59 protein-coding genes (2 of these 59 running past the window's edge) are annotated in these 54,673 nt (G+C 61.5%); 21 read left to right on the plus strand and 38 right to left on the minus strand.

Annotated features, from left to right (window positions below):
* The 4 genes from NQV17_RS16655 to NQV17_RS16670 all read left to right on the plus strand — a co-directional run.
* On the plus strand, nucleotides 1-1,189 hold the 3' portion of the coding sequence (locus NQV17_RS16655; RefSeq protein ID WP_257773078.1) for a hypothetical protein. The gene continues 446 nt to the left of window position 1, outside the view; the window shows 1,189 of its 1,635 coding nt (coding positions 447-1,635); its start codon lies beyond the left edge, outside the window; it ends in the stop codon at nucleotides 1,187-1,189.
* Between the two features lie 134 nt (nucleotides 1,190-1,323).
* The gene (locus tag NQV17_RS16660; protein ID WP_257773079.1) at nucleotides 1,324-2,385 is read left to right on the plus strand and encodes a PFL_4669 family integrating conjugative element protein; all 1,062 of its coding nucleotides are present in this window, start codon (nucleotides 1,324-1,326) and stop codon (nucleotides 2,383-2,385) included.
* A gap of 16 nt (nucleotides 2,386-2,401) precedes the next feature.
* Nucleotides 2,402-2,890 carry a hypothetical protein gene (locus NQV17_RS16665; protein WP_257773080.1) on the plus strand — a complete coding sequence of 163 codons (489 nt, stop codon included), beginning with the start codon at nucleotides 2,402-2,404 and terminating at the stop codon, nucleotides 2,888-2,890.
* A 129-nt stretch (nucleotides 2,891-3,019) separates the two neighbouring features.
* Entirely contained in the window at nucleotides 3,020-3,598 is a 579-nt protein-coding gene (locus NQV17_RS16670) for a single-stranded DNA-binding protein (RefSeq protein ID WP_257773081.1), read from the plus strand.
* Nucleotides 3,599-4,143: 545 nt separating this feature from the next.
* Here NQV17_RS16670 and NQV17_RS16675 read toward each other — a convergent pair.
* Complete coding sequence (locus NQV17_RS16675) at nucleotides 4,144-4,335, minus strand: hypothetical protein (RefSeq protein WP_257773082.1); 192 nt, start codon at nucleotides 4,333-4,335, stop codon at nucleotides 4,144-4,146.
* Nucleotides 4,336-4,713: 378 nt separating this feature from the next.
* Between NQV17_RS16675 and NQV17_RS16680 the strand changes: the two genes are divergently transcribed.
* The gene (locus NQV17_RS16680) at nucleotides 4,714-4,992 is read left to right on the plus strand and encodes an HU family DNA-binding protein (protein ID WP_257773083.1); all 279 of its coding nucleotides are present in this window, start codon (nucleotides 4,714-4,716) and stop codon (nucleotides 4,990-4,992) included.
* A gap of 62 nt (nucleotides 4,993-5,054) precedes the next feature.
* On the opposite strand, the gene NQV17_RS16685 is transcribed toward NQV17_RS16680, so the two are convergent.
* The 15 genes from NQV17_RS16685 to NQV17_RS16755 all read right to left on the minus strand — a co-directional run bounded on the left by NQV17_RS16685 (nucleotide 5,055) and on the right by NQV17_RS16755 (nucleotide 18,691).
* Nucleotides 5,055-6,269 (minus strand): hypothetical protein, encoded by a 1,215-nt coding sequence (locus NQV17_RS16685; protein ID WP_257773084.1) that lies wholly within the window; start codon nucleotides 6,267-6,269, stop codon nucleotides 5,055-5,057.
* Between the two features lie 15 nt (nucleotides 6,270-6,284).
* Entirely contained in the window at nucleotides 6,285-6,665 is a 381-nt protein-coding gene (locus tag NQV17_RS16690) for a hypothetical protein (protein ID WP_257773085.1), read from the minus strand.
* Nucleotides 6,655-7,158 (minus strand): hypothetical protein, encoded by a 504-nt coding sequence (locus tag NQV17_RS16695; protein ID WP_257773086.1) that lies wholly within the window; start codon nucleotides 7,156-7,158, stop codon nucleotides 6,655-6,657. Before NQV17_RS16695 ends, NQV17_RS16690 begins: the two co-directional genes overlap by 11 nt.
* Nucleotides 7,159-7,430: 272 nt before the next feature.
* A complete protein-coding gene (locus NQV17_RS16700) occupies nucleotides 7,431-8,483 on the minus strand; it encodes a conjugal transfer protein TraB (RefSeq protein WP_257773087.1) in 1,053 nt (350 codons plus the stop codon).
* Between the two features lie 406 nt (nucleotides 8,484-8,889).
* Nucleotides 8,890-9,240, minus strand: a complete 351-nt coding sequence (locus NQV17_RS16705; protein WP_257773088.1) for a DUF3085 domain-containing protein — start codon at nucleotides 9,238-9,240, stop codon at nucleotides 8,890-8,892.
* A 45-nt stretch (nucleotides 9,241-9,285) separates the two neighbouring features.
* On the minus strand, nucleotides 9,286-11,583 hold the full coding sequence (locus tag NQV17_RS16710; RefSeq protein WP_257773089.1) for an SNF2-related protein: 2,298 nt from the start codon (nucleotides 11,581-11,583) through the stop codon (nucleotides 9,286-9,288).
* Nucleotides 11,584-11,706: 123 nt separating this feature from the next.
* Complete coding sequence (locus tag NQV17_RS16715) at nucleotides 11,707-12,318, minus strand: hypothetical protein (RefSeq protein WP_257773090.1); 612 nt, start codon at nucleotides 12,316-12,318, stop codon at nucleotides 11,707-11,709.
* Nucleotides 12,319-12,608: 290 nt separating this feature from the next.
* A complete protein-coding gene (locus NQV17_RS16720) occupies nucleotides 12,609-13,064 on the minus strand; it encodes a hypothetical protein (RefSeq protein WP_257773091.1) in 456 nt (151 codons plus the stop codon).
* Nucleotides 13,065-13,140: 76 nt separating this feature from the next.
* Nucleotides 13,141-14,247: a DUF6094 domain-containing protein gene (locus NQV17_RS16725; RefSeq protein WP_257773092.1), complete on the minus strand. Its 1,107-nt coding sequence runs from the start codon at nucleotides 14,245-14,247 to the stop codon at nucleotides 13,141-13,143.
* Nucleotides 14,248-14,314: 67 nt separating this feature from the next.
* Complete coding sequence (locus tag NQV17_RS16730) at nucleotides 14,315-14,875, minus strand: DUF3275 family protein (RefSeq protein ID WP_257773093.1); 561 nt, start codon at nucleotides 14,873-14,875, stop codon at nucleotides 14,315-14,317.
* A 267-nt stretch (nucleotides 14,876-15,142) separates the two neighbouring features.
* A complete protein-coding gene (locus NQV17_RS16735; RefSeq protein WP_257773094.1) occupies nucleotides 15,143-15,679 on the minus strand; it encodes a hypothetical protein in 537 nt (178 codons plus the stop codon).
* 123 nt (nucleotides 15,680-15,802) lie between these two features.
* Nucleotides 15,803-16,390 (minus strand): hypothetical protein, encoded by a 588-nt coding sequence (locus tag NQV17_RS16740; protein ID WP_257773095.1) that lies wholly within the window; start codon nucleotides 16,388-16,390, stop codon nucleotides 15,803-15,805.
* Between the two features lie 75 nt (nucleotides 16,391-16,465).
* Entirely contained in the window at nucleotides 16,466-16,885 is a 420-nt protein-coding gene (locus NQV17_RS16745; RefSeq protein ID WP_257773096.1) for an antirestriction protein, read from the minus strand.
* Nucleotides 16,886-17,389: 504 nt separating this feature from the next.
* On the minus strand, nucleotides 17,390-18,061 hold the full coding sequence (locus NQV17_RS16750) for a DUF3577 domain-containing protein (protein WP_257773097.1): 672 nt from the start codon (nucleotides 18,059-18,061) through the stop codon (nucleotides 17,390-17,392).
* 405 nt (nucleotides 18,062-18,466) lie between these two features.
* Nucleotides 18,467-18,691 (minus strand): helix-turn-helix domain-containing protein, encoded by a 225-nt coding sequence (locus NQV17_RS16755; protein WP_041746185.1) that lies wholly within the window; start codon nucleotides 18,689-18,691, stop codon nucleotides 18,467-18,469.
* 191 nt (nucleotides 18,692-18,882) lie between these two features.
* On the opposite strand from NQV17_RS16755, the gene NQV17_RS16760 reads away from it, so the two are divergent.
* Nucleotides 18,883-19,302 carry an ACT domain-containing protein gene (locus tag NQV17_RS16760; protein WP_257773098.1) on the plus strand — a complete coding sequence of 140 codons (420 nt, stop codon included), beginning with the start codon at nucleotides 18,883-18,885 and terminating at the stop codon, nucleotides 19,300-19,302.
* A 39-nt stretch (nucleotides 19,303-19,341) separates the two neighbouring features.
* On the opposite strand, the gene NQV17_RS16765 is transcribed toward NQV17_RS16760, so the two are convergent.
* Both NQV17_RS16765 and NQV17_RS16770 read right to left on the minus strand, forming a co-directional pair.
* On the minus strand, nucleotides 19,342-20,190 hold the full coding sequence (locus NQV17_RS16765; RefSeq protein WP_257773247.1) for a nucleotidyl transferase AbiEii/AbiGii toxin family protein: 849 nt from the start codon (nucleotides 20,188-20,190) through the stop codon (nucleotides 19,342-19,344).
* Nucleotides 20,191-20,221: 31 nt separating this feature from the next.
* Nucleotides 20,222-21,247 carry a type IV toxin-antitoxin system AbiEi family antitoxin gene (locus tag NQV17_RS16770; RefSeq protein WP_257773099.1) on the minus strand — a complete coding sequence of 342 codons (1,026 nt, stop codon included), beginning with the start codon at nucleotides 21,245-21,247 and terminating at the stop codon, nucleotides 20,222-20,224.
* A 386-nt stretch (nucleotides 21,248-21,633) separates the two neighbouring features.
* Here NQV17_RS16770 and NQV17_RS16775 point away from each other — a divergent pair, with 386 nt between their 5' ends.
* Complete coding sequence (locus NQV17_RS16775; RefSeq protein ID WP_257773100.1) at nucleotides 21,634-24,474, plus strand: UvrD-helicase domain-containing protein; 2,841 nt, start codon at nucleotides 21,634-21,636, stop codon at nucleotides 24,472-24,474.
* A 128-nt stretch (nucleotides 24,475-24,602) separates the two neighbouring features.
* On the opposite strand, the gene NQV17_RS16780 is transcribed toward NQV17_RS16775, so the two are convergent.
* From NQV17_RS16780 to NQV17_RS16795, 4 genes are read right to left on the minus strand one after another with little or no spacing between them, the layout of a single operon-like run.
* Nucleotides 24,603-25,031 (minus strand): TrbG/VirB9 family P-type conjugative transfer protein, encoded by a 429-nt coding sequence (locus NQV17_RS16780; RefSeq protein WP_374692723.1) that lies wholly within the window; start codon nucleotides 25,029-25,031, stop codon nucleotides 24,603-24,605.
* Nucleotides 25,028-26,377 (minus strand): TrbI/VirB10 family protein, encoded by a 1,350-nt coding sequence (locus tag NQV17_RS16785; RefSeq protein ID WP_257773101.1) that lies wholly within the window; start codon nucleotides 26,375-26,377, stop codon nucleotides 25,028-25,030. The genes NQV17_RS16780 and NQV17_RS16785 overlap by 4 nt, the downstream gene beginning before the upstream one ends.
* Before the next feature lie 2 nt (nucleotides 26,378-26,379).
* Nucleotides 26,380-27,408 carry a TrbG/VirB9 family P-type conjugative transfer protein gene (locus NQV17_RS16790; RefSeq protein WP_257773102.1) on the minus strand — a complete coding sequence of 343 codons (1,029 nt, stop codon included), beginning with the start codon at nucleotides 27,406-27,408 and terminating at the stop codon, nucleotides 26,380-26,382.
* Nucleotides 27,405-28,148, minus strand: a complete 744-nt coding sequence (locus tag NQV17_RS16795) for a type IV secretion system protein (RefSeq protein WP_257773103.1) — start codon at nucleotides 28,146-28,148, stop codon at nucleotides 27,405-27,407. The genes NQV17_RS16790 and NQV17_RS16795 overlap by 4 nt, the downstream gene beginning before the upstream one ends.
* Nucleotides 28,149-28,223: 75 nt before the next feature.
* On the opposite strand from NQV17_RS16795, the gene NQV17_RS16800 reads away from it, so the two are divergent.
* Nucleotides 28,224-28,493, plus strand: a complete 270-nt coding sequence (locus NQV17_RS16800; protein WP_257773104.1) for a hypothetical protein — start codon at nucleotides 28,224-28,226, stop codon at nucleotides 28,491-28,493.
* A 2-nt stretch (nucleotides 28,494-28,495) separates the two neighbouring features.
* Here NQV17_RS16800 and NQV17_RS16805 read toward each other — a convergent pair whose 3' ends face one another.
* From NQV17_RS16805 to NQV17_RS16840, 8 genes are all read right to left on the minus strand, one after another.
* Nucleotides 28,496-29,524 carry a type IV secretion system protein gene (locus NQV17_RS16805; RefSeq protein WP_257773105.1) on the minus strand — a complete coding sequence of 343 codons (1,029 nt, stop codon included), beginning with the start codon at nucleotides 29,522-29,524 and terminating at the stop codon, nucleotides 28,496-28,498.
* 29 nt (nucleotides 29,525-29,553) lie between these two features.
* The gene (locus NQV17_RS16810) at nucleotides 29,554-29,838 is read right to left on the minus strand and encodes a hypothetical protein (RefSeq protein WP_203438505.1); all 285 of its coding nucleotides are present in this window, start codon (nucleotides 29,836-29,838) and stop codon (nucleotides 29,554-29,556) included.
* Nucleotides 29,839-29,853: 15 nt separating this feature from the next.
* Nucleotides 29,854-30,663, minus strand: coding sequence for a conjugal transfer protein TrbJ (locus NQV17_RS16815; RefSeq protein ID WP_257773106.1), 810 nt, complete (start codon nucleotides 30,661-30,663; stop codon nucleotides 29,854-29,856).
* On the minus strand, nucleotides 30,656-33,367 hold the full coding sequence (locus NQV17_RS16820; protein WP_257773107.1) for a VirB4 family type IV secretion system protein: 2,712 nt from the start codon (nucleotides 33,365-33,367) through the stop codon (nucleotides 30,656-30,658). Before NQV17_RS16820 ends, NQV17_RS16815 begins: the two co-directional genes overlap by 8 nt.
* On the minus strand, nucleotides 33,361-33,717 hold the full coding sequence (locus NQV17_RS16825) for a VirB3 family type IV secretion system protein (protein ID WP_257773108.1): 357 nt from the start codon (nucleotides 33,715-33,717) through the stop codon (nucleotides 33,361-33,363). Before NQV17_RS16825 ends, NQV17_RS16820 begins: the two co-directional genes overlap by 7 nt.
* A gap of 24 nt (nucleotides 33,718-33,741) precedes the next feature.
* On the minus strand, nucleotides 33,742-34,038 hold the full coding sequence (locus NQV17_RS16830) for a hypothetical protein (RefSeq protein WP_257773249.1): 297 nt from the start codon (nucleotides 34,036-34,038) through the stop codon (nucleotides 33,742-33,744).
* A 124-nt stretch (nucleotides 34,039-34,162) separates the two neighbouring features.
* Nucleotides 34,163-35,224: a CpaF family protein gene (locus NQV17_RS16835; RefSeq protein ID WP_257773109.1), complete on the minus strand. Its 1,062-nt coding sequence runs from the start codon at nucleotides 35,222-35,224 to the stop codon at nucleotides 34,163-34,165.
* Nucleotides 35,221-35,745 (minus strand): lytic transglycosylase domain-containing protein, encoded by a 525-nt coding sequence (locus NQV17_RS16840; protein ID WP_257773110.1) that lies wholly within the window; start codon nucleotides 35,743-35,745, stop codon nucleotides 35,221-35,223. The genes NQV17_RS16835 and NQV17_RS16840 overlap by 4 nt, the downstream gene beginning before the upstream one ends.
* Before the next feature lie 622 nt (nucleotides 35,746-36,367).
* Between NQV17_RS16840 and mobH the strand changes: the two genes are divergently transcribed.
* From mobH to NQV17_RS16860, 4 genes are read left to right on the plus strand one after another with little or no spacing between them, the layout of a single operon-like run.
* The gene (mobH, locus tag NQV17_RS16845) at nucleotides 36,368-38,533 is read left to right on the plus strand and encodes a MobH family relaxase (protein WP_257773111.1); all 2,166 of its coding nucleotides are present in this window, start codon (nucleotides 36,368-36,370) and stop codon (nucleotides 38,531-38,533) included.
* Nucleotides 38,534-38,555: 22 nt separating this feature from the next.
* The gene (traD, locus tag NQV17_RS16850) at nucleotides 38,556-40,703 is read left to right on the plus strand and encodes a type IV conjugative transfer system coupling protein TraD (protein WP_257773112.1); all 2,148 of its coding nucleotides are present in this window, start codon (nucleotides 38,556-38,558) and stop codon (nucleotides 40,701-40,703) included.
* A gap of 16 nt (nucleotides 40,704-40,719) precedes the next feature.
* On the plus strand, nucleotides 40,720-41,418 hold the full coding sequence (locus tag NQV17_RS16855; protein ID WP_257773113.1) for a DUF4400 domain-containing protein: 699 nt from the start codon (nucleotides 40,720-40,722) through the stop codon (nucleotides 41,416-41,418).
* Between the two features lie 29 nt (nucleotides 41,419-41,447).
* Nucleotides 41,448-41,915, plus strand: coding sequence for an SET domain-containing protein (locus tag NQV17_RS16860; protein ID WP_257773114.1), 468 nt, complete (start codon nucleotides 41,448-41,450; stop codon nucleotides 41,913-41,915).
* A gap of 16 nt (nucleotides 41,916-41,931) precedes the next feature.
* Here the strand turns inward: NQV17_RS16860 and NQV17_RS16865 are convergent, their stop codons facing one another.
* Entirely contained in the window at nucleotides 41,932-42,144 is a 213-nt protein-coding gene (locus NQV17_RS16865; protein WP_257773115.1) for an AlpA family transcriptional regulator, read from the minus strand.
* A gap of 387 nt (nucleotides 42,145-42,531) precedes the next feature.
* Here NQV17_RS16865 and NQV17_RS16870 point away from each other — a divergent pair, with 387 nt between their 5' ends.
* From NQV17_RS16870 to NQV17_RS16895, 7 genes are all read left to right on the plus strand, one after another.
* A complete protein-coding gene (locus tag NQV17_RS16870; protein WP_257773116.1) occupies nucleotides 42,532-42,936 on the plus strand; it encodes a hypothetical protein in 405 nt (134 codons plus the stop codon).
* Nucleotides 42,937-43,389: 453 nt separating this feature from the next.
* On the plus strand, nucleotides 43,390-43,701 hold the full coding sequence (locus NQV17_RS38080) for a hypothetical protein (protein WP_374692724.1): 312 nt from the start codon (nucleotides 43,390-43,392) through the stop codon (nucleotides 43,699-43,701).
* A gap of 260 nt (nucleotides 43,702-43,961) precedes the next feature.
* Nucleotides 43,962-45,164 (plus strand): hypothetical protein, encoded by a 1,203-nt coding sequence (locus tag NQV17_RS16875; RefSeq protein ID WP_257773117.1) that lies wholly within the window; start codon nucleotides 43,962-43,964, stop codon nucleotides 45,162-45,164.
* 404 nt (nucleotides 45,165-45,568) lie between these two features.
* Nucleotides 45,569-45,769 carry a hypothetical protein gene (locus tag NQV17_RS16880; protein ID WP_257773118.1) on the plus strand — a complete coding sequence of 67 codons (201 nt, stop codon included), beginning with the start codon at nucleotides 45,569-45,571 and terminating at the stop codon, nucleotides 45,767-45,769.
* Between the two features lie 87 nt (nucleotides 45,770-45,856).
* The gene (locus tag NQV17_RS16885; protein ID WP_257773119.1) at nucleotides 45,857-46,081 is read left to right on the plus strand and encodes a hypothetical protein; all 225 of its coding nucleotides are present in this window, start codon (nucleotides 45,857-45,859) and stop codon (nucleotides 46,079-46,081) included.
* Nucleotides 46,082-46,393: 312 nt separating this feature from the next.
* A complete protein-coding gene (locus tag NQV17_RS16890; protein WP_257773120.1) occupies nucleotides 46,394-46,837 on the plus strand; it encodes a hypothetical protein in 444 nt (147 codons plus the stop codon).
* Nucleotides 46,838-46,862: 25 nt separating this feature from the next.
* Nucleotides 46,863-47,804 (plus strand): hypothetical protein, encoded by a 942-nt coding sequence (locus NQV17_RS16895; RefSeq protein WP_257773121.1) that lies wholly within the window; start codon nucleotides 46,863-46,865, stop codon nucleotides 47,802-47,804.
* Nucleotides 47,805-47,833: 29 nt separating this feature from the next.
* Here the strand turns inward: NQV17_RS16895 and NQV17_RS16900 are convergent, their stop codons facing one another.
* Complete coding sequence (locus NQV17_RS16900; RefSeq protein WP_257773122.1) at nucleotides 47,834-48,235, minus strand: hypothetical protein; 402 nt, start codon at nucleotides 48,233-48,235, stop codon at nucleotides 47,834-47,836.
* A 104-nt stretch (nucleotides 48,236-48,339) separates the two neighbouring features.
* Here NQV17_RS16900 and istA point away from each other — a divergent pair, with 104 nt between their 5' ends.
* Nucleotides 48,340-49,356, plus strand: coding sequence for an IS21 family transposase (gene istA / locus NQV17_RS16905; RefSeq protein WP_257773123.1), 1,017 nt, complete (start codon nucleotides 48,340-48,342; stop codon nucleotides 49,354-49,356).
* A complete protein-coding gene (gene istB / locus NQV17_RS16910; protein ID WP_257773124.1) occupies nucleotides 49,353-50,141 on the plus strand; it encodes an IS21-like element helper ATPase IstB in 789 nt (262 codons plus the stop codon). The genes istA and istB overlap by 4 nt, the downstream gene beginning before the upstream one ends.
* Before the next feature lie 132 nt (nucleotides 50,142-50,273).
* On the opposite strand, the gene NQV17_RS16915 is transcribed toward istB, so the two are convergent.
* From NQV17_RS16915 to NQV17_RS16940, 6 genes are all read right to left on the minus strand, one after another.
* Nucleotides 50,274-50,561 carry a hypothetical protein gene (locus tag NQV17_RS16915; RefSeq protein WP_257773125.1) on the minus strand — a complete coding sequence of 96 codons (288 nt, stop codon included), beginning with the start codon at nucleotides 50,559-50,561 and terminating at the stop codon, nucleotides 50,274-50,276.
* Between the two features lie 124 nt (nucleotides 50,562-50,685).
* Nucleotides 50,686-51,225, minus strand: a complete 540-nt coding sequence (locus NQV17_RS16920) for a 3'-5' exonuclease (protein WP_257773126.1) — start codon at nucleotides 51,223-51,225, stop codon at nucleotides 50,686-50,688.
* The gene (locus tag NQV17_RS16925; RefSeq protein ID WP_257773127.1) at nucleotides 51,222-52,385 is read right to left on the minus strand and encodes a hypothetical protein; all 1,164 of its coding nucleotides are present in this window, start codon (nucleotides 52,383-52,385) and stop codon (nucleotides 51,222-51,224) included. The genes NQV17_RS16920 and NQV17_RS16925 overlap by 4 nt, the downstream gene beginning before the upstream one ends.
* Nucleotides 52,385-53,281 carry an ATP-binding protein gene (locus NQV17_RS16930; RefSeq protein ID WP_257773128.1) on the minus strand — a complete coding sequence of 299 codons (897 nt, stop codon included), beginning with the start codon at nucleotides 53,279-53,281 and terminating at the stop codon, nucleotides 52,385-52,387. The genes NQV17_RS16925 and NQV17_RS16930 overlap by 1 nt, the downstream gene beginning before the upstream one ends.
* Entirely contained in the window at nucleotides 53,281-53,772 is a 492-nt protein-coding gene (locus NQV17_RS16935; protein WP_257773129.1) for a hypothetical protein, read from the minus strand. Before NQV17_RS16935 ends, NQV17_RS16930 begins: the two co-directional genes overlap by 1 nt.
* Nucleotides 53,769-54,673, minus strand: the 3' portion of a protein-coding gene (locus tag NQV17_RS16940) for a CBASS oligonucleotide cyclase (protein WP_257773130.1). 46 nt of this gene lie beyond the right edge of the window; the window shows 905 of its 951 coding nt (coding positions 47-951); its start codon lies beyond the right edge, outside the window; its stop codon occupies nucleotides 53,769-53,771. Before NQV17_RS16940 ends, NQV17_RS16935 begins: the two co-directional genes overlap by 4 nt.

The raw sequence follows: 54,673 nt of genomic DNA on the forward strand, positions 1-54,673 counted from the left end.
GACTGTCGCGTACCGGCGCATTTTTGTCGACCTGGTCGGTAACGTGAACGCGGCATTGCTGCTCTCACGCATGGTGCAGCTGCAGCGACGTGAGGCCGATCGGCAATGTACCTGGTTCACGCTCACGGCCGGAGAATGGCAGCGGACGCTGGGCCTGAACCGGCGCAAGCTCGAGAACGCGAGAGCGCGGCTCGTGAGCCAGGGGCTGATTCGCGAGCTTACGCGCCAGTGCACCGGCCGGCGCGTGTTCACCCAGCTCAATGCGGGCGAACTGAAGCGCCAGCTTGAACGCCTTGTGTCGCGTGGTGAGATGCGCGAGCGGCTCGCGACGCGCAAGCACCTGCTCGCGCAGAGTCTGCGCGAGGAAGAGAAGCGTGCGGCCGCAGCGACACCGTCGGCTGTTACCCCGGGTAACAGCTATCCGGGCAGCACTGCAGCTCATACGCCGCAGGTATTCGCACGGACGACCGAACGCCCAAAGTCGCCAACCGGAAGTGTCCGACTGAATGTCAATATGCCCATGGCGCCCCTGCGGTCGGCGGGTTTGATCCATTACCGATGGCGGGAAACGTGCGTTGCAGACGCGCGCGTATACGGAAGGATTACATACCAGACTACAACGACCGGCGGCCCGGCGATCTCGCCAAGCGAGCGGCCGAATCCGGTTGTAGTGGGGATCGATCGTCCTTTCTCGCAACCGCTCGCCCCAGACGGCGTCGGTGCGCTCGTCTGGCCAGCGATGGTGGTCGAGAATGACCGCGCACTGATCGCCTCTCACCTGGCACGGATTCCTGCTGCGGACAGGCAGACGCTGCTGGACGAAATGGCAGCAGGGCACCGGCACCAGCCGGTGCAACTGCCCGTCGCGTACATCGCAGGTCTCGTGCGCCGCTTTCTCGCGGGAGACTTTATCGCCACCAGGGCGCATCTCGAACGCGCGGCGCGGAAGCTGGCAACGCAGCACGAGGGTGCGAACGCGGCTTCGCCAAGCTCCCACGACGCCAGCGACTTGCCGCCATCAACGCGCGAGACTGCCTGCCGGCATCTGGCGGCGATCCGCGATGCACTTCGCACACGGACGGTACATCGGCCGACGCGTCTATCGTCGAGTGAGTTGATTAGTCAGGCGGGTCCCATGCCTGACCGTATTGGTCACGCTTGCCGGCTACACCCGTATGCCAGCTCATGATTGCCATTGCGCTGCTGTTACCCGGGGTAACGGCAACCCGGCCTGTCGCCCGCCGACTACGCGCGTGTTACCCCGGGTAACACGACGAGCACGCCGTTAGTTGTCGCTGAAAGTCTATCTTTGAGGAGCCTGACATGGAGCCACCGCCCAGCGCTATCGACCCATCTGCCGACGCATTCGCACGCTCTGCGTCGTCGCCGTTTGCCGATGGCTATGACCTCGACGCAGAGCGAGTGATTCTCGCGCACCTCATTGCCGAGGGCGATCCTGATCCGGCTGATCCGCTGTTCGGGCGCTATCAGTTGCTTCTCGAACGCGAGGAGGCGCTGAATCACATACGCGAGGTGCACGCGTTGCGACAGGGCAGCGATCCGCTGGTACGCCCGCACGAGGCGCAGGCCATCAGCCGAATCGGCCAGCTCGGCAGCGACGGCGTGGACCGCATGCGGTTGCATACTCGGGATGCGATGCGGCTCTTTCTTGGGCGATCGATCGCGCCAGGCGAGCAGGGCCATCCGATGGCAGGCGGTCGCCGCGTGGCCGCGTCCCTGCGCGCGCTGTGGGCGCTGTCGGGCAACGACAATCCGTACGCGGACTGGAAGCTCATTGAGATCGCGGATCGCATCGGCGGTATTCGGCGCGCGAACGAGCTCGAGCAGCAGCATGCCCGCCAGTTGCTAGAGGCTGCGCGCGAAAAAGGCCTTGAGTATTCGGTGCTGCAATCGCGCGAACCTGCACACGTCTCGCTCGAGTTTGGCTCGCCATACGGTTACATGATCGTCATGCTGCTCGTCGAGCTCGACTATCTGGTGCGACTCGTGCGTTCGGCAGTCTTGCGCGACCTGATGTCGTCGACAGAAGGCTTCCGGCGCATCGGCTCGGCCAAGCACCGGTGCCTTTCCGTGTTCCATTTCGCGGTGCACTGCCAGCGCGTGCTCACGCGCGCCGAACTGCTGCCGCTTTCGCGCGTCGACTTCCTGCCGAATGCGGATGCTGCCGCACGCGAACGCGTTGAAGCGGCGCGTTCGCTGCTCGGTGTCTTGCCCCGGGACGTCTTTACCGGCACGCGTGAGCCACGTCACAGCCGGCGGCGGGTGAGCCGCCTGTCGGATGCGGAACTGCGGCTGCTCGACAGTGTGCCGCTGTCCGGGGACGACGCGGTCGCGAAAGCTGCATCAGGCGCGTTAGTGCAATGATGCGAGGACTGCGGCAATGACTGACCGACCTTCGGATCTGGATCGACGTTCAAAGGCCTTTAAGGGTAAGGGAGCCGGCAGCCCTGCGCCAGCGATGGCGCTACCTGTATCACGGATCGCGGGCGACGCCGGGATACGCGTGCTGCTGCGTTCGTACGAGCACTGGCTCGAGGAGACGGTGACCGAAATGCAGACGCTGGCGCTGGAGAGCGCGACCACCGGGCTCGACGTGTCGCTCCGCTGCGTACGGATCGCACTGGCGAGCGGCGCGACGCGCCATCGTCTCGATTGGTTCATCCGCGGTGAGCCACATGCGGTTGCCTGGCCGCGCGTGAAGGAATGTTTCAATCGCGTTCCCGCGCCGCTACGGACGTATCTGCAGCAGTGCCAGATTCGTGCCAAGGAGCTCAATGCACTCGAGTCGGTCTTCCGGTATGCGGCGAGTCAGCTCGCGATGTACCTGGAGCACGGCACGGTGAAAATTCGGCGCAGCGATGAGACGTGAGACAGATGCGGAGTTTCGTTCGAGTGTGATTGGCGGACATCGGGTTGACGCAGGGCACCCGAATAAAAGAAGCAGGAGTGGACAGCGCGTCCGATAAACAGGGGCAATGCTTGATGAACGGAGTCGGGAATGGGAATCTATGCAGAACTCGTCGGTAATGTGCTGGCGTCGCCAACGATGAAACAGGTCAACACCGCCAGCGGCACGCGCCGCATTGTCGAACTGCGCGTGATGTCCGCCAGTTACCGACGGCTTGAGGACGGCACGCTGGAGCAGCGCGACGGACGGACGTTCCCGGTCGACGTGACCATCTGGAACGAACGCCTTAAAGAGCGCGTGCTTCAGCATATCCGGACCGGGGCAAGTGTCGTCGTCCGCGGCGACTTCTACGTCAGCCCCTGGATCAATCGCGACAACGAGGCGGACGCTGGCGCGCATATCGACGCCGAGTCCATCTCGCTGAACCTCGTGCGCATCGAACAGGTGGTGTATCGGCCGCGCCAGCCGCGCGAAGGTGAAGTTTCCGGTGGCTCATCATTGAGCGAGGGCGGGGGCGAGCAGGAGGGTTCGGCCGATGACGTATCGAATCCGTCTGGGTTGACCTCGGAGGGAGAGTCACCTGCTGAGGACCCGGAGGGTGACACGGCATCCCCGGGGCAAGCCGCGAGCCGGCGTTCGCGCCGGGCGGCGCGGGCGCAAGGCCAATGACTCGCAGCGGTGCTCGCGTGCCAACGGACGAGTGGACGATGCGTGACGGCGCCTGTCCGATCAGGCCGGACGCCGAAGAAGAGCGCATGTTACGGGCCCTCGTGTTTGAAGGCGCGGCGCTCGCACACCGCGGCCCCTACGTTGCATGCTTTCGTGGCTGGCTCGTTCGAGTTTCGCGTGAGAGTTCCTTCGATGCCGATTGCGCAATGCGAGTTACCGCTGAAATTTGTTGCCGCCATGGTGGACTGCTATGGCGCATCAGGTTGCTTGCGAACGTCTGAGTCGGCAGGCAGATCATCAGGTCGACGTTCTCATGCCTGCTGGCGATGGTTGCGAGCTCCAGATGATGTTCGAGCGACAACGCCTGGACTGGGTCAAGGGACGCGGTAACAAGTGTTCTTGCTCAACCGCGGGCGAGAACGTCGCGAAAATCTTCGGCTCGTCGTGAGACGTCACTGAATGGGTTGGCCCGCATCATGAGTCGGCAGGTGTTCATGCAAGATTCTCTGTCGCCGCATACGCGCCGGATGAGGAGGTGTCTTGTTTCAAAGAACCCGAAGATTGCGAATGCGTCCGATTCGCGGTGAGCGCTGGAGTATGAGTTCCGTAATGTATTCGGGCAGCAGCGCACGCGGTATGTTGGGCGGAATCCCTTCTACAAGTTGCGACGGGACCTGAACAATGAATTGGTCGGGATCGCTTTGCAGGCTGTGCTCGTAGCTAACTCGGTAATCCATGTGACGTGCCGTCTGATAGGCTGGAGCGGATGAAAGACCCAATATGGCGGTCGTTTGCTGATTTTCAATATCGAGCGACGCCCTTGGAGCGACTCAGCCCGGGTGATACAAGGGCGCGGACGGGAGCCGGGGCTGGGAGGGGATCGCCTATTGCCTGGTCCCGCATGTTTCTCGTCCTTCCAATGACGCGGACTGCACGAAGGCTTGTCGGCGGCAACCGGCATCTCTGGACTCTACCTGTGTCGCCGGTGCCCAGCAAGGCTTGCGCGCGTACCGGCTTCGCGATACGGTTGCTGGGCTGGCTTTCGACGGTTGCCGTCCACATACCCGGCAGGAAAACTGTCGGCCAGTCTTGATTACCGAAAGAGGAAGAGGTTAATGAATAAACAGGAACTGATTGATGCGGTGGCGTCGGCTACCGGTTCGAGCAAATCCATCACCGGCGAGGCGATTGATGCCGTGATTGGCGCGATCACGAACGCGGTTGTGAAAGGCGACACGGTGCAACTGGTCGGCTTTGGCTCGTTCACCCAGGGCAAGCGTGCCGCGCGCACCGGCCGCAATCCGGCGACGGGTGAGGAGATCAGCATCGCCGCGGCGAAGATCGTAAAGTTCACGGCAGGCAAGGCGTTCAAGGACGCGGTCAACGGCGGTTAACGGTAGGCGCGCGGTCCCATAAGGGGTTACCTGAAAGGCGGCGGTTGCTCCGCCGAGCGTTGCTACCGGATATACGGCGCGAGCACCTTGCCGACAAATGCGGAAGCGGCATGCTGCCCGAACTGTTCCTTAAGTCGGGCGTTGAGCGCATCGCTGGACGTGCCGTTCGCATGGGCCGCGTCGGTGAGCGCGGCATGGGCATCGAGCACATCGGCCGCCGTGATGTCATACCCGGCGCCGGCGTCGATCCAGCGCAGCGCAGCCAGGCCGCAGCTCATCGCGAACGCCGGCTGCCGCTGCGCAAACTCACGTGCTGCCCGTATCAGGGTGCGTGGATCGGTCGGCCCGGTCTGGATGAGCGACGTCGCGAGATCGAAGAGTCCCGCGTCCTTCGCGGCAGCAAACCATTTGCCTTCCGAACCCGGCTCGCTTTCGATGAGGTCCTGGAGGATCGTGGTCTGCGACAGTCCGGGATACTTTTTCACGATTGCGCGGAAGGTCGCGAGGTACGTCCCCGAGCGGTTAGCGGCGATCGCATACCGCTGGTAGGCTTCGTCCGCCATGCCGCTGGCGAGCAGGATCGTTTCACATGTGAGGGCGATGGCACTTTCTGGCGTATGGGCATCACGCGACTGCTCGGCGTAACGTAGCGCGTCCGCGGGCCGGCCGAGCGCTACCAGCGCCTTTACGCCCCATTGCCGGTACCCCCACCATGTCATGCGCGCCGAGTCGACCAGAGCAAGAAGTTCCTCGAACCGCTGCGCGACGTAAAGCGCACTCATGCACGCGGTTGTTCCGACAAAATGTCCACCCTGGCCGTGGGGGCCGATCACATGCGCCGTGATGGGCAGCAGCCTGTCCGCCCATGCGGAGGCCATATCCGGTGTCGCGCAAAGTTCGCCCCATGCATCGGCAAGGTGCTCGATGTATGGTATCTGGTCTTCCTGCAGTGCTTCGAAGAGACGTTCCAGCCACGCCTCTCTGATTGGGGAATCCACTTTTGCGGCGGCAATCAGGGGAGCCAGTGCATCGATTGCCCGGTTGACTGCGGTGCCCATCGCACCGGAAGAACTGTCGACCTGTTCCAGTGCCGGAGACACTTTCTCCAGCAGCAGCACCGCGCCTTCGGCAGCAAGGATGGCATCAGCGCGCGCCGCCTGCCGGATCTCGGCAACGGCTTTCTTCAAGCGCTGGATCGGCAAGGCGGATTTCCAGCCGAAGGCGTTACGCCGAAAACGGGCGGCGAAGGTCCATCGATGTGGGTTCTTATGTGACATCGCGGCTTTCAAGATTCAACGCGTTTTCATGTAGAGCCGATAGAGCGGATCGTGGAGATCACGCAGATTGCGGCGGCTATCCATCAGCTCGTGATGACGGCCTTCGCGCTCGAGCGCGAGCAGCCGAAGCACCAGTCTTGCCGCGCGCTCAGGCTCGTTGTCACGGCCGGGTTGCGCCTGCTTCAGCAGTGGTGCGAGTCCGGTTTTCTGGATCAGCGCCCAGGCCGGAAACCACGCCAGGTCGACGACATCGCCGCTTCCGTCAAAGGACGCATCGAATGTCCTGCGCAGTGTATCCAGCGAACTGTCCTTGAGGCGCGAAAACAGGATATCGAAACGCGTGGGCGCAAGCCATGCGAGTTCGGCCAGAAGCGGCCAGGCGGGCTTAGAGACCATCGATCCGGTACCGGCATTCGGCCATCCACATCAGCGGCGCTGGAATGCGACGCCAAGATTCGATGCGCATAATGGCGGACTCCGTAGCTTTCCAGTTGCCCGCTTGCAGGTAGAGCGAGGCAGCATGCGCATCGGGCTGACCCGCACGGAACGGCAGACCCGCAGCGCGTTGCGCGAGTTCGTTCCAGAAGGGCGCCAGCCATGCGATGGCGCCGCGCTCGCCCATCAGGTCGCGCGCCGAGGGGTGGATGCGGGTCAGGAGTGTCTCACGCGCGCCCAGTGCGTCCTCGTGACTCTCGAAGGGTCTGCTGCAACGTGCTTCGAGGGCAGTCACGAGCGTGTCGAGTGCCTCGATCGCTGCGTCGTCCGGGTATTCGTGCGTGAGGACCTGCAGCGCGTCGCGGGCGACTGCGGCATTGTGGTGTTGCAATGCTGACAGGACATCGTTGCGCAGCATCACATCACGGCTGTCGTCAAAAATATCGAGTTGCATGGGTTGTGCTCAGAAGAGCTGGTCACCAGGGTGTGCGAGGTTTGCCCACTTCACGACACTCCTTAACGGGCGGCCGTCTTCGAGGATGGACTCAATGACGGCGCGCTGGCCGCTCGCCTCGGCCACCACGCGTACCATCCTGTCCCGGTAGCGCATCAGCGCACCGATTGGTGGGCACACAGGTCGCTTTCGTCTTCGGTAGGCTTTCGGCATCAGGACGGCTGGGGCGGAACGATGGACGATTATCCCACGCCTGTCCGCGGCAACAGCAGCTACCGGTTCACCGCACCCAGCAATGGCGTACCGGACAGGCGGGCGATTGCGGCGATACCCTGGCGCTGGATGTGTGCTAGCGCGAGGTCGGAATCGAACCAGCTGTTGGACAGGCTGATGAGCACGTCGGGCGAGTGCAGCAACACGCGCCAATGCGGCCACCACAGCAGGTCCTCATAGCAGATCGAGAAGGCCACGCGTTTGCCGGCGACCGTGATGTATGGCTGCATCAGGCCGCCGCGGATCGCACTGACGGCCACGCCAGGGCGCCATAGCGCCGCGGGCACCGGCTGGCGACTGTCGATGCGCCCGTGGCTGGCGCCAACGATGATCGCGCTGTCGGTGTACCGGAACGGCGTGGCGGACACGGTCAGGTCCATGCCGATGATCAGCGTTCGCTTGGCCGTAGCCAATGCCTGCATGTCGTCACGCCACCAGTAGTCCATCGCTGGGCGCCACAGTCCCACGATTTCCTCTGGCAGGACGACGATGGTGGCGCCCGCAGTGAACGCGCGTTGTGTGATGGCTTGGACCTGTTGCGTTCGGGCGTAGAGCAACGCGTAGCTGGACTGATCGAACCGGCCAAAGTGTGTGTCGAGTGCGACCCACCGGGACGGTACAAGTGGTGTGCTCACCAAACTGTGCGCGATGGCGGACAGGATCACCAGCAGCGCCGCGACATGTCGGACGGGAGGTCCGCGTGAGACGGAGGCCGCGCACGCGATGGCGGTCACACCGAGCATCAGGCCCGGCGCCTTCCAGCCAGGAAACAGGGTGCTGGCAACGTATGCCGGCGATAGCCAGCCGATGATGCCGAGTGGTGGTACGGTCACGAGCACGGTCGCGACAGTGGCGCACAAGGCGTAGCGTGCGGCGCCCGCATTCGGCTCCGGCTTGACCACGGCCCACGGTGTCGCCAGCACGCACGCCTGCGCGATCCAAAACAGGGAGCCGAGTACGAGCCCCTCCGGTCGAGTCAGCTCCCCATAACCGGAAAAGAAGCGCATGCTCACGACGGGAATATCCCGTGCGCCAGCGAGGTAATAGCCCATCCAGATCGCGAGTGCCGAGGTTCGTTCCCGCACGCGGGACCATATGGCTGGCAGGAGCAGCAGGAGCACCTGCCAGTGCCCCGGGTACCATGTGGACAGCGCCACGAGCGCGCCGGTGGAGATCAAAGTCGCCCATGCAAGGCTGCGTCGGAGAGACTGGACAGTTGCCCGCGTTGACAGAAGAAGTGGAGGCAGCGAAAACATGGGTCCACAGGGAGGCAGAAGTCAGCGGCACGGTCGATGCCGGCCGGGCTTTCCCCAGTGATCTGCGCGCTGCAACGTCAAGCATAGGATAGCTCTTGCGTTCGCGCTACCGTCGAGAGAAAAGTCATCGAGAAAAAAAGCGCCCGGTCCCGGAAGGGATCAGGCGCATCGCTTTGAATGGGAGCGAAAAGGAAGGAGACCTTCAGGAGCGTGGGGCCACAGCGTTGATGGAGAGGTAACCGGCGTCGGCTTCGATCTGGAGATCGAAGCCTTCGGCGATCACGTGGTCGAAGACCGCATCGTCGCGATCGAGATACTCGACGAAATCATCGCCGCCGAATTCCGCCTGGGCGCGTTCCCACCAGTCGGCGAATGGCACCGTATCGGGATTGCATTCGACAGCCCACGCGATGATCCTGCGACGGCCGTTTTCCATTTCGCCTTTCTCCGACAGCATGTAGTCGCCGTGATCCTTGACCAACACGATTCGACATTGCTGTGTGCGGGCTTCGGAGATGATGGGACGCAGATCCGTGGCCAGGAAGTGGATCATGATGAATTCCTCCATGAAGGGTGGGGTAGGAGATGAGGTTCCCGGTTATTCCTGACTCACCAGTTGCCGCGCGAGTGCAACTTCGATGCTCTCTCCGCCCTGATTGAGGATGTCGAGACCGGACTCGGGCATGTCGCCGGAGGTGGACTGCGAGACGGCGATCTTCTGTCCCATCAGCTTCAGACACCGCATCTGCGCGGTCCCCTCATACCCGAGAAAACGCACCGTGACGTCGAGCGTCTGACCAATACGCCAACTGCGGCGTGCGGCCTGTTGCAACGTATAGACGTTATAGCCCGACTGAAGAAAAGCAATCGTCGGGAATTCGAGCAGATCGAGGCCGGTCTTGACCAGTTCCGGGTTTGTGATGATGACCTCGGCGCCGCGTTCGAGCTGGTCCGCGACCCAGTCCTCGCGCTTTTCGGCAGGGACACTCGCACGGAGCACGGATGCCCTAACGCCCACTGCATCGAAGAGGTTCTTCAGCCGCACCGACGTATCCCGCGTACCGGTATAGGTCGTATAGACCAGCGTGCGCCGGCAATTCAGCAGTTCGCCGCGCACGAGACGCAGCAACGCTTCCTCCTTGGGACCCGGCTGGTCGTTGCGCAGCAATGCAGGCACGCTGGCGAGGATGCGCTTGGTGCGCGGATGACGTACGAGCTCGGGCCTAAAACAGCATTCCGGCCATGCAAGTAATGCATTGAGCACTACACCGAGCAGGCTCTTGTCGCCGCAGCGTAACGCGGCGCGCAGTTCCGATGTCAACGTCGACTCGAGCGCACGATAGGCGGCCGCCATATCGTCGGTCATGGCGACCGGGAGCAACGATTCGTCGTAGGGCGGCAAGACATTCTGGCCGATCTGCGAGAGCTTCAGAAAGGCCGTGTACGGCACGACGTACCGCATGATGCCCTTGGGGCCGAAGCCCGGGCCCTTCACCGTCGAGACGCTCTTGCGATCGCCCTTCGCGGTCCGGTGCGAACCTTCATCGACCTGCTTGTGAATGTCGATGAGCACACCATGCTCACGCATGAAGGCCATTGTGGCAGCGGCCATCGAGCCGTTGCTGTTGTAGTTGAACCCGTCTTCGATCAGCATGGACGGGTTCAGGCGATAGAGCAGGTGATACAAATCGTCGGCGTAGCCGCCCATCAGCGTGCCGGTGAGCAGCAGCGTTTTTGAGGCCTTGCGGGCCAGTACGCCCATGGCCTGTCCCTGGGCCGAATTTTCGTTCTTGTATTCGTGGCCTTCGTCAGCGATCAGCAAACCGAAGTAGCCTTGAGGAAGGTATCGCTTGATGAACTCCGAGGCCTGATAGCCGCCCTGTCCGAACGAGATTTCGGTGTGGGCGAGCGCACGCTCCATGCGCTTGGCCTGCCGGTCCGAGAATACAAGCTCGCCGCTGTCGTCCATCAGATTGATGAACTCGTACAGATTGTCCTGCAGCATGTCGGCGAGCATCGATTCGCCAAAGCGGGAGAGCAGCCGCTCGGCGGTCTTCTCGCCAACGGTCGGCATCTGCAACAGCGCGCCCTTCACCAATTCGCGCATCGTTCGTGTGCCCTGGCCTTTGGGCGCAAGGGTCCACAGCCGCTCACCACAACTGCACGCACGACGCTTTTCGTTAAGTGCTGGGCGAGCCAGTGTGGGCGTCAGTGGATTGCCGTCTTCGTCGCAGACGAACTCGCCGCACGAGGGGCAACAGGCAAAGACGCGCGTGACTGCATCGGTCTCCATGTCGAGCGTCGCGACGCGGCGCGCAAAGGCGGGCTTCCAGTCGAAGCCCATACGCATACGCACGCGACCGAGAATGAAAAATTCCGGCACCGTTGGCTTCGAATGCATGACACGTAGCTGAAGCAGCTTGCGCAGTGTGTCCGGGCCGTTGAGAATCCAGACGCGTGTGCCCGGTATCGTCGTTTTGATTTCGCGTCGCCATTTGTAGACGAGATGCGGTGGCGCGATGACAAGCGTGCGCGGATTACCGGTGTGATGCAGCAGGACCGCGACGCCGATACCCATCAGCGTTTTTCCGGTGCCCATTTCTGCATTGATGACACCGCCTGACGCGTGCTGTGTGAGCAGCGTCGTGATCGCATGGATGACTTCGCGTTGTGCGGGGAAGGGTTGCCGCGAAAGTCCATTGAGCAATGCGTCCCAGCATAGTGGGCGCTGTCCATCATAGATCGACGGATTCTGCTGGCGGACGGCCTCCAGCAGTCCGGCACCGAAGTTCACAATGAAGTCCGGTAGGGCAATTACGTCACAAGATTGATCGTCGCTCACCAGATCGGCGCTGGTGGTGGTGCTATCGACGACAGCGGATTGCAGATCTTCCATGATGCGTCTCCATAAAACGCGGGTCGCACGTTCCCCTGGCGGGATGCGTGAGTCCCGCCGGTTGGGGTAAATGTCGAGGGCCGCAGATGCGGCTTGTGCTGCCAGGATGAGCGCTATTGCGCTTCAGTCGAGCGAGAGCGCGCCGCTGCTGACGAATTCCGAGATCGCCTTCGCGAATGTCTCGGGGAGCGTGACTCGCGAAGCGTGGATGCGCCCGACAGGCGCATAAGACGCGTCATCGAGATGGGCGACGAGCTGACTGCCCAATGCGTCGAGCACGGGCGTACGCCAATGCGGCAGCAGCGGTATTGGACTGAGCTGTCCGATCAGCGACCAGACGCGGGCCTGCAGGGACTCGTCGTCGTGAACCTGCGTTTCGCGATCGACCAATAGCCATGCCGAGCCAGCGGCTCTCGACGGGGAAAGTAGCGACTCGTCGTAAATCCAGGTATGGACAAGGTTGCCGAACAGGTTGTCTTTCGGCAGGCGACCACTGTACTTGTCCAGCCTTCGCGGGTCGCCGATCGGGACGGACGCAACCGGCTGGCCGTTGTCGGGATCGAGCAGCGTGAGCTGCCGGATACCGCCTTCCTGGATGCCCAGGTGCAGGGCGGCATAGAGTTGCTGAACGGCGCCATCACGTCCGAACACGGAGACGAAGACGAGTTCGCCATCGGGTGCACGCACGCAGGCGTCGACGAAGATGTCCTGCAGTTCCTTGATGGGATACAGCATGTGGGTGCTCCAGTCTGAATGTCCGGCGCACCCACCGGATGCGGACCCGGTCGGGTTGAGGTAAATTCCGGGGCTTCGCGAACGAAGCCGCAGCCGCGCAGACGAAGGCGCAGGAAGAAAGCTGCGGGTGGTGCAAAGGTGCCGCGTGACGGACGACAACGGATCTGCGGCCGGCAGATCAGCGGAAATGAGGGCTGCGAACCACGCTTTCCCCGAACGCCGTATGCGACGTTCCGGGAAAGCGCCCCATTCGAGGGACGCACAGGGATTTCGGGCAATGGACTCGCCGGTCAGCAGGCATCCAGCGTGCCCAGCAGTGCGCGGAGATCACGCGCCTGCCGGGCGGTGACCGTCATCGGCACCAGGGCATCGGGATGCCACGCTTCGATCGCCGCTGCGAGCGGCAACCGTCTTTCGGCAAGCCGTGCGAATGCGAGCAGCCGATGCGCAGCGGCATGGAGTTTGGCTGCGCGTACCGAGACATCGGCAGCCGGCCATGTTGCGACTGGCGTGGCATCAAAGTTGAGGACCTGCCCGTTAAGCTCATCGTAATCGTCGTAGAGCAGTGGCATGTCCAGCGTGTCGTCCCATAATGTCCCGGCGTCGAATGCCGCACGGGCGATGGCGCAAGCTGCGTCGGCGCTGGCGGCCCGAATGCCGACGACGACGCGGTGGGTATGGTCAAGGCTGTAGCCAACCATGAAGGCGGGCAGCGTCTGCCCCGTGAGGCTCGTATCATTATTCATGACACAGGTGTCCTGGAAGTGCGGAAGCCCGTCGCTGCGGGGCGTGGCCCCGCGGGGTTGATGAAGGTGACCCGGGCTAGCGGATCGTGACGATTCGGCCGAGGTTCGGGCCGGGAGTGAAGTCGATGCCCGCGATCGTCGGAACGAACCGGTCCCGCATCAGGATCGTGGTCCGGATATCGCCCTTGTCGGTTTCCTCGATCTGGACTTCCTGTTCCTTCTGCTTGATGGTGTCGCCGCGGATCAACAGGCGCGTACCGTCAGCACCGATCACCACACCCGTGATCTGCCCGGCCGCGAGCGCGAGCGCTAGATGCCAGTCGGAAAGATCACGTAGCGGACGCCGCGGCGTGACAGCTTTCGTCGCGAACATCGTGGCGAACTGTGGCCACAGCGTGGCGTGTTGCAGGCGTTTCAGCTCGTGTTCGAGCTGCGGCGCATCGATCCGTGTCGACATGAAGGTGTATTCGCCGGCCGTCGAAGGGATGCGATACGGCTCAGCGGTCCAGCTCTCCGGCAGCTCGGGCGGCATTTCGCCTTCGTGGATGCGAGCCAGGCGCGCGGCCAGTGCGGTGTCGACCCCATCCGCCCGGCGCTTGACGCCAAAAAGCACGAGCTGTTTGAACGTCTGGTCGGGCGCGAGGAACACCTCAACCTTTGTGAAGTTGCGGGCAATCATGGTGGCGAACTCTCGGTCCATCACGTAGTGCGGCACGATCAGGACCAGGACGCCGCCGAATACGAGCCACGAGACCGTCTTGAGGTAGAAGATCTTCTCGAGACGATCTGGCTGACGCTCGCCGGTCTGTGCCTTGTCCGATACAACATCGCCATACGGTGGATTGAGGAACAGCAGTCCCATGCTGCGGGCCGTGATGAACATGTCGTGGACGTCGGTGTGCGCCACGGTGTCAAGTACTTCCTTCGCGTGCCATGCACGCTCGCGGTCGTATTCGACGCCAAACGCACGGGCCGCATCGGGCATCGTGGAGTGTGCAACAAGCGCAGCCCTAAGTTCCTGCAGCGCGGCACCTTCGCCGCAACAGGGATCGAGCAGCCGCACGGGGCGATCGGGATCGGCCAGCGCGAGCGCCGGCATGATGTGCGCGAGCGTGGCGGCGTCGGTCGGAAAATACCCGTTCTTCACAAAATTTCTGGCGAGGCGGGGAAAGATCAGGGCCATACGACTCTCCTTTGGGTCACGGGTATGCCGCGGCTGTGAGGCCTGGCACACCGTCGATGGATGGGAATCAGGCCTTCAGCCAAGTCTGGCTGGAGGCCTGGAACGCGTAGCCAAATGCGCGAAGCTGATCGCGCTGCTGGCGGAACACGCCGCGGTCGACGGTTGGATCGAGCTTCACCGGCTCCCCGGCGACGATCGCATCGGCCAGTTCGGTGCCGAACAGGTCGGGCAGATACAGCTCGCCGGAATCGTCGCCGGTTTGTGCGGACGCCGGCGTTTCGTCGGCATGCGAGGTGGCTGTGGCACCCGGTGTGCGCTCCTCGTCGACGGGGTCCGGCTCCGTCGAGGCGGGCTCGCGCCCGGTCTCGCTGAACGGTTCGTCGTTGTCGAGTTGCACATCGGCGAGCCTCGCGCGGATTTCGACGGTGACCTTGCCGTACCACACGTAGCTGTGCGGATAGATTTTGTCGATCAGAAAGGTGCCGGTGTAGGCGCCGGGCTCGAACTGCTCGAGCACCTTGTCCTTGACCTTGAACTCGCCGACGGACGTTGTGAGTTCCCCGACCTGGAACGGGCCGTTGCTGCCCTTGATGGTGCGCACGTCAAGCGTGCCGGAAAGCGAAATCATGATGCCTCCATGCAGTGAGGCGGGACCCTCCCTGGCGGGCATGGTGTCCCGCGGGTTGGGAAAGATCGTGCGGATAGACTGTCGCTGCGCGGTCAGTACAGGGCACAGCCGACACGCCGAACGAAAACATCGCAGGTCTTGCTGATAGGGCGATGCGCGACCGATACGGCGAGGCAACAGCCGTCGCTCATTCCCGGAAGCTAATGAACGGAGGCTTCCGGCATGTCGGCCAGGGAGCGCGATGCGTTACCCGACGGCATGGATGGATCAGCCCGCGCGTTGCGGACCGCACTCGTCGGCGGTGCGCTGCTCGACGATATGACGGAAGAGGCGAGGGGGAAACCTGAACAGACGGCCGCCGCTTTCGACGATCCACGTGCGATGGTGTCGACTCACGACCACCGCCTCATTGATCGACAGACCGCTGAGCGTCAGCACATCGCCTGGCGCGAGCGAGCGTGAGCGGGCCGCATGCCAGGCGCGAACCTGCTCGCGCCACGCGGGCGCCACGGGTGGGACCATGTCGAGATAGGCGAGGGGGCAGGAGTAATAAAGCGGTTCCATCTGCTCGCACATATCCTTGTATCCCCAGCCTGCACAGGTTTTGTCCCATGCGAGCAGGTCGCAGCCGATGAAACGCATCGGCGCAACGCCCGCGCGACCGATTTCCCAGACGGTCCAGAGTACGTTGCCACTCGTGCAGTGACGAAGGCAGCGACGTGTGAAGCCGTCATGCCCCTCGTCGCGTGTCAGACGAGCGATGAGCTGCGTGCGCGTCTGTCCATGACCAAACAGCCATCCCATGATGTACCTCGCAAGGTGAGACGAGGCATCGTTCCCGTGGCGGAGCGATGACCCGCGGGGAAGCACCGTTGATACGGTGCAAGTGATGGAAGGAAGTGAAAACGGCGATCGTGATGCCGGGGGTTACACGCGTCGCTGCGCGCGAAGATCGCGATCCATGGCGGTACGAACGGAGCTGATGATGAACACGGTCCAGTCGGCGAAGTACCGGCCATCAAAGACGATGGCCCCCGAGTTGAGCATGAGCTGGATCGGCATCGTGATCTTCCCGGCAGGAACCTCGCCATCCGGTCCGGCGACGACGCCCATGTCAGGGAAGAAGCACCGGCCCTCGTACGGATCGAGGAATTCCAGTTCGAGGTCGCGGGCCTCGGCGGTGTGGCAGTAACGCAGCCGGCCGATCAGCGGTCCGTCAAACCCGGTGACGAGCGGAGATCCAAGTGGATCGTCGCGCCCGTTGAAGAGTCCGAGGTAGAGGCCGTCTGGAAGACCGACGCTCTGGCTCATAAAGCGCGGCAATGTGCGCCCGTCACGGCACTGGAAAACCTGCTGCGACGGACCGTCTTCACCGACGGGCCAGTTCGCGGCGTGCGCGAGCACCGCTGAAATTCGCGTATGGTGTTCCGTTTGCACGCCCGGCCAGCAACGCATTTCGATGTCGCTGGGCTTTCTGACGCGTGGCCGGGAGACGAGGCAGTTACAGCTTGACATGATTTTCTCCGTGAGCGACGCGGAGACGCACCCGTGCGGGGTGCGTTCCGCAGGGTGTAAGAGATAGGCAGGACGTCAGTCGATCGCCGCGAAGATCTCGCGAGCTTCCGGGTGAGACGGCACAAAGGCGAGCAGCTCGTGATACAGGTCCGTGAAGCGTGCTTCTTCCGTCGACCACGCCATGGCGTTCAACGCGAACAGCGTGGCAACAATCCCAGCGGCATCGCTGCTCATCTCGCCGTCATATCCGTTGCCGTCGCAGGTGATGGGCAGCGGATCACTGAGGCGGGGTGCCATATAGAAGGCGCCATTGGACAGCTCGACGTAATCCCAGAATCCACCGTGGTACGTCGGGCACAGTGACGACATGGCCGTATAGACCGCCACTTCGGCGCGGATCATGTGTTTGCCGAAATAGCGCGGCAGGATTTCCATGCGGCGCTCATCCGGCACTATGGTGGCCGTGATGGTGCGTGTTTCGCTGGCTTGAGTCATGACGTTCTCCGAAAGAACGCGGCGAACGGCTGCCCGGGCGGGGAAGCGCATCCCCGCGAGGGTTGGACAAGGTGGGGCCCGAAGGCGTGACAGGAGGTGATTCCGAACTGCGCGCCAGGTGACGCGGGAACAGCCGTGCAGACAGTGGCACCGGAAGTGGGCTGCAAAGGTGTCGCCTCGCGTGGCGACGGACGGGCCTGCAAGCTGGCAGGCCAGCAGTGAAACCGTCATGCGTCATTGGCCTTTATTGGCCCTCATTGGCCGTGGCTGGCTATGAGAAGGGAATGACGTATGACGCCTGGCGCATGCATCTGCCAGGCGTGTGTCTGGGCCGGAGCAATCGGTCCGGCACAAACGGCACGGCGTGGTTGGGCCGCCGCGAACCCAGTGTGGATTGGGGCCAGCGCCGGCTTTCCTGAGCGTTTTGTGATTCGTCGCTCGGGAAAACCGGCTGACCGGTCATGCGAGAAGCCCCCGCGCGGGGCGGGGACGAAGGATTGCCGTTCAGTCGGCGCTGGTGGCGGCTCGACGGGTATTGGCGTTGCCGTGACGGCGCAGTGGCGGATAGCGGTTGGTACGCGGGGCAGTGCGCTCAGTCAAAGCCGAAGCTTTGCGTGGTTCCGGTGCGTTGCGACCGCTGTCGGGCTCATCGACGCCGTCCGTGTCGTGCTGATCACGACCGTCTGTCGACGGCACTTGTCCGTTGACCCGCTCCGGTGCCTGATCGTTTCCGGCGTCCGCGTCGTCGCGTTCTTCGCTTTCATCTCGATAGACCTCCTGGCCGTCGACCTTGATCCAGAAGAGCTTCAGCAGGCGCCCTTTGAGCACGGCGCCGGTTTCGCCAGCGCGGTTGCCGGTGCGCTCGAACGTCCGGATGTAGTGATCACCCGCGCGGAACGAAACGAGGACTTTCACATCGGGATCGTTCGCGTCGTCCATCACGGAGCGGACCGCTTCCCTGGCCTTTTCGCCGGCGACGATCAGGTCGAGCGGGAGATAGACGATGCCGTTCTCGACATTCGGATCGCCATGGAACGCGGAAATGGCGCATGCGAGGAAGGGTTTCGCCTTGCTGCGACCATTGCCCCTGGCGGTCACATCGCGCACGCGCGACAGATACCCGAGGCCACGCAGATGAAGATCGAAATACTTGCGGGGTTCGACTGACTGATTCATGACGATTCTCCAGAACGAAAAAAGGGGAATCGCCAGGGCCCGTGTCGGGGAATGGCAATTCCCCAGACGGGCAAGGAAGGGAGCTTCCGGTCAAACGACCTGCGGTGGTCCAGACAGTGGGACGAAGCGAAACCGCAAAAGGTGTCGCAAAGCGACGGTGCTGCAAAGGATGCTGAATGGGCTCCAGCGGGCAACTTCAATCGCGAATCATAGCCGGCGAAATCAAAAAATCAAGGTGATAACCGCGCCATCTTTTTTTCGTGCGAGACCGGTATAACGGGATTAATGTTGAGCTCATGACGCGTCACGATGTCTCATGATCGGTACATTGCCGTTGCGGCCGATACTCTGTCGTCACGATTGGTCACGGTAGCTTCGTGAACAGCCCCGAAAGAATGTGAGCCGTCACGCAAGCTCATCAAATTCGAGCATTGACGCGGGTGAAACCCCGAGTGTGGCGGCCAGCACGCAGATGTTATAGAGGGCGATGTTGCGCTGGCCCCGCTCGATGCCGCCGATGTACGACCGGGCAAGGCCACTTTCGAGCGCCAGGCGCTCCTGCGACCAGCCGCGCGCCTTGCGAAGCGCAATCAGGCGTTTTCCAAACAGGGCAAGCGGGTCGTACTGCATCAATATCTCGAGCGGAAGGATATCGAAGCGTACGGATTTGACCTGTTTGAGACCACGCTCTATGATAGGACGCACTATGAGTGACAATTATTGCGTCAGTCACAATGGTGCTGTGAAAGCGACGTGGGCGCCGCTCGCAATCGTAGTTGTCGGTGTCCTGCCCGATTGACTTCTCTCCGACAGGAAACTCAGTGAGCCAACCGGTTTCTGATCTCGCGGAGCTGCTTGCGTCTATGCAGCCAGAACTGAATGAAGGTGCCTATGTCTTCTCGTCCGTGCAGGCGGATAGGGACGTGTCGCAGCTCGCGCCCCTGGCGACGTTTCGTGAGCGCGAAGGGCTGACCGTCATCATCGATGAGCCGACGGCCGTGCGCGAGGATCTGCCGGTGCTTTTCCGGGCAGCGTGGATCACGTTGACCGTTCACTCGGACCTGCAGGCAGTGGGGCTCACTGCTGCGGTGGCTGAGGCGCTGACGAAGGCCAGTATCAGTTGCAACGTCGTTGCTGCAGCCTTTCATGATCACATTTTTGTGCCCGTCGAGCGCGCAACGGATGCGCTTGCTCAATTGATGGATCTCCAGTCGCGGGCAGCACATGGCGTGGCGGGTTAGCCGTACACGCGCAGGGAGGTCTTCCGTGGTCCCCGGCGGTCATGCGCCGCTGCGGCGCTGAACCGCCGCGAGAAATTCCTGGCGGAACGCGTCAAACAGCTGACCGGTCCGTTCAGCCGAATCGTCTCCGGGAATCCGCATGCGGCTTGCCATCATGTGCGTGAGTATCAGCGGTGACGGGGCGTCCGGCGCGAGAATGGCGAGGATCTGCGCGCTCACTTCCGGCGTAACGATATCTGCCATGTCCCGACCGAGGAGCGCTGCGCCACCGATGTCGGGGTCATGGTCGTGCTGTTCGATCAGATCGAAGCCATCGTCGGCGTACAGCCTTTCCAGGTTTCCCGCCTCGCCGTACCACGCGAGCAGAAAAAGCAGATCGCTCGCGTCCTTGCGATCGACGCCGTGACGGTCCTGCCAGGCAATGACCTTGAGCATCGCTTGGGCTGGTAGCGAAGCGACCGGCACGACGAGGTCGGCATCCATGCGCACCGGCACCGCCGTGCGCAACGCCTCTTCAAAGCCAGCCACGTTCATGCGGATCGCCTGATCCGGTGGCCAGGCGATCTCGCCGCTGTCGTCCGCGATGCGCCCGAATGGGACGACGTCGAGCCATGTCCTGACGCCTGTGGCCGGTACCCGGTAATGGAGGCGGTGCGTCGCGTTACCCCGCTGCTCGAAGTGACCTGACGCAAGCAGTTCCGCTCTGAGCGCCTCATGCCCGGCCCAGCTTTCGATGGAAATACCAATATCGACGTCTGCCGTGGCCCGTGTCGGTTCAATATCGTGAACATGCGTGAGCAGCATGTCACGCGCGCTTGCACCGCCGACGAACCACGGGATGCCCCTGGCAGTGGCCGCAACTGCCACCTCCCGCAGAAGGGCGATCATTTCCGGTGGAAAGGCGCGATGGGGACGCGGATCAAGCGGGGAGATATTGTTCACGCAGTAGTCGGGCGGTTTCGAGATTGCGGGAATCACCGCTCGCGACGAGATCGGCGTAGACGAGCAGGGGCGGTACAACGTTCGGGGGACTATCCGGCATCGATGCAAACCTGATCGGAGACTTCAGGAATTCGACGTTTCCCTTGTTATCCGGCCGTAGTCGTGCCTTTGCGATCCATTCGCGCGGTACTTCGTCCGTGCAGTATACGGTGAAGAAGGCCGGTTTCAGGTATTCCGTAACGATGGCCGCCGCGGGCTCTCCGCCAAACCGGCATCGGTCGGGAAGTACCGGGACATTTCGCCACCACTCGGGCATGTCCGTGCGGTACTGTCCAAGCTGGAGGGAGCCACGCAGTAGCGTCGGATACAGGGTGGTCCATTCGTCGATCATGCGGGTGCCGTCCGTGAACTGCATGCCTTGTCCGCCCGGCAGTTCAATCAGGTCGCGACGGGCAAGCATGCCGCGTATTGCGTTCTGAACAGTTCCGTGGCTGACGCCAGCGACCTTTGCAATGTCGCGGTAGCTCTGTTGCAGTAACGAAGGGACCGAGAGCAATGCGAGCGCCACCCGTAGTGTGGACTTTGTCCAGACCCGGTCGCTGCCCTGCAGGCTTATCTGCGGTCTTGGGCGCCCCGATACGAGGATCACGCTGTCGCCAAGAAGCACGCTCGCATTGCCGGCCAGGTCGAGCGCGTCGATTTCCATCTTCCGGCAGGCGTCGACGATATTTGGGGAAAGGTAAGTCGTCACAAGAAGGGGGCGATCGCCGGTACTGGGCGTGGCCTGCGCACGGATGGTGGCGAGCGTGCCATAGCGGTCGACTGTCTGCCTGACGAGCGCCGGTCGCTTGAAACGGTGGGTGCCGACCACGAACTCCAGTATCGCGTCCACGGCGGACGCGGCGGGGGCGCTGCGCGATGTGACGGAGATGCCGGTCGCGTCGCGAAACGCAATTGCGGCAGATTCCACGAAGGGAGGCGGGTGCTGATTGGTCGGGGGCATGACAGGGAAAGGTTGTCCAATTATCTCTGATTGTACACGTCCCGTGGACGCCGCGAAATTTTGGACAGAGTTATGGGGTTGTCTAAAAATTTCCCATGTTCACGTTCCGTAGACGCGCCAGTTTTTTGACAAAACTGCCGACAGCTGCCCGTCGGCAGCCGCTCGTCCCTGGCCCCAACGCTAACAGCATGGCGCACGCCACGGCTGCTCACGCAGCTTCGTGCTTTCCAACGAGACCACGATTGGGCGTGATATGCCGTTTTCCACCGTGACACTTCAGTATGGTGTAGGCTGCAACGCAATCATCTGATCAATAAACAACAACCGCAGAAAGCGAAACACGGCGCCAGTTAGCGTCGGCATCAACAAGAAATGGAAGGGCGGTCATGACCACATTTACTCCCGGGGTTTGGGGACGACTGTTTGGCGGTGGATCCCGCTGGAAACTGGTTCTCGGATCACCCCGCAGCGAAATTGTCGAAGTATCGGGACGACGACGCCAAGTCGTGACAGCATCTCTCGAAAAAGCGCGCATTGAAGCCAGCTGGTTGTGGGCCACGCTGACGTTTGACCATGAAGGGGAGCATATCCGGCTGGCCGGGTTGACCAGGCGTCGGGCAGCAGAGGTCATTCATGGTGCCGCCCGCGAGGAAACGGAGCGCAAGCTGATCGCGGAGCGAGAACGAAAAAAGCGTCTCGAAGAGGATCGGCGGCGCGAGTACGGAGAACTGTTGCCGCGCATTAAGGCGCTCGATGCTGCGACCACAAACCTGTTCGAACGAAATCGCTACGTTCGCGGCCACGACATCCGCTGCCTGCTCGATTCGGAAACAGGAAACATCGCAAGGCTTCCCCGGTTTACGGAGTTGCTCAATGTCTGGCCGTTCGATGATGCCCGCTATGACAAGGCGCGCAAGCGGATCGCGGAACTCGGCCGAATCGTCAATCCGCCTCATTCGGGTATCGCCGACTGGAACAAGGCGTTCGTCAAACGGGAAATGGCCGATCCGCAATGGGCGGACTTTTTCAGGCATGTCGAAAAATCGGAGCTGACGCCCGAGCAGCAGGAGGCCGTGGTCGTGTTCGAGGACCGCAATCTGCTGGTGGCTGCGGCCGGGTCTGGCAAGAGCTCCACGCTCGTTGCCAAGGTCGGCTACGCGATCAGGCGAGGCTACGCGGAACCGGACGCGGTGCTGGCACTTGCGTTCAACGCAAAAGCCGCCGAGGAAATCCGAGATCGTCTGGCCCAGCGGCTCCAGATACCGATCACGGCCCAGACGTTCCACAGTCTCGGCAAGTCAATCGTCAGCGAGGTTCAGGGCAGAACAGCCCGTGTCGAAGTCGGCGCGAGGCAGCTTGTCCTGAAAATTGTCGCCGACCTGAGAAACAACGACCGTCAATTTCTCGGCAACTGGCTATTCTTCAAGGCGGTCCATTGGGAGCCTGGCCCGGAACAGGAGTTCGACAGTATCGAGGCGTACGAGGCCTATATCAAGAGCAAGGGCAGGCGAAGAAAGGACCGCGATCAATGGGGTATTCCGACGCTTCAGGGGGAGCCCGTACGGTCATTCGAAGAACTCGCGATCGCGAACTGGCTTTATGTTCACGGTGTTCGATACCGGTATGAGGCGCCATACGAGCACGATGTGACCGCTCATGGCTGGACGAAGTACGAACCGGATTTCGTCTATGAGCTTGCGGACGGCCGAAGGCTCTATCACGAACACTTTGCGTTGCGCCAGGATGGAACGTCCCCTTTTGGTAGCGCCTATGTGAAATCGGCAATCGGCAAGCGCAAGCTGCATGCCGATTGCGGGACCCGCCTCATTGAGACGACGAGTGCCCAGTTCAGGGATGGATCTGTATTTGCCCACCTGCGCCGTGAGCTGACATCCCACGGCGTGACGTTCGCGATGAAAACCGAAGCGGAGCTGCAGGGCTGTCTGAAGGAGCGTAAGGACCTGGATCTTGTTACGCTCCTGCATTCGCTGATTTCGCACGCGAAAGAAAGTGGCTACGACGAGAACCACTTCTCAGTCCGGGCGAGCAAGCAACACAATGTGGTGCGGGCATTGGCGTTTCTTGAGCTCCTGTTTCCCGTGTGGCGGGAGTACAAGCACCGTCTGCACCACGAACTAAAGTCAATCGACTTTGCCGACATGATTGGGCTGGCGGCCACGTACGTCGAAACCGGTCGTTATACCAACTCCCCATTCAAGGTGATTCTCGTCGACGAGTTTCAGGACATTTCTCCAGGGCGCGCGCGGCTGGTCAAGGCGCTTCTCGCGAGGCATCCGGATTCGGTACTTTTTGGTGTGGGCGACGACTGGCAGGCGATCAACCGGTTCGCAGGATCGGACCTTTCCATCATGCGTGAATTTGAGGCGCATTTCGGGAAGACGGAGACCCGTTTCCTCAGTACGACCTTCCGGAGTAACCAGGGAGTCAGCGACGTGGCGGCGCGTTTCGTCCGAAGGAACCCGGCGCAGATTCCCAAAGAGGTGCGAGCGAGAAACAAGGAGGATGTCGGGGTCGTGCGGATCGTCGAATATACCGACAAGGATTCACTCATTGCCTGCATCGAACGGAAGCTGGCCGAACTTGCGACGCTTGCCGGGTCGCAAATGCGCGTTGTCACGGTACTGATTCTGGGCCGCTATCAGTATGAGACGACGGAAGTGGTCACCGAACAGGATATTGACCGATGGAACGATCAGTACAGCACGCGGCTGCAGATCAGAAAAGTGGCCGACGAAAAAAAGAAGACGACGAAGCCCCTCGATACTGTGCATAAGTCGAAAGGGCTTGAAGCGGATTTCGTGCTCGTGCATAGCCTGCAGGCAGGGTGGTACGCATTCCCATCGGAGATGGAAGATGACCCGCTTCTTGGACTGTCATTTGCAAACAGGGAGGCCTTCGAGTATGCAGAGGAGCGCAGATTGTTCTATGTCGCGCTGACCCGGGCCCGTGAACAGGTCACGCTTTTCCTCTCGTCGACTGAGCCGTCTCGATTTGTACTGGAACTGCTCGGGCCGGAATATGGCAAGGCGGTTGTGTTCGAGGGGAAGGACGAACAACCAGTCCGATGCAACGTCTGCAAGCAGGGATATATGGTACAGCGGCCGGGAAAAAATGGTCCCTTCTACGGATGCACGCGATATCCTTCGTTACAGTGCCGCAACCAGATGACCCTGGCTCAACGGGCGACGATCGGGCAATCAATGTAGATTCAGGCCCGGATTAGCGTACTGTTTCTCTGTCCCGCCTGGGTGTCGGCACGTACGTCGGAGGACAAAACCCAGTTGGCCGTCATCCGAAACGTCCCGCTTTTCGGTGAGATACGGACGAGCCGGATTCATTGCGCTGCGCCGCCTGTATGAGTTGTACTGCGCAGTAGAGCCGCGCCAAAATGGGCACTATGGGGCGGCTCGCCAGACGAATCTCGCACCGCACGCGCCTCTGCAGCGCCGGCGCGAAACACCAGCGAGCGCTCCATCTGGTCGACGATGATGTAGGGTGGATCGGGGCGCCAGTGCAGCAACACGAGGCCGCCTGGGGTGTCGGCGAGGATGGCTGGCACCCGCTTCGGATCGGCGAACTGCAGATAGATTTTCTGGCCGTCATCGAACACTTGGTACGGCCGCACGTCGGCTGCACCGTCCAGACGCCAGTCAAAATCGTACACCGGCGCTGTCGCCGCCGGCGGCTCGGCACAGGCCGACTGCATGATGCAGGCCGCTGCAAGCAGGGCAGAAGACAATAGAGTGAAGGGGAAATGTCTCATCGATTGCAGCTCCCGTCGGTGACATTGGGCGGCAACATCATGTCGCGTTGCGTGATGAATGTGATGCGCTGACCGGGCTCGAGCTTCAGCGTTGGCTGGATGTTCATGTTGCGCTGAAGGATGGTCTGCGTCGTTTGCGATAGCGACTGGGTCGCCGCCGACGACAGATCGGTCGAGACACCGCCGTTGATGTTGATCGTGGTGCCGTTCGACTGGTTCTGGTTGTGACCGATCCACGCGGCGACGCCAGCGATCAGGAAGGTCGATCCGAAGATTTTGAAGAAGTGGTTATTGACGTCAGCGCTTACGCCGGCCTCGCCATCGGGGTCGTTGCCGGAGAGCCCGTCGAGGCGCATCGAGGCGTGGCGGAAGATCATCCGTGTGGCGGCCATCAGCATCAGGTCCTGGCCGATCGCCACATCGTTGTTCGTCCGGCCCATAATGCGCGTGCCCTTCGGGATGAGCTTGCAACTGCCGTCGATGCTGTCATAGATGTCGCGGTCGACCATGGCGCGAAATGTACCGGGCATGTCGCTTTTCGCGCCCTGCAGTATGACCGTGGGAATGGGCGTGCCGCCCATGACCATGTAGGGCGAGTCGATCGGTACGGGAATCAGCGGCTTTTCGTCGTCAGCCACGTTCGACTGCTGTTTCAGCCAGTCGGTGTTATGCCGGGCAGTGGCCGTTGCGACGCTTGTCGGCAGCGGCATCGTCGACCCGGTTGCCGGATCGCCTTCACTACCGGAATGCGCACTGGCCATCGATTTGCTGGCGAGCTTCGTGAGGCCTTCCACCGTGCGATCGAGTGCCGGGCCGCTACTGTTCTGGTCCGATGTCCGGCTGGCACTACCCGCTGTATCTTCGTAGGCGACAAGCGACTGGCTCTGCATCGCTTCGATCTGCCGTTGCAGCGCGAGTCGGTCCGCATCAGTGGCAGATGCCGTCCGTCCCGGCACACGATAGTCGTGAGGCAGTGGGCCGGTGTCATCACCAGGCGCACCTTTCGGGATGCCGTCGAGCGGTGTGCCGCCCAGTGGTGCACCGGGCGCCGACGCGGCGCTTGCTGCGCGGGCCAGTGCGAGCGTGCGCTGGTCCTCAAGGCGCTTGCGTAGTGCGTCTGCAGACGCCTTCGGCTGCCGCGCATCGGCTTCGAGCTGTTCACGCTGCAGCCGCTCGGCAGCAGTCTCGTGAGGATGGGACAGCGCCCGCACGAGTACGATCGCGAGCAGCGTGGAGAAGAGGGCGATGACAAGCACTTTCGCGAGGTTGCGCCGGATGCGCGTGAGCCGCGGTGGCTCCGGCGTCAGGGGGGGCGGCCTGCGACCGTTGGGTTGCGGGGCGGCCATGATCAGGGCTTCCCGTAGATGTTCTTCATCTGCGCGGCGTCGCAGCCGAAAATACCGCAGCCTTTGCCCCGACCGTTGAAGATCCGCACTTCCTGCCTGCCGCGCTTGAGCAGCAGCCCGTAGGTCGCCGTCTGCTGCACTTCGTAGAAGTCATTGCCAAGCGGAATGAAGCTCGCGATTTCGGCTTCGCCCTTTTCATCCATCAACAGGATCGCAGGAAGCTCTGCCTGATGCGGGAACTGGAGATACGTGAACCGTCCGTCGTCGAAAACGATGACGGGCGCGAACGGTGCACTGCCTTCGATGCGGTAATCGAAATCCGCGCGGTCGAGCATGATGTGTGGACTGCCAGGGGGCGAGTGTGACGATGATGATCCGCTGGCCGACGCAACGTCGTCTTCATTGTGCCTGTCTGCATGCGGCACGTTGCCCGGGTATTCGATGCCGAACGGCAAGGCCTGACCGGATGAGGCTTTGGCATCCGTGTCGAGGTAATGCCAGGAAACCCGCTGATACGTCTTGCCATCATCGGACGAGCGCAGGTCCAGTTCATAGCGCCGGCGTGACGTGATGATGGTCGCGGCATTCTCGAGACCGGGTAGGCGTGCCTCGATGAACACGTCGCGCTTCGTGAGGGCCGTATGTTCCAGCCAGCGCTTGCCGGTGTCAGAAAGATAGACGCCGACCACTTCCTCATCCGGCGCGAACACCAGATGCGTTTCCTGGCTGGTCCGCACGAGAACCGGATAGAGGTAGTCCGGGTCGTAGTCGTAGACAACTAGCGACGTGGCGTCAGGCGACGGATACGGACCGTTGATTGGCTGACGCGGTGCAGAATGTCGCCGATTCTGCAGGGACGATGTCACTGGACCCGAGGTGCCGGTCTTCGTGTGCCTACTCACCACCGATGGCACACCTGACGGCAGTGGCGACGACGGAACCGGTGAGGGCGCGGGCGATTGCCCGTATGCGGTCGCGATGTTCGCAGCACAGAGCATCGCAAGACACATTGCGTACGCGATGACGTTCATGGATTCGCTCCGGGATTGACGCCAAGGTACGGCGTGATGCTGAAGTGAGTGATGCGCAGCCCGATCGGGTTGTCCTTTTCTTCGCCGGGCTTCAGCGTCTCGGGGGCAAGCAGGAAACTGATGGTGAGCAGCATCTGGCGGGGCGCCGCGGGCTTGCCGTTCACGCTTTCGATCAGCGTGAAGATCAGGTACGCGACGTGACCGTCGGGCGAGAACGACGTCGAGTTTTCGACGAATTCGCGAGTGAGACCAGGTGTCTGTACGACGCGCTGGGCGACCGGATCGGTTACTGTGATGTAGGTTTCGAGTTCCCGTGTCGCCGCGCCCGACGTCCAACTGACGGCAGCGGGGATCTGTCGTGTGAGCGTGTCCTGGCTGTCCGCCTCCATCGTGAAGACGCGCGAAGCCCATTTGACGAGGAAATAGCGCTTGTTGGCCGCCGTGGCGGACCAGGTCTCGGCGTAGCGATCGGACACCCAAACGGCACCGGTTTTCTCATCATGTTCGACGAAATAGGGGCGCGGGCCGCTGTGCATGCTCTGGACGATCAGGGCGGCGCATTCCCCGGCGGCGATGAGTGCGAAGCCGAGCGCGACCTTGATCGCGAGCCGCTTTTCCCAGACAGGGCGCTGGAACGCGGCGAACCAGGCGGCGACCGCTTCTCCGGTATGGGGCGGGGCTGGAAGATCGGCGCCAGAGGCAGCACGTGGTGAAATCGATGGAGGCGGTTGCTTTTGCATCGGTCATGCCTCCGCGCGGGCCAGAGCCAGCGGTGCTACACTGAGACCAAGTTCACAAGCTGCGAGGGTGCAGCCATGGCCCGACTCAAAATCATCCTGCTGTATTTCGTATTGCCGGTTCTCGTGTTCGCGGCGTTCGTCCTTTACCAGGTCGGCGTGCAGCATTTCGGCGTCGCGATGATGCTCGCGGGCGCGGTGGTGTTTATTGGTTGGGCTTGGCTGAGCACGTCTCCGCGAGAAAGAGACGATTCGTTGCGCGCGGACACGGAGCGCCAACGTCGACTGGACGACGAGAGAAACACTTACTACGTGATTCAGCAAAGCGCTAAGCATCGCCACCATTGAATTCACCTCAATGACTTGGGAGTGATGTTTCGGCCGAGTAGTCCCTTGCCGAAGCCGCTTGAGCTGCCACCACCGGTGCCCGATACAATCGCCCTGGCGATGTCGGGCACCTGCCACATCATGAAAGCCCCGACGCCGCAGACGAGTGCGAGCGCCAGCATCGCGAGGTAGTTCGTCGCGTAATACGCGTCGCTGTTCGTGCCGCTCTGTGCAGCAGCCTGTTGCACAAGTCCCTGAATGCCGGGCAACGCGCCACTCTCGACGATCGCCATCATCAGCCACGCCACGACCTTGAACAGGCCCGCCGAGATCGTGAAGCGCAGCCATCCGTCGAACAGGAATTCGCCTGCCGGCAGTACATACCAGGGAATCAGCACGGGTCCGAGACAGAACGCGATGTCGAGCAGGAACGAGCCGAACTGCACGACCACCACGAAGATCAGCGTCATCAGCACGATCGCGGCGATCGCGAGCGCCTTCGCAAGGAACGCGAGCAGGATCAATGGCAGGTTTTTTATGAGCGTCCAGATTGAACTCAGTCCGGCCGAGTCGGCGCCGTTATCGCTCGTCGCCCCGCACTCCTGATGTTCGCTGTTGGGAATGACGATGCCTTCTGGTGTCACGTCCGGGACTTCCTGGCAGACCTGCGCCGCCTGCGTGCGTACGCCCTGCATGATGGTCGACGCGGCATTGACGAGCGCGCGCAGGAGGTCGCCTGGATTGCCTTCGCCGCCTGAAACGCGCGAGGCCATCGTCTGCATGTTGTCGACGAAATAGCTGTGAACGGTGCCGCTCCAGGCCGTGAGCATCACGAGGATGACGGCGCACTTGATCAGATGTCGGAACAGGTTCGCGAAGAAGCCCGGGAAGTCGCCTTCAAGCAACCACAGAAACACATGCCAGGTCGCGATGATCAGCCCGAGGGCCGCAAGCAGATCGAGGCCATCGGAGACAAACAGCGTCTGCAGGCTCGTTCCCTTTGCCTGCATGACCGTGAACAGCGCGTTCAGTACCGAGATGACGTCGTTCATGACTCAGATCCCACACATTGCGCAAGCGCTTATCGCAGCCCACCTGCGACGCGCACCAGTGCCAGCAGGGCAGCGAGCGGCAGGGCAATCCAGCCGGCCGCAAAGACCTGCGGGCTGTCAACCTGTACGATCAGCAGGCCTGTGAGCAACGACAGACGCACGTTGCGCGTAATCCGCCGGTCGAACTTCCACTGCACCGCGCGTTCGTCATCGGGCCGCCGGCGGCGCAACCGGTAAGCACGAAGGTTCATCAGAACGACCCGCAGTTCGGCGGGCGTTCTGCACAGCGAGCGGATCAGCCAGCGCAGCAGCACAATCGGCCTCCCAGATCACAGGTCCTGAAGCAGGTCGAAATCCGGGGCGCCCAGCGTCGTTCGCTGTTCCTGCTGGTTGATCTGTCCCATCGCGGCCGCACGGGCGGCCGCGAGTTGCGCCGCATTGCCCTGGGCCTGCGCCTGGGCGGCGCGGTCCTGCATCTGCTGCGCGACCTGACGCTGCATGAGCGCATGCAGGTCGACCATCTCGCCCGCGAGCACATTCGACTGCTGGTTGAGCATCTGCAAACCCTGCACAGCGCCTCCGACGTTCGGAATCTGCGACTGGATTTCCTGCAGGTTCTGCGCGCGGGTGGCCAGCGTGTCGAGGTTCTGCATGTCCTGGGTCAACTGCTGCTGATAGATCCCGCCACGCGTCGACGCGAGCGAGGTATAGGCGGATAGCCACTGCGCGGGCGACATGCCGGTCGTGTTCATCTCGGCGAGGCTGCGTCCGAAGAGCCCGTTCGTGGCGGTGGCGGCCTGTTGCAACTGCGTGATGGCGCTGGACAGCGACTGGAAGCTGGCGATCTGCGTGCGGTACGGCGCAATCGTCTGGTCGATCAGGGACGCAGGCACCTGTTTCAGGTTCTGGACCATCGTCACGTATTGCTGCAGGCGCGTGATCTGAGCCTGGACATTCTGTTCGACCATCTGCGCCTGCTGTGCGACGGATGAGACGAGTTCAGCATGATTCATCAATTGCGTGATCTCGGTCGCGCCGCCCGTCATGCCGCCACCCGCCCACGCCGCGCTGGTGAGCAGCAGGCCGGCCGCGAGGACCGTGCCGACCCGCGCCCTGAGGGCAACGGCGCGGTTATGCATGATCGACCTCCGTTGCGAAATCCGGCATCGCATCTCCGCGCGCCTGCGCGGCGGCCTCCTCGATGTAACGCGCTTTCCAGTCGGGACGGGCCGAATGCAGATGCCGGTCGAACAGGATCTGGGCGCTCATCTCGGAGCGCAGGATGGCAATCGAGACCGGGTCAAGGGGGATGGAGATCCGGCGCGATGCGCCGCCCTGTTCGGCGATGAAGTAGTCGCGTTTGGCGATGAGCTTCTGGATCGTGCGGATCTGTCCGTCGGACAGACCGAAGTCGCGCTGGTACGCCGTCTTCGCGGAGGGCGTGAAGTTCTCGACGGGCACGAACACGCGCACCAGCACGTTGTCGCGGATCTGCGGCCAGATCGGCGAGGACGATACCTGTTCGGGCGACTGGGCGTCCATCCACACGCAGCCGAGCTTCTTGCGCATCGTAACGATCCAGCTACCGATCTGCCGAGCAAAGCTTGCATCGTCGAGCAGGCTCCAGATCTCCGGGAGCATCACGAGCGTCGGGCCAATGACTCCCTGCGCGCGCCGCTGCTCAAGCGAATCCTGGATGCGATACGTGACGTACGAAAGGAAGGGGCGCGCGATCACGGGGCTCGCGAGAATCCGGTCGGTCGCCATCGACACCCAGTGTGAGTCGTCGAAGCTGTCCTCGACGTTGTCGAAGTAGTGCGCCTGCACGGCGGGTCCGATCCACATCGCCAGTTCGTCGGCAAGTGGCCCGGTTGGCAGCGACGCATGAATTGTGCGCAGCCGCCAGAGCCGCCGATTGCTGCGGCTACGCGTGGCGGCGAGTGCCTTTTCGAGCTCGCGACGATCGGCAGCGCTCACGCGATACGTGCCGCGCTGCTGCACCAGCAGAATGATCCATTCGACGAGGAATTCGAGGTGCCGAGGATCGGCCAGCAGCACGAGCGGGTTCATCTGCGCACGCTCGTCGGCGTGAATGCCGCTTGCCTCGCTGATCTCGCTAATTTCGGTTATCTGGCTGTCGAAGTGCATGTAACGCCCACCCTGCAGGATGGTCGGAATGCGCATCGACAGGTCCTTGTCGAAGCCATACAGCCACGCGTTCGGATACTTGCGAAAGAGGGTCGCGCACAGCAGCATGAAGATCGTTTTGCCGAAGCCTGTGCGCCCGCACACGAGCATGTGACCGACGTCGCCCAGGAATCCCGTGAACCAGTACGGCGTGCCGAACTCGGTCGGGAAGGCCGCGAGTGCGGGGCAGCGTTTCCCGGTTTCCTTCGTCAGGTGCGTGTTGATGCGGTGGCCGTCTGAAACACCGCGAAGCGGCAGCAGTCGCGCCAGTGCTTCGGTATCAATGAACGACCAGCGTGCGCATTCGCGCCACATGCCGGGAATGGTGGTGGCGAAAGCGGACAGGGCGTGCAGTGTTTCGCGCACCGGCGTGAAATGGGCCGCGCGCAGTGCTTCCTCGACCGCCTGGTGGGTTGCCACCGCCTGGGTCCACGCAGCTTCAGCGACGCGCCCGTCATCGAACGGATCGGTCTCGAACACCGGCGAGTACGAGAGCACGGACAGGTTGTAGTAGCCGTAGACCTCTTCAGCCATCTCGACCTTGCCCGCGCGACGGTTCGCGTCGTCGGCCGCAGCCGAGCGTGCCTGGTTCTGTCGCACGCCCGAGAGGTCACCGCCGCGCAGAGTCGCGGCGAGCAGTGACCGGGTATCAAGACGGCGTCCCTCGTGATAGCGCCGCACGCCGTCGATGAAGCGCATGGCAGCCGAGGGTGTGGTGAGCCGGAAGCAGTGGCTGATCGTCAGTTCCCCGGGCACCTTGAGCAGACCGTCGAGACTGGTCGGCAGCACGCTGTCAGGCCAGAAGTCCCGACGTGCCGGAATCCCCGCGGCGATTGCGAAGCGCTGCCGGCCGCCCGCGTAAAAGTGCAGGTAGTCGTGGCCGGGGCGGACCTCCGTGTCACACATCGCAGCGTCGAGTGCTGGGATGTCGGGGACGGGTACGGCTTCAAGGTGATCGGCGGGCGGCGCGGCGCACGCATGCATGAACGCGCCCAGCCGGTCACCGGAGAGGCGCCGGCAGTTCAGACGCGGATTGCCGGCCACGAAGCCGAACAGCGTGGTCTCGAATGTCTCGACGATGGCTGCGAGCTCCGATGCGGTGTACGCGAACAGGTACTGGTCGGAGAACGTGCCGCGCACAGCCTGCAGCAGCGACCGCGCGATGGAAAGCCCGTCGTGGGTCATGCCGTGCGTAACCTTGCCCGCGAAGCGGTCAATGCCGACGTCGGGTGCGAGCGTGAAAGTCACATGGTGACGGTTCGTATAGTTCGCGGCCTGCTCGAAAGTATCCCGCCGCGCATCATCGATACGCTGTGAGACGGGATCGGGCATCAGCGCGCTGAGATACCGTGCACTGCGACGACGGTGGACAGTCCACCATAGCGCGATGGGGCGACGCGCCATGTCGCGCAGCGACGTGATGAGGTTGTCCATCAACTCCAGGATGTGGCTCCCTGAGAGTGCGTCGGCGTCTGGCCCAGCAAATTCGTACGTCGCCATCAATGCAGAATCCTTGTTGACGACGAGCGAATCGCTGAAGCGGAACAGCCACGGCACCAACTCCGCGGTCGAGCGGCGATCGCCATCGGTTCGCTGGGCGATGCGCGCGAGCGACTCGGTATCAAACGGCGAGCGTGCGAAGGCGGGCATCAGCATGGCAGGCCTCGCGCGAATCCTTTCGGGCGGGCGTTGACCTTCTGCCGCAACACCTGGCGCGGTTCGTAGTAGTCGCCCTGGCGGCTGTATTTCGTGTAGCAGCGGATCTGGTCCGGGTCGCGCCGCACGGCGAGCCACAGGACCGGGTGCGTGACCAGCACCGCGAGCAGGACCCACGCGTTGCGCATGCCCGCGGCGAACGTGATGACGATCGCCGCCTGCGCAATGCACCAGCGGCGGTCAATGCCGAGCAGCAGGAACTGCTCGAGCATGGTCTTGCGGATGCGTGCTGCGAGCGGATCGTCAGGTTCGCCAGCTGCATCACGATGGTCGGCGTGCTGTGCGTCCATTGCGTGTGCCCTCAGATTCGCCCGTCAGAGCGTGCCGGTGCAGGCCGCGCCGTGGTTGAAGACCTGCGCCCAGAGCAGCGGCATGTTCAGGATCGCCAGCGTGCCAAGCACGCCGCGCAGCACATGCGTCTTGATGTTGCTTCGACCGTCGTCGAGCAGCCACAGTACGATCGAGCCGACCAGCGCCGAGAGCGACACGACTTCGAGCAGCTCATTGTCGAGCACGTCCTGGTAGACAGTGCACAGGCCTCCGTTCCAGATACCCGCGTGGGCCAGAACCGGGATCGAGCCGAGCCAGAGCGCCGCGAGGACGCTTCGCATCGTCGGCGCATGCGGGTGGACAAGAGCGTGCCACGCACAGCGGACCTCCCTGACATGGCGACCGATATGTCGACAGATACGGGAGACAATGCGCCGTGCTGAGGCAATGCGGGCACGGATGACTTCAGGCATGGGCCAACTCCTGTGCAATGGAATCTGCGTCGGCGTAGCGGGAAAACAGGCACCGTGTGACGTAGCGGTCGTTGTCGACGCCGAGCACTTCACGGATCTCGACGGGCCCGCGCACAGCGCCCTGCCGTTCGGCGTGCACGAAGAAGCGGAACGTGGAGGCGATCCGGTGGCGCAGATCGGTGATCGTCATCAGGCGTCCTTCATCGCTCATGCGGATCAGCGATTCGAGTCGTGCGGGTGCGGTATCGGCTGAGTCCGCATGAAACGACACGATGGAGCCTGGGTGCCCCGTGTTGAGCGCTTCCATCAGATCGAAGGCCTCGGCGCCGCGTACCTCGCCGACGATGATCCGGTCGGGGCGGATGCGCAGCGAGAAGCGCACGAGCTCGCGGATCGTGATGCCAAGACCGGTTTCGAGCGCCACATGGTTGCGGGCATGGACCTGAAGTTCGGCCGTATCCTCGATGGTGACGATGCGCTCATCCGGCGGCATTGCATCAATCATCGCGTTGAGCAGCGTCGTCTTGCCGGATGAGGTGCCGCCGGAGAAGGCGACGTTGATCCGCTCGTGCATCACCCACTGAAAGAACTCGCGCAGCGCGGCGCCACCGCGAGGCAGACGCGCCAGCAGCGCCGCGTCCCGGCGGCGGGTGAAAGGTGACCGTGTGTCCGGCAATACGTCAAAGGCGCCGCCGCGCTCGTATTCGGAAAGACCAATGCGACGACGCGCATGCCTGCGGATCGACAGCATGTCGCCGTGAACGGCGACCGGATGGCGGGCGGCCGCAAGGCGCAGGCCGGGCAGGCGGGCGTCGAGCAGCGGTGTCTGTGCCTTCGCATTGACGTTGGCGAGGATCGTGATCGCACGGTCGAGCGCGTCCGGGTCCAGATAGGACCCCGTGACGAACGAGATAGTGCCGTTGCGCTCGACGAAGATCGTGTCGGCGCGGTTGACCATGATTTCCTGTACGTCGGGATCGGCAAGCATCGGTTGCAGCGGACCGAGGTAGTCGTTGAGCACCTCGATCGCATATTCGTACGTCAGCCGGCTCATTGCCCGTTCCCCCATGCGATGGGTTCGAAAAGCCGGGCAATGAAGTCCGGTCTCGCTGGCCGCGCATCCACGACTTCCAGTTGTTCGGTCACGGTCGCGGGGGACACATGCAATTCGCGGTACACGCGCCGAGCATAGGCTATGCGTTTGTCGTGGGCGCCTGCGTTGTACGCGCCGATGGCGTCCCACGTGAGCCCGAGACGACGGATGTTTTGCGACAGGATCCACGCGCCGACATACGCATTGATGCAGCGGTCATGGAGGCCCGCGCGCGAGACGCCGAAGCGCGAGAGTGCCGTGAGCCAGCGGCTGTTGATCTGCATCAGTCCGATGTCCGTGGTGCCATCACCATTCAGATGGACGACGCCGGCTCGCTGGCCAGACTCCACGGTGGCAATCGCGCGGACCAGCCGGACATTGACGTGATGAAACCGTGCGGCATCGTCGAGGCAGTCGGCGCGGACTGTGTGCGTCACCACAACGAGCGATGCACATAGAGGCATCTTCCAGACACGCTTCACATCGACCTCAATCGGTTGGGGGTGCCATCAGAAAAAGAACCTGCCGGGAGCGGGGAGCAACCCGACAGGTCAACAGCGCGCGTCAGTCCAGGGGGGAGGACTGACGGCTTTACTGTAGGTAGCGCAGATGTGCAGATGGCTGGAATACCTGCACGGCAACGATGGCGCACGCGCGGTCATCTGTGACTGCGCGTGACCGTGCCATTCAGCAGGACCTGAAGCACAGGTGCTGTCCAGGGCGGAACAAAGGCGTCAGGAGAAGGCCGGAAAGGCAAGGGGAATAAAGGACGTCGTAAAGGGAAGGGTCCAATCCAAAGGCCGCGGGTGATGCTGGGATGAGTTGCATCACCCGCTCAAAGGCGCAAACGCCGAAGGGCAAAAAAGGACTGTGCAGCAACGGCGAAAAACGCCGCGGCCCTTGCCGCAGAAGGCTCAGAAAGGAGCATGGACTGCGCCCGGACGGCAACCCTCCGCCCGGCAGCGTGACTGCGCGGCACAGCAATTCGTCGTGCAGCCATTTGCGGCGGAGCCAGCAGCGCAATGCGTACCGTTGAACCATGGCGACCCTTGGAGTCGCCTGCCTCATTGCCAAGACAAATTCCCGTTCTGCCCGAATTCCCCTATGACATTCGCCAATGCGCTCACCTGGCTGAGATTGCCACGATCGTCGGCGGCGCAGGCGATACCGCCGGCGCCGCCCGCTGTGCCCCCCGCGTCGCCCGCCAAGCGCGGCATGCCGCCTTCACCGCAGTACCTGCCCGTACTGGAACACAGTGAGCTCATTCAACGAACGGGCGTCGCAGGGACGGTCCTGCGCATCGGCAGTAGTCTGGGGCTGTCGCCCGAAAGCGAACGGCGGGACGTGGAACCGTTGCTGCAGCGGCTCACGGAATTCGTGCAGCTCCTGCCCGCATCCGAGTCGCATCATCACGCGCAACCGGGCGGCCTTCTGATCCATCTGCTCGAGGTGGCGTGCTATGCACTGCATCTGCGCGAAGGCTACCGGTTGCCGCTGGGGGCGAGCCCTGAAGACCAGATGCGGCATGGCGCGCGGTGCAGTTATGCGGTGCTGGTTGCGGCGCTGCTGCATGACATCGGCAAGCCGCTCGCGGATCTGAAGATCGAACTGGCCGCTGGTCACGAGGTGCGGCCCTGGGTGCCGATGGCAGGCAGCATGAACGAGCAGGGTGGCGACTGGTATTGCGTGAATTTCCCGGCGCCCGGTGAACGTGATTACGGTGCGCATTCCCGGCTTGCCATCGTGTTGCTGCAACGCGTCGTGCCACCCGCTTCGCTGAGCTGGCTGGCCGGCTATCCGCCGGTGCTGCAGGAACTGGCGGCATACCTGTCCGGTGACTGCGGTGGGAAAGACAGCGCGAAAGATGGCGCGAAGAACTGCGCACTGGCGAAGATCGTGGGCGACGCGGATCGCCGCTCCGTCGCGGAAAACCTGCTGGCGGGCCCGCGTACGCGGTTTTCGACAGCGCGTGCAGTCCCGCTGATCGAGCGTCTCATGGAAGGACTGCGGCTGCTGCTGGCAGAAGGCGGTATGTCACTTAACCGTGCCGGCGCGACGGGCTATTGCGACGGCGAATCGCTCTGGTGCGTGGCCAAAACCCTGGCCGAGGCCGTTCGCAATTACCTCGCTTCGAATGAGGAACAACAGAGCGGCGCGGCGGGCATTCCGACGGACAACAACCGGCTCTTCGATACGTGGCAGGAATACGGCGCGCTGGTGCCCGCGCCAGAAGGCGGTGCAATCTGGACGATCGCGGTCGCGATAGGTGCCTGGACGCAGACGTTTACCGTCCTGCGCTTTCCGCTCACACGGCTCTATGCCGATCCCGCCCGCTATCCGCGTGCGCTTGCTGCCGGCACGATCCATGTCGTCGAACCTGGCGCCGAGCCGAAGCCGGCGGCGGAATCAGTCGGCAACGCTGATGGCGGTGCAACGCCCACGCCCGCAGACTCTGCCCCGCGAGCGTCATCGCCAGTGGCGGACGCCGCGACGACGGCGGTCGTGCAAAGCGACGAGGTGCCAGACACTGCGGGGTCAACCGCGCGCGGGGAGCAGGATTCGCCGGATCGGCATCAAGCCGACGATAACTCGCCTAGGTCGCAGGAGAGGGCCGCATTCGAAGCCGATTCCATCAACGAGGGTGAGCCCGCATATCTGCCGGACAGCGAGAGCGCCGCCGCGTTGAGTGACGACGCGGTCGTCGCCCGCGGCAAGGGCAGCGACGATGTGCCCCTACCGGATCAGGTGAGTGCGCCGGTCCGCCCGCGCGAGAAGGCGCGAGTTCCATCGCGATCCATTGCCGCCCGCGCGGGTGCGCGGCAGCCGCGGCCCAATGCGGAACGGTTCATGGCCTGGGTGCAGGAGGGGGTGGCCAATGGCGGATTGCCGTACAACGAATCGATGGCCCGCGTGCACTTTGTGCCGGAGGGCATGCTGCTGGTGACGCCGGCGATCTTCCGCGACTTCGCGCAGGCCCATCCCGAGTCGATCGAACAGACGCCGGCTGAAGATGGCCGGATGCCCGAGCCATGGAAGCAGGTCCAGCGCGATTTCCAGAAGTCCGGCTATCCGGTCACGGCCGATGCTGGCGGCACCGGGCGTTCCTACCTGCTCCACTACAACATCAAGGGCGCCGGCGGCCGTCAATTGTCCGTGATGCTCGTGCCCGAGCCGGAGCGGTTCTTCAATCCCGTGCCGCCGCCGAACGCGATGATCCAGTCGAAGCAGAAGGCGGTCGTAGCGGAAGACGCGGCCCCGGTCGAAGACTGAACCGGGAACGCAGGCTGCGGCGATGGCGTATCCGGTCGAGAACCTATTCCGCAAACCGGTCGAGTTGCTCTCATCCGTTGCGGCGCTCGCTGCGACAGGCATCCTCTGGTCCCACCCGGCGCTCTTCCTCATCACGCCCGCCACGGGCGGCGTCACGACGCTTGCACTGCTCTCACTCGCCTGGACTCGCGGGCGACAGGCGTGGCGGCTGATCCGCTTCCAGCGCAACCTGCGGTGTCTGCCGCAATATGTCATTCCTGCGGCTGACATTCCATGTTCCGCGAAAGAGGTGTTTCTCGGACGTGGCTTTCGCTGGAGCGTCATTCACACGCAGCGCCTGTATCAGGCCCGTTTTCCCGAAAACTGCCGACTGCTTGCCCGCAATGACCTGTACGACCGGGCTCGAGATCATGAGCGGCAGCATCCCGGGAGCCGGATCGCGCGTGTGACGCGACGCGAGGCATGGTGGAATCCTGTCGCGCCGTTGCCGCCGCTCGGTGGCGATCCTGCGTTACATGGCGTCGAGCCGGACGAGCGGAACATCTGGTTCGACATCGGCGAGCGCGTCGGGCACATGGCGGTGCTGGGCACGACGCGCGTGGGTAAGACCCGGCTGTGCGAGGTCCTTGTTGCCCAGGACATCCGTCGCGGTGACATCGTGATCGTGTTCGATCCGAAGGGCGATGTTGACCTGTTACTTCGCATGTACGCCGAGGCGAAACGTTGCGGACGGGAGGGCGAGTTCACGTTTTTTCATCTGGGCTATCCAGACAAGTCCGCGCGCTACAGCCCGATCGGCACCTACTCGCGGATCACGGAGGTCGCGACGCGCATCGCCGGCAACCTGCCGAAGGAGGGGCAGTCGGCCGCATTCCGTGACTTTGTCTGGCGCTTCGTGAACGTGATGGCGCGAGCCATGAGTGCGCTCGGTATCCGTCCGACCTACGAGATGATCTACCAGAACGCGGTGAACATCGACGGGCTCGCGTTAAGGTACTTCCGCTTCTGGCTCAATCGCGATCACGCCGGCTGGGAGGAAGGGCTGGAGCCTCTCGACAAGGAAGAGGCGAAGCAGGCGATGCGCCTGCAGCGCAACCAGGAGGTGCTGCAGGTAGCGAACCTGATACGGAAGCAGGGCTGGACCGATCCGATCGCAAACGGGTTGCTGTCGGTCATCAGCAACGAGCGCTCGTATTTCGACAAGCTCGTCTCGTCGCTCTATCCGCTCCTGGAAAAGCTCACCACAGGACGCACGTCCGAGCTGCTATCGCCTGACTATGAGGACCCTCACGACCCGCGCCCCGTCTTCGACTGGAACCGGGTGATGGACCGTGGCGGCATCGTGTACGTTGGACTGGATGCGCTGTCCGACTTCGAGGTCGCGGGCGTGGTCGGCAACGCGATGTTTGCCGATCTGACGTCGACCGCGGGCCGCATCTACAAGTACGGGCACGGCTACGGACAGAGCACGGCGAGCGCCCGTCGGCGCGTGTCGATTCACGCGGACGAGTTCAACGAACTGGTCGGCGACGAGTTCGTGCCGATGGTGAACAAGGCGGGCGGTGCGGGCTATCAGGTCACGGCCTACACGCAGACGAGCGCTGATCTCGAGGCGAAGATTGGCTCACGCGCAAAGGCCGAGCAGATCTTCGGCAACTTCAACACGCTGGTGATGCTGCGCGTGAAATACGTGACGACCGCGAGGATCCTGACGGACCAGCTGCCGATGGTCGACGTGAAATCGCTGACGCTCGCGTCGTCGGCGACGGACGCGGTGCGGCGCGGCGAAGGTGTGCATTTTACGGCGCAGACGCACGACCAGGTTTCGGTGCGGCAGGTGCCGATGCTGCAGGCGGCCGACCTGACGCAATTGCCGAAGGGCCAGGCGTTTGCGCTCGTCGAGGGCGGCCAGCTTGTGAAGGTCCGGCTGCCTCTGCTTGACGCCCATGATCCGGTCATGCTGCCCGGGCTCGACGACGTGGTGGAGGACATGCGCTCACGCTATACGTCCTATGTCCAGGCGGTGTCGGCTTTCGATGACTCGGGCGGTGTGGCGCCCGATGCCATCGGCGGCGCGGTGGGCAGTTTTATGCCGGTGGGCGCGAAGGTCGGCGCTCCGCAATCCACGACCGAGCCGTGGGCGGTGGAAGGCAAGGGCGCGGGATTCTGACGCGACGGGAACGAACATGGCGGCGAAGACGCGTGATGGAAACGCCGATGGCGTGAAGTCGTTTTTCTGGGTCGTCGATCTGGCGATCCACGTTGCACTCTGGCTGCTGCTCGCTAGCATTCTCGCAGTGCTGGCGGATCTGATGGCCGCACATTTCCTGTGGCGTGATGACCCGGTAGGCGGGATACAGGAGATCCTGCGCTGCTACCTGAACGAGACGACCGATCCCGGCTTGGCCGGGCGGGCAGCGGACTTTGCCTACTGGAGCTGGTTCGGCTGGACCGGCATCGGTGCGTCGGCGCGGGCGTGGGAGGCAGGCGTTCTGCCGTCACAGGGTCTCGGCTCATACCTGCGGCCGGCGTTTTCGGGGGCGACGCGCGAGGCGCTCGTGGTTGCGATGTACGGTGTCAAGCTCTTCGGCGTTCGCATGGCGATGTTCGCGATGACGGTTCCGCAGTTCGTCCTCGCGATTGCCGTCGCGCTGGTTGACGGGCTCGTCGCGCGAGACGTGAGACGCGCGCAGGGTGGGCATGAATCCGCGACCCGTTACCATCACGCAAAGCACCTGCTGATGTTTGGCGTCGTCCCGTTGACAGCAATCGTCTGGCTGATCGCGCCGGTACGGCTACCGATCTGGCTGCTTTTCTGGCCTGTCTCGATGATGATCGTAATCGCGGTATGGAACATGGCGAAGTACTTCAAGAAGTACACATAGGTTGCAATTTGTCGCCCTATACTTCGCCCATGAAAAAAGAGAACAGACAGGTCATCCAGCGACGTGTGATGGTGAGGCGCTCGCCTGTGCATGGGCGTGGCGTGTTCGCATTACGGGCACTTGAAGCCGGCGAACGGATTTTCGAATACAAGGGTGAGACGACCGAGTGGGCGGCGGCCGTCAGGCAGCATGAAAGCATTGGCACAGCTGGCCACACGTATTTCTTCGGCCTGTCCGACGGACGCGTGATCGACGGCGGGCGTAGGGGAAACAGCGCGCGCTGGTTGAATCACTCATGCAACGCCAATTGCGAGGCGCTGGAGATTGAAGACCGCGTATTCATTCACGCGTCGTCGGCAATTGCCCCCGGCGAGGAACTGTTTCTGGATTACCAGTTGGTCGTTGACGAGCCAGCAGACGAAGAAGCCAGACTGAGCTACGTCTGCCGGTGCGGCGCGTCGGGATGCCGGGGTACGATGCTGGCTGTGGGCTCGTGATGTTGCACGCGGAGAATCAGCGGCCCGATGGTAGCGCCGACGCCGACCGCTCTCGCGCCGCGGTGCGCTTCGCGAGCCACGCTTCCAGTTCCGACTCACGCCAGCCGGTTGCGCGTTCTCCGATGCGGATGGGGCGCGGGAACTCTCCGCGGCTGATCATTGCGTAGATGGTGGCACGGCACAGGCCGATCTTTTTCACGACATCCTTCATGCGCATTACCTGATCCATTTTGAACGACTCCGAGTCGCACTTGCCATCTCCGATTATCCACGGAGTTCGGCTGTCCGCAATGGACGACCGCAGGGGACACCGTGACACGATGGACGGCACGGCGACATCAATGCAGCTTTGCTGGTCGAGAGAGATACAATCTTGTTACACTTAATTGCATATTCATCGATGATGACCGACGCACCCCCGCGAACGGTCGGCGAGCGCTAAATTCAGTTTCCCATATCACGCTCGTTCCCCTATAAGCGGGTGGGAGCATCAACGGCGATCAGGTTACGGTGAAAGCACGATATCGCAGAGTTTGGCAAAGAACACGGCGAGCCGCTCGCGCCATGACGGTCATGATCATCTCTGCGGATCTAAGGACCGCGCTTTTGAGGGGCAATGAAAGTGAATTTCGAACGGCTGGTATGGACACACTGCATCCCTGCTGATCCCATCGTTTGGGTGTCCGTCAATGCGATCGACATGTCGTGGCAGCACGATAAGGGGCTCTATGTTGGGCCCGGTGGCAAGGGCGGCCAGGATGATCGCTATGCATTCTTCGGAAAGTGGCTCGCGGCAAATCTGCATCGCCCCATTCAGGTACCGGAGATCGGCCTGAACCGCGACGAAGTGGCTTTTTCAAACGGGCGGCACCGATTCGCTTGGTTTCGTGATCATGGACTCCTGGACATGCCAGTGGCAGTTGACCCGGCAATCGTCGAGTCCTTTCGAGCGCGCTTCGCAACGCCACGGCCAGTTGCCAGGCAGCATGAGACGAAGTTCAGCACTTACCCAGGCGATTGACGCCCACGACCCTGACAAGCTGCTTGTGAATCAAAGGGGTAACCTCGCTCTTCATCAGGCGCTGGTTGTGTATCTGGGCATCAACGACACGCACATGCGTCAGGCGTGATCCAGCCTGCGCTGTACCCTGCGATTGGGAAGGCCGGTAAGGCTGTCGTGGATAGCGAGTGGTGACTGTGATCCCGGGCTTTCAGCAAGCCAACGGTATCCCGTTGCTGCGCATGGCAAGAGCCGCACTCGCATGCGGAATAGTCGGGGGCGTGCAGACTGCGTGGCAGACGATCTGCAATTTAACCTGAAAACGATCGGCGCAACTGCGCCCCGCACGGCCGGTAGCCGATGGTAAAGAAGACGAGAACAAATCAGTAACCGACTTGAAGGCGATTGCGGCAACCGGTGGTGGCGACGTCGTGTTGATTTCTCCGGTCGAAAAGCACAACTGAGACGGGGCCAATGGGACTGTTGTACCGTGGCGGGTGCGAGGAAGATGACGGGATCAATGGCGGCAGGCTGCGGCCGAAGGGGAAGCGGAGTGAGGTTAGCCTCACGCGTGACGATGCGACTATTCTGCAGTCGCAACGGAGAGAAGGGATTATGAGGGACGCGACGATAATGCGATATCCGTCGGAGACCAACGCCGTTCGTTCGCAGCACATTCAATCGGGACTCGACGACAACTATTTGGTATCGTTCACCCGCTCCATAGATAAGGCGTGCGCATATGCGACGAGGACCGCCGATGGGGATCGGACGAACGGTTCTTGATCCTATGTGTAGGAGCGAGCGAAAATTCAATGCGTGAAAGTTATAAGAAATTTAGCGAGTTTTTACGCAAGCAGCCAGTTGCAGGGGCCTGCCACCTAGTGTGGAACTCGTTTAGTAGGATTGGAGAGCAGGCCTCATCTTCAAGCGAAACACAGTCAAATTGCGAAATACACGACTGGGAGCTCGAACTCCTGGCGCGAGAAGTTCTGTTGCGATGCCGTCGACCGTTTTTCGCGAACGGAGTGATAGAGAGAAACTTCGTGCCGAAGAGCATCAACTACATTAGGAAGATAAAGAATACCATTTCGGCGAAGAATGTGAGCTCGCCCCATGCCGCGATCAAGATAGTTTTTACATTGTTTCATGAGCAATTTCAATGGCAGGATGAGGATTTCTTGGCTAAGGCCGCGCGCTACAGGAAGATTTTCGCGCATCCTCTTACAAAAGAAGCCGTAGAAGAAGACCTGCGAATTTCGCTCAAAAGTCTTTACATTATGGGGATTGCGATTGCAGGCTCTCTGGCTTATCAGATGGGAGTGCAGTGGCGAGACTACTACCGGCTTCCCGAGGTTCCACGAGATCACGTTGAACGATTCTTCGAACTTTGCGCGGCCGAGCGAGACGAATTGCGCTCACAAATTCGGGCGGAGCAGAAATATGACAAGACTTGGGCGCTAACGTACAACCCGCTTCGTGGAAAGCCGTTGTTCTACAGCTCCGAGCGCCCACAGATAGTGTTCGGTTTCAGCAGCAAGTTGCTCCTGTGGCGAATCACAGAGGGGGTGTACTACGACGTCGCGAAGGGCCGTTCAGGCTTCGGAAAAGCTTTCGGGACTGCTTTTGAACATTACGTTGGCGATGTTCTGAAGACAGTGTTCACAGCTCCGACGTTTCATCTGATGGCAGAGACGTCTTTTGACGTGAAGAAAGGGCACGGGCGCGCTGGCTCAGACTGGCATGTTAGCGATGAAAGCTGTCACGTTTTCATTGAATGCAAGACGAAGCGAATCAGGCTTACGGCAAAGACGGACATGGACCACGAGCATTTTGCAGAAGACCTGCAAAAGATGGCCGAGTTCGTCGTTCAGAACTACAAGAACATTCACGAAGCCCGGATTGGCGTTAGACCAGACTTTCCCAATCGTGACTTGCCGTTTTTTAACGCGATCGTGACGTTGGAAAACTGGCGATTGGGTCATCCTCTCATCGCGCCAGAGTTGCGGAGACTTGTCGTGGACGAGTTGGAACGGGAGAGATTGCCACTATCGCTGCTGTCAGAGTGCCCGTACCGCGTCTTCAGTGCCCAGGAGTTCGAGATGTTCTCTCAGGATGCCGCGCGCCTAGGGTTGGAGTCCATGTTTGCGAAGCCAGAAACCGTCACACGCGGTCCCTACAGGTCACTGTTCCACGATGAGGTGTTTCAGTTGCTGCCTGAAGATGCCCGACCGAAGGTCGATAGCTGAGGCGACGCATCCCAGGCGACCTCAGAACTTGTGTCAAAGTCTTTTGTCGCGAGGCGGCGGCGCCGCTGGAAGAGCCGTGTTTGTGTCAAATTTTTTTTGGTAGGGATTCGATCATGTCCGTCGCGAAGCGTATGATTTTGTTCGCCGCGTTGTGTCAAACTCTATTGCCCATTCACACATGGAAACAAGATGACTGTTGAAATGCCAGCATGTGCTCCGTGCCCGAAGTGCCGGGAGCGAGAACGAATCACGTCGGTGAAGGCAGCTAGCGTCGGATATATGCAATGTGATGCTTGCGGATACATGGGCCCCGAGCTAATGGCTAAAACTGGTACGCCAGAGCATCTGTTTGTGGCGGCTGTCGTGCGGGCATGGAACAACGAGCCGCGTTGAACGGGAAACAAATGGCTAACTACGACGTAGATTTTTCGTACAGCAAGACCGCGACGCCCGACGCGATCGATGTGCATATGGTGATGTATTCGGTACTTGGAGTACCAGACCGTCTCACCGGAAAAGCTTTGCTGGATCACATCGAGGCATATCTCCGTCGGGAAATTCGCGATATAGCAAAGATCGAGGGACTGGGCATCCGTGGCGGCTAAGGTACTTGCCCAGACGGCGGACGGACCCGCCCTGTGATTTACCGCTTACGGGACCGGGCACACCATGGAAAGCAAAAGGAGTCGGAAATGGCAGATGTTGGCGTCGAAGTGAGGATCAAGGATTCGCTGGTGAACGAGTTCGTGAAATCGGAGTGGTATGGCGAGTTACCCGAGGGCGTCGTCGCTCACCACATAACAGCGAGCGAATGGCCGTCTGTGAAGGGACGACTGGACGCTCGCGGGATTAAGTACAAGTGGCGAGAGTTGACCCTGAATGCCCCTCTCAATGTCGAAAACGGCGCCGATTGGTAGGAAAACGCATGGATCTCTATACAAAAAAACGGGATGCCGCTTCAAGTCGCGAATGATTTTGTCTACAGCAGATCCGGTGTACCGGTCGGGAGAATTCGCGGCGACAGAGTGTTCGGTCCAGACGGCCGTTATGTCGGTTCAATCGTGGGAGATCGACTGGTGTTTCGGTCCACTCAGAGCGCTGCCGTAGGGTCACCGTTCTCGGTGGCGCACCGCGCGGGCTCAGCGAGAGCACATCGAGTTGGGTCCGCTGTGTGGGGCGAAGAACCCGACATTCCGGACTGAGCAGTCGTGAAAAACGGATAGTGTGTCATGGACGCGATCGAGATTCCTGCCATCGAATTTCCGCAATGGATGCGATGGGCACATCGAGAGCGGCCGTCGCGGGATTTCGATGTCCCGGTTGGCTTCGGGCTGTTGGGCATCTACATGTTGGCAACAAGCGAGGTCGATGCCGGATCGACGGCCGGTGGGGATAGGTACCTTGACGAAGCAGTGATCTACATCGGGATGTCGGCGCACGTCGAGCAACGATTAGAACAATCACATGAGGCGGTCAAGGCGTACAAACAGCAGTCTGGTGATCTTGCCGCAAGCAATCTTCGATTCACGATTTGGCATTCCGGCGCGACCAAGGGACCGTACGAGCGAAAAGTCCCCGCCGTCGAAGCTGCGACAATAGCTGTGTACGAACGCGTGCTGTTGCTCAAGTATGCGGAAAAGTTTGGTCGGTTGCCCCGATTCAACGGACTGTAGATCGCCACGGAAAAAACAGGACCATATGAGCGAACTCGAACAACGTCAGGCTGCAAGAGCGAGGAGCAAGCGAGCGTTTGAGCTCAGGACAAGTACGAGGCGCGAAGAGCAAGATCTGGAATGGGCTCTGCAAAATAAAGAAATCACTGAGCGTCAAGCTAAGAGCATCCGGAAATTTTGGGAGATAGCGGCACAAATCCGGCAACGATCGCCTTCCGTTGCGGTGCAGGGCGACGCTGGGCAATACATTGGCGAGATGAAGCCGCTGGCTGACTCCGGACGATGGGCGGCGTGGCGATACGGGCCGGAGTATGAGAATGGACCTGTCATCCACGAAACCGAGCAGGCAGCACTTCGCTATGTGAAGAAGGGCGACAAGTTGAGCCCGGTCGAGGAACTAATATCGCGGATTCGTGGCGACTATGGCCGATGGGTTTTGGTTGAGCTGTATTCGGGCCGATGGGCTCCAATTTGGCATGCCTGCTGTGACGATGAGGGATACTGCCGACTCATACTCAGCGAAGGATTTTTCGACGCTGACAACCCGAGCTTTCCGACGCCTCACGAAGCACTTGCCAAGATCGTTCAGGGATATGAAGAGGAAGCTGCAGAGGTCGGACAGTGGGTTTTGAGCGATGAAGCTCATGGGAACGACATAAGGCGAGCACGAAACGAGATGACGAAGCGTCAAACTGCTATACGCGATTCGGAACACGCGGTCAAGAAAGCGCTTGGGAGGGCAAGCAAAGACCATTTGTTCGTGCAGATCGACGGTGCACTTATAGACGCGACTATGACCGTTACTACGGTACCTGCGGACGAAGTCGGTCCATCTCATCGAAAGTATCGCTACGATTTATCCGACGGGCGGTCAGTCGCTTACGGGTATTCAAAGCGGGAGGCATTGGACAGGCTTCTTGAGGTGGGGAAAGAGCGCGGTTGGGCAATCTATCAGCGATTGACATAGGAAAATGGTAGGAACGTGATTGCTCCCACTCAGGTCGTCGGATAAACCACTTTTTCGTTGCGACTAGAGAAGTCGTCGCTCCAAATCAGTCTGATGGGATGCTTACTCTTGCTGTTCAGGGACAGGGCCGCGATGAGCTCTACTGACTGATGCGCGTCCAGTATTTCCAGCGGAAACTTCGAATCAATGTCTGATTGAATCAGGCAGCCATTGCCTTCCGGAAACTCCATGGTTACGTTGCGAGCTGCCGATTTTCCCTTATTCCAGATTTTCAGTCGACGATCATTGCTTCCGATCTTGATGAATGTCGCGCCGAGATCGGCTTTCCGGAAATTGAGGGCTTCACTGGTTTCTTTTTCCAGCAGCAGCCTGTTTAACCGTTCCTGGCTTTCAATGACCTGCTTTTGCTTCTGATTAAACCGGAACGTCATCCAGGTGGAGTAACCAGATGTTAGCGCCGATGTAAAAATGACCCAGCTCGCCGAAGTAAACCTGACCCACCTCGGGGGAGCAAGATGGCGGCTTTTTGCCGCCGATGCTGAGTCAGGAGCAAGCAGTGGAAATCAAGGTGTTGGCAAGACGTGGAATGGGCGTGCGGGAGATAGCGAGGCAGATGGGTATTTCGCGCAATACGGCGCGTCGCTATCTGCGTGACGAACAGGCCGGGCACTACAAGCAGCGCGAGCCGCGTGCGACGAAGCTTGAACCGTTCAAGAGCTACGTGCTCGAGCGAGTGGCGGCTGCGCGGCCGCACTGGATTCCGGCGACGGTGCTGCTGCGCGAACTGCGCGAGGCCGGCTACGAAGGCGGCATCAGTCAGCTAAAGGCATTCCTCGTGCCGCACAAGCACGCCGAAGCTGAGCCGGTGGTGCGCTTCGAGACGGCGCCGGGCAAGCAGATGCAGGCCGACTTCACGGTCATACGTCGGGGCCGCGCGCCGCTGCTGGCGTTGGTGGCGACGCTTGGCTACAGCCGTGCGAGCTTCGTGCGCTTCACTGCCGGCGAGGATGCGACGACGCTGTGCGAGTGCCTGCGCGAAGCGTTCGTCCACTTCGGTGGCACGCCCGAGCAAGTGCTGTTCGATAACGCGAAGTCGGTGATTATCGAGCGCGACGCGTTCGGCGAAGGCCAGCATCGATGGAATACGCAGTTGCTCGCACTGGCGGAAACGTGCGGCTTCACGCCGAAGGTATGCCGCCCCTATCGAGCCAAGACCAAGGGCAAGGTCGAACGTTTTAACCGCTATCTGAAGGAGAGTTTCGTGGTACCGCTGGCCGCTACCCTCAAGCAATCGGGCCTTACGTTGGATGTCGACGCCGCGAACGCGCACATCGGGCGCTGGCTCACGGAAGTCGCCAACGTGCGCGTACATGCCACGACACGCGAGCGCCCGGCAGCGAGGCTGATGGTTGAACAGGCAGCGTTGCTGCCGCTGTCTGCAGCGACGATGGTGCCCTTACCGGCGACACCCAGGCCACGCCGCGTATTGCCGCGCGAGAGCTTGCAACATCCGCTGGCGGTCTACGACGCGCTGCTGGAGGTCGCCGCATGAATTTACAACACGAACGCATTGCCAGCCTATGCTCGCAACTCAAGCTCGACTGTGTTACCCGCGACTGGGGCTCGCTCGCGCAGCACGCTGCAACTCGCGATGCGAGCCTGGCCGACTTCCTGGAGCAATTGCTGCAGGCGGAATTCGATGCGCGCGAAGAACGTAAGCGGCAGACGCTCACGAAGCTCGCGTCGTTGCCGAGCATCAAGACGCTGGAGCAATACGACTTCGGTTTCGCCAGCGGCGCACCGCGCGCGCAGGTTCAGGAACTGGCCAGCCTGGCGTTCATCGAGCGAGCCGAGAACGTCGTGCTGCTCGGGCCGTCCGGCGTTGGCAAGACGCACATCGCGAGCGCCTTGGCCTATCGCGCGACCCAGGCGGGCATCAAGACGCGGTTCATCACGGCCGCCGACCTGATGATGCAACTGGCGACGGCGCGGCAGCAGAACCGGCTGAAGGAGTTCTTCAATCGAGCGGTCGTCGGGCCGAGACTGCTCGTGATTGACGAAATCGGCTATTTGCCGTTTGGGCGCGAGGAAGCGGACCTGTTCTTCAACGTCGTCGCCAAGCGCTACGAGCGCGGCGCCATCGTGTTGACGAGCAACCTACCGTTCACGCAATGGGCCTCGGCGTTCGCCGACGACCAGACGCTGACGGCAGCCATGCTCGACAGACTGTTGCATCACGCGCACATCGTGCAAATCAGCGGCGAGAGCTACCGCTTGAAGGACAAACGAAAAGCAGGACAGACGGGAACGCGGGCGGGCGCGAAGGCAGCCGCGTAACAGGGGCCCGGGTGGGTCAGTTTTACTTCGGCGATTCGTCGAAAAGTGGGTCAGATTTAAATCGGCGTTGACAACCAGACAACAGCAGGGCGCCTGTGGCGATCGCGTCGCCAACGCTGATCGAGAAGGGCATCACTGAATCTTGACGTGTTTGTTGCCAGCAAACGCCTTCTTCAACGATTCGTGCAATTCCTTGTGAACATCCTTCACAACGGCCTCACGAATCTCCTTGATATGCGCTTGCATATTTTCACCGTTTGCCCTGGTCAGATCGTCCTTGGAGATTTCCAGTCCGCAATTGTCGCAGCTGAGTAACTCACCGGGCTGCCCATCCACACCATCATGCGAGAACCCGGTATTTCCGCAAGTCGGACATTGAAGAGTGATCGAGCGGCTATATTTGCCTGCGTTGAGAGTCATCCAATTTCTCCTGTAGTGAAGTTTCGACCCGCAATAGCTGTGATGCCACAGTGGTGGTCCAACGACCGACAGAATGGCACGGTTACGTACCGTGCATGCGACAGACCCAACCATTCCCACGCTATTATAGGGCTCGAATAGCCCGGAAGAGTTCGGCCTGGTAGAGAGCATCGTGCAGCGCATCGTGGTCCCCCTTGAGCGACGGCTTCAGAGTTTGCGCAATCTGGCTTGACCGTGTGCCACTCCAGGTACTCCTTACGGTGCCCATGTACAGGGATTTGATGTCAAGGGCAGCAAAACCGAACGGGTTCTTACCCAAGTAGCGGTGAAAGTAGTAGTTAACAAACGACCAGTCGAATGCAGCGTTAAATCCCACGAAAATAGGGTCCCCATCAACGCCAGCAACAAGCGCAACCCATTCCTGGAAGGCCTGCATGGCGGCCTGCGGTTGGAGCCCATCGTTTTCAAGGCGCTCCAGCGATAACCCGGTGACCTTCAGTGCAGCAGGGTCGGCGTTGCGGGTGGTCGGCTTCAATTCGCATGCAAAAGTCTGTGCTGGTTCGTCTGCGTTGCAGGCGCCGATCGAGAGCAGGCTGTATTCCCCCGGAATCGGTCCGGCAGTCTCGACATCGACTGATATATAGATTTCGCGCGGGCTGGTCATGGAATTAGCGGCTCCGTCGGGACAAGGGTGGGACGGTTTCTGACTGCCTCCCAATGTTTGCGAAGCTCGCGGCGCCGCTCCTCGACACTTCCTGTCGTTTTCCAGTGATGACCGGAAAACGTGGTGATGTCGAACGGGTGTGCGGTGCCTGCCTTCGCCATCAACATGGTCGGCAGGCCGCGACCAAGCGCATAGCCGAGTTCCAGAAAACAGTTCGGACGCGAGCCCGTTATGTCGGCCAGAACAATACTGCTGCGATGGAGCTTTGCGAAAATCTCCTGATCGATGCGGGCGTGATCGAAGGCCTGGTACCCGTCGATGGTGACCATCTTGTACCGCAATTCGTCCTCAATGACGGGTTGCACGACAGTGTCGAAGAATGCCTGCACGTCGTTGAAGTCCTCGTGCTCAGGGTTGAGGAGCCTGACCACAAATGCCTTGGGTGGCGCCAATGCCTCAAGCAACGCCATCAGGTCATCGACGCTCTCCGGTACGGCCTGTCTGGGTGGCATCTCAATCCGGTTGAGCCACCCGTGTGAAGACAGCGCGGTGTCCGTCTGGAACAGACGCGTCGCATTGTTTCCTGCAAGCCCGAAATCAAAGAGGCGAAGCGAGCCTGATTGCGTCGATCCGAGCTTCAGGTTGAGCGGAATCACGGGCTTGCCTGCATCGTGATAGATGTTAGCCAGGAACAGAACACCCTCACCGCCGCCCAAGGTGATGAGCATGTCGCCATGACGCGCCTGCATCTCCATGCGCTTGCTGTTCATGTTCCACAGCGCCGCGCTTTCGATCTGGACCAGTGGCGAGCCGCGTAGCGAGCTCCACAGTGCCGCGTGCTGTTCGGGAATCTGCGTTTCGGTCTTGTGATGCTTGACCGCGATGACAAGCGGGTTCGGCGCACCCTCCGGACGGGCATGCAGATGCTTGTGGACGGTTTCCCAGACCAGCCAGTCGAAACAGATGGGCAAGCCGTCCTCGCGAAGCTTTTCTGCATCGACGGGGATGACGAACGTCGCTCCCTTGCGAATCAGTTCCTTCACCAGCGACTCGACAATCGCGCGAGCGCGCCTGACTTCGTCCGCTGACGCGAGCGCGGGGTCCCCTGAAATGCTGCCGGTAATGTGAACGCGCCGGCCAAAGAGGGCGGATCGGGTCATTACCTGTCCTCCATGATGGGCGACGGGCGCAACGACAACGCGGCTTCGTGAAGATGCCGGAAGGCGAGCGGGATGTCCGGGAAGGCCTTGGCCATAGCGGCGGGATACAGGCGCGTGCGGATATCCGAATAGGTCCACGCCGGCAGTTTGGCACGGGCGCCCGTAACGGCCACGAGATCCTCGATCTGCTGCTGCGTGAGACCGAGTCCGTCGAGATCCATCGAGAACAGCTCGCGGCGCTCGGCGTCGCCGGGGCGCGCGAATTCCTCGATGACGGCGGCGCGGCGCTGCAGGGCCGCATCCAGCACCGACAGCCGGTTGGTGCAAAGGAATACGACAACACGGCCCCCGAAGCGGCGCAGATCGTCGATACACTGGATCAGCGTGTTGACCGCTACCTTGTCTTCGTGATGGCTATGCTCCTGCGTGCGCGCTGCTGCCAGCGAGTCGCCTTCATCGATCACAAGGATGGCGCGGCGCGCCTTGCCTGCTGACTGCGTCACCTCCTGAAATGCCTGGGTCAGGAGCGTGCCCATCTCGCCGACCTTGCCGCTGCCGCGCACGCGGTTGCTGAGCCTGAAGAGCAGGGAGTCTTCCGTGCGTGACTCCCTAGCCAGCCTGTTTGCGATGCATTCGGCCGTCGCCGTCTTGCCGGTGCCGACATCGCCGTAAAAGATCACGAGCGGATACTGTTCGGCGACGAGATCGCACAGGACCAGCCTTTTCCTGTGGTGCTTATTGCTCCACTCTGCCAGGTCGCCCAGATTGAGCAGCAGGCGAAGCTGGTCATGGATCTGCGTATAACGTGCGTCAAAACCCAGCAGCGTTTTTTCACGCGCCGCGAGACCCGCATCGGGCAGCGGCGTTCTGGCATCGAAAATGGTCGTCTGTGTCATCAGTTGAAATCCTTTCGCTGCATGCCGTATCCGTTGCTTACGTAATCGCGGCCGCTACCCGACGTCAGACTTGCATGGCTCGTGTCTGCATTACTCGCGACCCAGCCAATGCGCAGGCGACTCTTCGTCTTTTCCCTGGCCGCCGCGTCGTACGCATCGGTGTAGGACAGGATGATGCGCAGTTCGGCACCGGGGATTTCTGGCCACAGGACGCCGCCAGGTCGGCTTGAGGACAGCTCACCGGAATCGGTATTCACGACAAAGCGCGTCGCCCGGATTTCGACTCCCGCGTACAGCAGGGTGAGGTCGACCATCCTGAGGTATCCGTTCTTCGCCAGGACTTCGATATCGTGAGCCCAGTTCCGTGCTTTTTCTTCGGTCACCGCTTTGGTGCTTCCCGCGATCATTAGCAGGTCGGCGCAAACGCGCCGCATGACGATCTCGATATCGGCAACCGAATAGGTTTCGGTGGAGGCGTAGGTCTCGCTCATGCTGACTCCCCGACCGTGAAGCGCGGCCCGAACAGTTCTTTCCAGATCTCGATTTCTTCTTCCGTCGAGGCGAACACGGCCGTTTCCCATGCCTCGTGTGCCGCTGCAACAATCTCCTTGCGCTCCACCTCGGAAATCCGGCTGGCGACATTGTTGGTGTTGCAGACGGGATCGAGGATCACCACCGGATCGGAAAAAGTCGGGACAACGTTGCCGTTTTCGGGGAACGTGATGACCTCCTTCAACCCCGACTGGGCGATGTACAGCAGAAAGTCGCGAAAACGTTTCTCGAGCGTGCCCGCCGTGCCGTTCTTGGCCAGAACGTGCGCCATGATCAGTTCGATCGCAAACGACTTGAGCGGCTTGAGTTCGACGCGGTTGCGCCACTTCTTCGCCAGACGCACAAGCGTGCGAAAGTCTGGATCCGCGTTCTTCCGGTCACGCACGAACCTGATCTGGCACGGCGCGCAGGTCTGCACGCGGGTGCCATCATGAATATCGAACTGCCAGCCGTAACCCGCACGGGTAGGGTCTTCGATCACAGGCACGATGTCGACGCTCAGCCCGCTGCCTGCAAAGGTGACGGTGGCTGCCTTGCGCTGGATCTGGAAATCCTCGACGGACTTGTTCGGATAGAGCTTGATCAGTGCGTCATAGATGGTCTGGCTAAGGCTTGCGAGCGTTTCCTGGCTCACGCTGCGTCCCGAGATATAGAACACCACGTCGACGTCGACCGGGTCTTCCGAGGTTTTCCGCAGGATCGTGAACTTGGCGAAAGAGCCTGCCTTGACCACTTTCGTGATCTTGATGTCCGTCTGCTCGTGAAGCTTTTTGCTCAGCGCCGCCACAAGCCGGTCGACCTGTTCGTGATACGCCTTGCGCCTGTCGGAAGGCAGACGCA

Source organism: Burkholderia sp. SCN-KJ (assembly GCF_024656005.1).
Classification (GTDB): Bacteria; Pseudomonadota; Gammaproteobacteria; order Burkholderiales; family Burkholderiaceae; genus Burkholderia.

What these genes read in the sequence shown, in the direction of transcription:
- NQV17_RS16745 (WP_257773096.1), bottom strand. Translation starts at nt 16,885, where the DNA reads ATGACTCAAGCCAGCGAAACACGCACCATCACGGCCACCATAGTGCCG.
- NQV17_RS16800 (WP_257773104.1), top strand. Translation starts at nt 28,224, where the DNA reads ATGGCCCGACTCAAAATCATCCTGCTGTATTTCGTATTGCCGGTTCTC.
- NQV17_RS16890 (WP_257773120.1), top strand. Translation starts at nt 46,394, where the DNA reads ATGGACGCGATCGAGATTCCTGCCATCGAATTTCCGCAATGGATGCGA.
- NQV17_RS16710 (WP_257773089.1), bottom strand. Translation starts at nt 11,583, where the DNA reads ATGGAAGATCTGCAATCCGCTGTCGTCGATAGCACCACCACCAGCGCC.
- NQV17_RS16930 (WP_257773128.1), bottom strand. Translation starts at nt 53,281, where the DNA reads ATGACACAGACGACCATTTTCGATGCCAGAACGCCGCTGCCCGATGCG.
- NQV17_RS16755 (WP_041746185.1), bottom strand. Translation starts at nt 18,691, where the DNA reads ATGCAGTACGACCCGCTTGCCCTGTTTGGAAAACGCCTGATTGCGCTT.
- NQV17_RS38080 (WP_374692724.1), top strand. Translation starts at nt 43,390, where the DNA reads ATGGGACTGTTGTACCGTGGCGGGTGCGAGGAAGATGACGGGATCAAT.
- NQV17_RS16725 (WP_257773092.1), bottom strand. Translation starts at nt 14,247, where the DNA reads ATGGCCCTGATCTTTCCCCGCCTCGCCAGAAATTTTGTGAAGAACGGG.
- NQV17_RS16675 (WP_257773082.1), bottom strand. Translation starts at nt 4,335, where the DNA reads ATGGATTACCGAGTTAGCTACGAGCACAGCCTGCAAAGCGATCCCGAC.
- NQV17_RS16860 (WP_257773114.1), top strand. Translation starts at nt 41,448, where the DNA reads ATGAAAAAAGAGAACAGACAGGTCATCCAGCGACGTGTGATGGTGAGG.
- istB (WP_257773124.1), top strand. Translation starts at nt 49,353, where the DNA reads ATGAATTTACAACACGAACGCATTGCCAGCCTATGCTCGCAACTCAAG.
- NQV17_RS16830 (WP_257773249.1), bottom strand. Translation starts at nt 34,038, where the DNA reads ATGCGAAGCGTCCTCGCGGCGCTCTGGCTCGGCTCGATCCCGGTTCTG.
- NQV17_RS16660 (WP_257773079.1), top strand. Translation starts at nt 1,324, where the DNA reads ATGGAGCCACCGCCCAGCGCTATCGACCCATCTGCCGACGCATTCGCA.
- istA (WP_257773123.1), top strand. Translation starts at nt 48,340, where the DNA reads ATGCTGAGTCAGGAGCAAGCAGTGGAAATCAAGGTGTTGGCAAGACGT.
- NQV17_RS16740 (WP_257773095.1), bottom strand. Translation starts at nt 16,390, where the DNA reads ATGTCAAGCTGTAACTGCCTCGTCTCCCGGCCACGCGTCAGAAAGCCC.
- NQV17_RS16835 (WP_257773109.1), bottom strand. Translation starts at nt 35,224, where the DNA reads ATGAGCCGGCTGACGTACGAATATGCGATCGAGGTGCTCAACGACTAC.
- NQV17_RS16765 (WP_257773247.1), bottom strand. Translation starts at nt 20,190, where the DNA reads ATGATCGCCCTTCTGCGGGAGGTGGCAGTTGCGGCCACTGCCAGGGGC.
- NQV17_RS16750 (WP_257773097.1), bottom strand. Translation starts at nt 18,061, where the DNA reads ATGAATCAGTCAGTCGAACCCCGCAAGTATTTCGATCTTCATCTGCGT.
- NQV17_RS16880 (WP_257773118.1), top strand. Translation starts at nt 45,569, where the DNA reads ATGGCTAACTACGACGTAGATTTTTCGTACAGCAAGACCGCGACGCCC.
- NQV17_RS16935 (WP_257773129.1), bottom strand. Translation starts at nt 53,772, where the DNA reads ATGAGCGAGACCTACGCCTCCACCGAAACCTATTCGGTTGCCGATATC.
- NQV17_RS16775 (WP_257773100.1), top strand. Translation starts at nt 21,634, where the DNA reads ATGACCACATTTACTCCCGGGGTTTGGGGACGACTGTTTGGCGGTGGA.
- NQV17_RS16705 (WP_257773088.1), bottom strand. Translation starts at nt 9,240, where the DNA reads ATGATCCACTTCCTGGCCACGGATCTGCGTCCCATCATCTCCGAAGCC.
- NQV17_RS16895 (WP_257773121.1), top strand. Translation starts at nt 46,863, where the DNA reads ATGAGCGAACTCGAACAACGTCAGGCTGCAAGAGCGAGGAGCAAGCGA.
- NQV17_RS16770 (WP_257773099.1), bottom strand. Translation starts at nt 21,247, where the DNA reads ATGCCCCCGACCAATCAGCACCCGCCTCCCTTCGTGGAATCTGCCGCA.
- NQV17_RS16720 (WP_257773091.1), bottom strand. Translation starts at nt 13,064, where the DNA reads ATGAATAATGATACGAGCCTCACGGGGCAGACGCTGCCCGCCTTCATG.
- NQV17_RS16695 (WP_257773086.1), bottom strand. Translation starts at nt 7,158, where the DNA reads ATGCAACTCGATATTTTTGACGACAGCCGTGATGTGATGCTGCGCAAC.
- NQV17_RS16780 (WP_374692723.1), bottom strand. Translation starts at nt 25,031, where the DNA reads ATGAGACATTTCCCCTTCACTCTATTGTCTTCTGCCCTGCTTGCAGCG.
- NQV17_RS16730 (WP_257773093.1), bottom strand. Translation starts at nt 14,875, where the DNA reads ATGATTTCGCTTTCCGGCACGCTTGACGTGCGCACCATCAAGGGCAGC.
- NQV17_RS16700 (WP_257773087.1), bottom strand. Translation starts at nt 8,483, where the DNA reads ATGGGCTATTACCTCGCTGGCGCACGGGATATTCCCGTCGTGAGCATG.
- NQV17_RS16920 (WP_257773126.1), bottom strand. Translation starts at nt 51,225, where the DNA reads ATGACCAGCCCGCGCGAAATCTATATATCAGTCGATGTCGAGACTGCC.
- mobH (WP_257773111.1), top strand. Translation starts at nt 36,368, where the DNA reads ATGACATTCGCCAATGCGCTCACCTGGCTGAGATTGCCACGATCGTCG.
- NQV17_RS16825 (WP_257773108.1), bottom strand. Translation starts at nt 33,717, where the DNA reads ATGGACGCACAGCACGCCGACCATCGTGATGCAGCTGGCGAACCTGAC.
- NQV17_RS16785 (WP_257773101.1), bottom strand. Translation starts at nt 26,377, where the DNA reads ATGGCCGCCCCGCAACCCAACGGTCGCAGGCCGCCCCCCCTGACGCCG.
- NQV17_RS16795 (WP_257773103.1), bottom strand. Translation starts at nt 28,148, where the DNA reads ATGCAAAAGCAACCGCCTCCATCGATTTCACCACGTGCTGCCTCTGGC.
- NQV17_RS16690 (WP_257773085.1), bottom strand. Translation starts at nt 6,665, where the DNA reads ATGGTCTCTAAGCCCGCCTGGCCGCTTCTGGCCGAACTCGCATGGCTT.
- NQV17_RS16870 (WP_257773116.1), top strand. Translation starts at nt 42,532, where the DNA reads ATGAAAGTGAATTTCGAACGGCTGGTATGGACACACTGCATCCCTGCT.
- NQV17_RS16925 (WP_257773127.1), bottom strand. Translation starts at nt 52,385, where the DNA reads ATGACCCGATCCGCCCTCTTTGGCCGGCGCGTTCACATTACCGGCAGC.
- NQV17_RS16855 (WP_257773113.1), top strand. Translation starts at nt 40,720, where the DNA reads ATGGCGGCGAAGACGCGTGATGGAAACGCCGATGGCGTGAAGTCGTTT.
- NQV17_RS16900 (WP_257773122.1), bottom strand. Translation starts at nt 48,235, where the DNA reads ATGACGTTCCGGTTTAATCAGAAGCAAAAGCAGGTCATTGAAAGCCAG.
- NQV17_RS16715 (WP_257773090.1), bottom strand. Translation starts at nt 12,318, where the DNA reads ATGCTGTATCCCATCAAGGAACTGCAGGACATCTTCGTCGACGCCTGC.
- NQV17_RS16885 (WP_257773119.1), top strand. Translation starts at nt 45,857, where the DNA reads ATGGCAGATGTTGGCGTCGAAGTGAGGATCAAGGATTCGCTGGTGAAC.
- NQV17_RS16865 (WP_257773115.1), bottom strand. Translation starts at nt 42,144, where the DNA reads ATGGATCAGGTAATGCGCATGAAGGATGTCGTGAAAAAGATCGGCCTG.
- NQV17_RS16685 (WP_257773084.1), bottom strand. Translation starts at nt 6,269, where the DNA reads ATGTCACATAAGAACCCACATCGATGGACCTTCGCCGCCCGTTTTCGG.
- NQV17_RS16805 (WP_257773105.1), bottom strand. Translation starts at nt 29,524, where the DNA reads ATGAACGACGTCATCTCGGTACTGAACGCGCTGTTCACGGTCATGCAG.
- NQV17_RS16665 (WP_257773080.1), top strand. Translation starts at nt 2,402, where the DNA reads ATGACTGACCGACCTTCGGATCTGGATCGACGTTCAAAGGCCTTTAAG.
- NQV17_RS16820 (WP_257773107.1), bottom strand. Translation starts at nt 33,367, where the DNA reads ATGCTGATGCCCGCCTTCGCACGCTCGCCGTTTGATACCGAGTCGCTC.
- traD (WP_257773112.1), top strand. Translation starts at nt 38,556, where the DNA reads ATGGCGTATCCGGTCGAGAACCTATTCCGCAAACCGGTCGAGTTGCTC.
- NQV17_RS16915 (WP_257773125.1), bottom strand. Translation starts at nt 50,561, where the DNA reads ATGACTCTCAACGCAGGCAAATATAGCCGCTCGATCACTCTTCAATGT.
- NQV17_RS16735 (WP_257773094.1), bottom strand. Translation starts at nt 15,679, where the DNA reads ATGGGATGGCTGTTTGGTCATGGACAGACGCGCACGCAGCTCATCGCT.
- NQV17_RS16670 (WP_257773081.1), top strand. Translation starts at nt 3,020, where the DNA reads ATGGGAATCTATGCAGAACTCGTCGGTAATGTGCTGGCGTCGCCAACG.
- NQV17_RS16815 (WP_257773106.1), bottom strand. Translation starts at nt 30,663, where the DNA reads ATGCATAACCGCGCCGTTGCCCTCAGGGCGCGGGTCGGCACGGTCCTC.
- NQV17_RS16790 (WP_257773102.1), bottom strand. Translation starts at nt 27,408, where the DNA reads ATGAACGTCATCGCGTACGCAATGTGTCTTGCGATGCTCTGTGCTGCG.
- NQV17_RS16680 (WP_257773083.1), top strand. Translation starts at nt 4,714, where the DNA reads ATGAATAAACAGGAACTGATTGATGCGGTGGCGTCGGCTACCGGTTCG.